This window comes from Ruegeria sp. CH2, assembly GCF_056537065.1.
In genome coordinates this window covers 1-56,445 of record NZ_JBQFQV010000016.1, presented here as the reverse complement: position 1 = coordinate 56,445, position 56,445 = coordinate 1, and the positions used below count along the sequence as shown (strand labels likewise).

Sequence of the window (56,445 nt, the reverse complement as noted above, 5' to 3'; positions counted from 1 at the left end):
GAGTTGCCGACCCATGGCGATTGCCGGGGGTTCGAAGTGCTGGAGGTGACCAAAGGGCATTTCGGTGACACCGACCTCAGCGGGACCAAAGCCGCGCTGATCTATGCCTGGCCGGGGCCGATCTTTGAGGGCGGCGGCGAGATGCAGGTGATCGTTGATCCCGCAGCAACCCCGGCACAGCGCGACGCGCTGGAAAAGGTCTTTCACGGTGAAGAAACCGAAGAGATGGCGACGCATTGGTATGTGTTCAGGGCAATGTGCGAGACGGTTCATGACACGCTTTACCTGCCGATCGAATTCGAGATGGACCTAGAAGAGCGCACGGCCAGCGTTACCGTTGGTGATGTTCTGAAATCCACCGGACAGCCGATTCAGGCCCCGCATGGCGGCGGCGCGCATCGGGTGCGCATCGATATCCCCGGCGGGATCGAGTTTTCCATTGCCGAGATTGGCAGCGCCTCGACCCGCTCTGATGCCGCGATAAAGCTGGACCTGAAGGACAGCTATGGCCAGTGGCATCTTCTGAAACATGGGCCCGGCGGGGTTGCTCACTGATCGGCACCCCTGTCAGGCGGCGTGCGCAGATGTGTTCGGGACCGATGACCAGCAGGGCAGCGTCAGATCCGCCTTCAGCACCCGAACCTCGAAGGGTTTCAGCACCGGCAACGCGGTTGATCCATAGCCATCGGCACCGCAGGCCAGATCCGGGAACAGGGTGAACAGCTCGCGCCGTGTGGCAGGTGCCATCGCGCCCAGTGTCGTGTCACCGGGATAGAAGGATTCGGACCAGATGCCTTCGACGTTTACCAGTTCATGCCGGTCAAAGAGGATATGGACATACTCGACCCCTTGCGCGGGCAGCTCTTGAACGATTGTCCGCCCGTTGATCAACCCCTTGGCCGGGGCCAGCATCGCGGTCTCGCAATGCATCAGCTCCATCATCGCCGAGGTGACGGCGATCCGGTGCTGTGGTGAGACGACCAGATCACGGTTTGGGCTGTTCGGCCCGAAACACCCCGCGATGATCCGGACAGGGCAAAGATGAGGGTCCTGCTGCAACTCCTGCGCTGACAAGCGACGCCTGCCGATCCAGCGCACCGGGCGGATATGGCCCTTGGCCGTAAGAACCGGGTCGCCGGGGTTCAGCGTTTCGACACGGCGCAGCCCGGTGGGCGTCCGGATCAGGGACCCGGCGGTAAAACACACGAAAGACGGCAAGGTCTGATAGGTGCTTGGCGCTGCCGTCCCGCCAAAGCTGGTCCCCGTGATCGTATCGTTCAGCTGCGCCTGACCCGAGGTGACGATGATGTAGCGCGGGTTCGAGAACTGAACCAGAATGAAGGTGACAGGCGCCCCGTTCACCGTTCCCGAATAGCTTTCGAAGGTGCTGAAATTCTGGCTTGTCCCGGAAAAACCGGGCAGGGCCGACAGATCAAGCTGCGCGCTGTCAGGGTCGGGATCCTGCAACAGGGCGTCATTGTCGGTGATATCAACGGAATAAGCGGCAGTAATATCGACGCTTTTATTGCTGTAGGGGTCTGCGCTGATTTCGAAAACGGTTATCGAGGCCACGGTCGAAAAGCATCCCTGAATGCAACATGATCATCCTTATGGTTGAGTAAATACACGCATGAAGTGTTAATAATTGATTTACCAAGCCACGGGACGCCCGACACTCCTGACCGCGCGGACAAAAAAAGCCCCGGTCGAAACCGGGGCCTTTCGCATTCAATCAGAGGGTGGGCAGATTACTCTGCGCTTTCCTCTTTCTTTTCTTTCTTCTCGGGAACGATCTCTTCGCCGGTTTCCTGATCGACCACTTTCATCGACAGGCGAACCTTGCCGCGATCGTCAAAGCCCAGCAGCTTGACCTTCACTTCCTGACCTTCCTTCAGAACATCCGACGGATGGTTCAGGCGGCGGTTTTCGATCTGGGACACGTGGACCAGACCGTCGCGCTTGCCAAAGAAGTTCACGAAGGCACCGAAATCGACGATCTTGACCACCTTGCCGGTATAGACCTGACCTTCTTCCGGCTCGGCCACGATCGACCAGATCATGTCATAGGCTTTCTTGATCGATTCCCCATCGGGCGATGCGATCTTGATGACGCCATCGTCGTTGATGTCGACCTTGGCACCCGAAACCTCGACGATCTCGCGGATGACCTTGCCGCCCGAACCGATCACTTCACGGATCTTGTCGGTCGGGATGTTCATGGTCTCGATGCGCGGCGCGTGGACCGAGAACTCGTTGGTCTCGGACAGGGCTTTGCCCATCTCGCCCAGGATGTGCATCCGGCCGTCCTTGGCCTGTGCTAGGGCGGTTTCCATGATCTGAGGCGTGATGCCCGCGACCTTGATGTCCATCTGAAGCGAGGTGATGCCGTTTGCAGTACCCGCAACCTTAAAGTCCATATCGCCCAGGTGGTCTTCGTCACCCAGAATGTCGGTCAGAACCGCGTAAGACCCGTCATCTTCCAGGATCAGGCCCATGGCCACACCGGCAACCGGAGCTTTCAGCGGAACACCCGCATCCATCATCGACAGCGACCCGCCGCAGACAGACGCCATCGAGCTGGAGCCGTTGGATTCAGTGATCTCGGACACCACGCGGATGGTATAGGGGAAGTCGGTCGGCGCAGGCAGAACCGCCTGAAGCGCGCGCCATGCCAGCTTACCGTGACCGATTTCGCGACGGCCGGGCGAACCCACTCGGCCCACTTCACCCACCGAGTACGGAGGGAAGTTGTAATGCAGCAGGAAGTTCGATTTGAAGTTGCCGTGCAGCGCATCGATGAACTGCTCATCGTCGCCGGTGCCCAGCGTGGTCACGGCCAGCGCCTGAGTTTCACCGCGGGTGAACAGGGCAGAGCCGTGTGTGCGCGGCAGCAGCGAGGTTTCGGCTTCGATGGCACGCACATCGGTGGTCGAACGACCGTCGATGCGCTTGCCGCCCTTGACGACGTCACCGCGCAGAATACCGGCTTCCAGCTTTTTCATCGCCGAGCCAAGATTGGCGTCTTCCAGCTGTTCCTCGGTCAGCGCTTCCTTGATCGCTTCACGGGCAGCGGCAACAGCGGCGGTGCGCTCCTGCTTGTCGGTGATCGCGAACGCGGCGCGCATCTGCTCTTCACCGGCAGCCGAAACAGCGGCGTAAAGCTCCGAGTAATCGGGTGCGACGAATTCAAACGGCTCTTTCGCGGCGTCTTCGGCCAGCGAAATGATCAGGTCGATGACCGGCTGGATCTGTGCATGCGCAAAGGTCACGGCACCCAGCATTTCGGCCTCGGACAGCTCATAGGCTTCCGATTCCACCATCATCACGGCGTCTTTGGTGCCGGCAACAACCAGATCCAGACGCTGTTCAGGGTTCAGGCGCAGGTCCTGCATGTCATCCACGGTCGGGTTCAGGACGTATTCGCCATCCACGAAACCAACGCGGGCACCGGCGATCGGGCCCATGAACGGCGCGCCGGAAATGGTCAGCGCAGCCGACGCGGCGATCATTGCAACGATGTCGGGATCATTGACCAGATCGTGGCTCAGCACGGTGCACATCACCAGCACTTCGTTTTTGAAACCGTCAACGAACAGCGGGCGGATCGGACGGTCGATCAGACGCGCGGTCAGCGTCTCTTTCTCGGTCGGGCGCGCTTCGCGCTTGAAGAAGCCACCCGGAACCTTACCGGCGGCGTAATATTTCTCTTGGTAATGTACGGTCAGCGGGAAAAAGTCCTGACCAGGTTTTTGGCTCTTGGCAAAGGTCACGTTGGCCATAACGCTGGTTTCGCCCAGCGTGGCAATCACGGTGCCGTCGGCCTGACGGGCAACCTTGCCAGTTTCCAGTGTCAGCGTCTCCTCGCCCCACTGCATCGATTTCTTCGTTACATCAAACATATGCGTATCCTAGAACGGAGCACTCCCGCCCCTGCGGGTCTCCGGTTTTGCATGGCGGCCCCATTGCCGCCGACCCCATTTATCTTCCGTTCGAGTGCCGGGGTCAGGGCACAACGTCTCAGATACCGCGCGCATACATGAGAATGCGTTGGAAGGAAAGCGAAACCGAAAAAGCTGGCCGGATCATGCTGAGGCAGGCTCTGACCTCTCGCAGCGCGTCGCAAGGCACAGGGGCCGCATGATGGCGCGCTGCGTGCCATTGCCCCCGTCCGGGAAATGGCCTGACAGAACCGGATCACTGCGCTAACCTCACTTTCATCGGGGGTGCGAATGAAAAGACGGCTTACGACAGTGCTGGCGGCTGACGTTGTCGGGTACTCGGCGCTTATGGATCAGGACCGGCAGGGTACACTTGCAGCGCTGAAATCGTTCCGTGACGACACGCTCACCGCCCTGCTGGAATCCCACAACGGCACATTGATCAAAAGCATGGGGGATGGCTGGATCGCCGAATTCCAGTCAACGTCAGACGCGTCGGATTTTGCGATTGCCCTGCAATCCTGCGACAAGCCCGAAGGGCTGCGGCTGCGCATCGGTATTCACACGGGTGAGGTCATCACGGAAGGCGAGGACATCTTCGGTGATGGCATCAATGTCGCTGCCCGGCTCGAGGCTCTGGCCAAACCCGACCAGATCCTGATCTCGGACACGGCGCATCACAGCCTTGACCGGGGTGATGCGGGTCTGTTCGGCGGCGGCGGGCAGGCCGAGCTAAAGAACATCACGCGCCGCGTTGGTGTCTGGTGCTGGCCAAAGGGCTCAACCGCCAATCTTGCAACACCCGCCGACACCCGCCCGGGGATCGCCGTCCTGCCCTTCGACAACATGTCCGGCGACCCCGAGCAAGAGTTCTTTGCCGACGGTATAACCGAAGACATCATCACGGAACTGTCGCGCTTTCGCTGGCTGATGGTCGTGGCCCGCAACTCGTCCTTCATCTTCAAGGGAAAAACGACGGATATCCGCCAGGTCGGCCTGACGCTCGGGGTTCGGTATGTGCTGGAAGGGTCCGTCCGCCGCGCGGGACAGCGTGTCCGGATCACCGGGCAGTTGATCGATGCGGAAAATGGCAGCCACCTGTGGGCCGATCGCTTTGACGGGGTGCTGGACGATATCTTCGACCTTCAGGACAAGGTCACGCAAGAGGTCGTCACGGCGATCGAGCCTTCGCTGCGCCACGCTGAAACGAACCGGTCCCGCGCCAAGCCGACCGAAAACCTCGAAGCATATGAACTCTATCTTCAGGCGCAGTCGCATTTTCATCTGCTGACAGATGACGCCAATCGCGAAGCCATCCGGCTGACGACGCTGGCGCTGGACCGCGACCCGGATTACGCCGCTGCCGCAGGGCTGCTGGCCTGGCTGCACATTCAGCGGCTTGTTCAGGGGCTCGATCCCATCGGCGAAGGGCCCAGGGCCGCCATCAGCGCGGCAGAACGCGTTCTCATGAGCGACCGCGCCGACGGCATTGCCATGGCTTATGCGGCGCATTCAATCTCGATGCTGGCCCGCGACTTGCCGCGCGCGCGGGCGGCGTTCAAACAGGCTCTGGCCGAAAACCCTAATGCTGCAAGTGTTCACATGCTCGCCTCCATCAACCTGTGCATGTTGAACCGGTCGGACGAGGCATTGGAACACGCAACACATGCCATTGAACTCAGCCCGAAAGACCCGATGCGCCATGCGGCGCATATCGCCCGGGCAAGTGCGCTTTTTCAACTGCGCCGGTATGACGAGGCCGCCGCCGCAGCGCGTGACGCTCTGGCCGTTCGGTCAGGATTTGTCATGAGCCACCTGATGCTTATTGCCGCCTTGGGCCAGATGTCGGATGCCGCAGCGGCGCAGGCGGCGATAAGCGACCTGCAAGCATTGCGCCCCGATATCACCGCTTCCTCGGATCAGACCAGTTTGCCAATCTTTACCGTTCCGGCCTGTGCGGAAAGCTGGCGCGAAGGGTGGAAAAAGGCCGGTCTTCCCGAATAACGGCTGATCTACAGACACGCGTTCTGCTGCGGCCACGAAACGCCGCGCCCCCCGGTTGGCGGCGACCGGTTGTTCAAGTGTGATGTTCACCACAGAGAGATTTCAAAACTCGTCTATTGTGCAGGCTTATTGTGTCAAAGTTAATGAAAGTAGGTTTACCCATGAAGCTCCATTCCGCCTCTGGCATTTCATTCAACCCTGATGTGTTCGACGAGTCATTTATCGAGATGCTTGACAACCTCCCCGAGGACGCGGTCGAGGACATCGACCTTGATGCAGGCCCCAAGATGCCACTGATGACAGCCCCGGCCACCGAACCAAGCGCGGCGGACGTGGCCGCGATCATGGAAAGCGCATGGGAAGAGCTTTATGCCTCAGACGAAGGGGCCGATATCCGGGCGCTTCCGGCCGACCAACAGGCGCAGATCAAGGCGCGGTTCCTGTCCCCCGACCCGATACCCGAGGCCGAAGCCGCCACGGTTCCCGTCGATGCCGCGCCGTTTTCAGTGCAGGAAACCGCGGACAGCCTGATCCTGATGCAAGGGGACACGCCGCTTTTGGGGGCACCGCTGGGCACCAGCAGGAAAAAGCGCAAGAAAGCCGCGCTGAACACGTTTATCGGGGCCGCCGCCAAGGCGTTTGCCGATATCATCACGATGGCCATGGCCGCGCTGGGGGTTTATCAGGCGCTCGGAACCAAGACGGTCACGCGCGCAGGGGCCGGGATTGCTGTCAAATGCAGCGGTCCGATCAGCCGCCACGCCGGTGCAATCGCCAAGGCCGGAACGGCGGGCAGCGATCTGGCCATGATGAAGGCCATGCTGGGCGTCGCCAAGGCGTCTGTCGGGTTCACCAAACTTGCGGGCATCGTTCTGACCGACATGAGCGGCCTGGAAAAAGCCGCCGCGATTGCCACCTGCGTCGGCGGCATGACTCTGGCCGTCGCCTCGGCAAGCGGGTCGTTCTGGGTGTCGATGCTGGCGATGGTAACCGCAGTTGCGATGTTCGTGATCGACACCGCCTTGGCGGTCGATACCTACAAAAAGTGGCAGGCGATCTGACCCGAAATCAAAGACGCCCGCCATTTGGGCGGGCGTACAAATCTTACAGACCGGGGTTCAGAACCGGTACAAAACGTAACAAATACGTTTAGCGGCGGATGCCCAGCTTTTTGATCAGGTCCTGGTAACGCGCCTCTTCCTTGCCCTTCAGGTAGTCCAGCAGCTTACGGCGCTGAGCAACCATTTTCAGCAGACCACGACGACCGTGGTTGTCTTTCTTGTGGGTCTTGAAGTGCTCGGTCAGGGTGTTGATGCGCGAGGTCAGGATAGCAACCTGTACTTCAGGCGAACCGGTGTCGCCTTCTTTGGTTGCGAATTCTTGCATGACGCGTGCTTTTTCAGCGGCAGTGATCGACATCGGGGTCTCCTTTAAAAGGTTAGAGTTGATGGCGCAGGCCGGGATGTCGTCCAGCACAGGCCCATGGAGAAAACCGCACCGATTCCGATGCGGATGGGCGCGTATAAGCGCAATTGACCCAAATGGCAAAGGGTTTCTGCGGGCTCAGGCCATCTGCCCGTATTGCGCCAACTGGGCTTCGGTGATCAGCTGAATGTCGGCCGCTGTCATCCCTTCGGCACCATATACCTGCGCAACTTCTTGGCCATCTATGAAAACCCTTGTCAGGTTGGCGTTTTCGGCGTCGACCTCAACCTCGATTGCCGGGTCGGTCTCATCCTCCCACGTCACCAGCAGCTTGTCTTCGCCGGGTTGAAACCCCATCACGGTCACCTGATCGTCGCCTGGGTTCAACACGATATCATCGGCCCCGTCTCCGCCCGTTACCACGTCTTTGCCGCCTGCCAGAATGGTATCGTCACCCGCACCGCCGTTCAGGAAATCCCTTTCGGCGGCCCCCTCTTCGATCCCGAAAACAAAGTCGTCTCCATCCCCGCCAAAGACGGTATCCTCACCTTCGCCCCCGTTCAGAACATCGTCCCCGAACCCGCCCTGCAACGCATCATCCCCTGCGCCACCGTCCAGCCTGTCGTCGCCCTGACCGCCAAACAGTTCGTCCTCACCCGCACCGCCATCCAGTGTGTCGTCACCAAAGTGACCGTAAAGGGCGTCCTCCCCGTCATCTCCGAACAAGAGGTCGTCATCCGCCTCACCGTGCAGGATGTCATTTCCCTGCCCGCCCGATATCTCATCCGCGCCGTCGCCCCCGTGCAGAACGTCGTTGCCCTTGGCACCGCTTATCGTGTCGTCCCCGCCATAGCCGTTGATCTGATCGACACCGTCCTGCCCGGTAATCACGTCCGAACCATCGTCACCGGCAATCACGAGATCGCCTTCAAACTCCGAGATCACAGTCCCGGTGGAGGGTGCCTCGTCACTGTCCGGCGAAGGTTCGGTGTCGGTGCTTTCCGGATCTTCGACACCCTCGCCGATGACCAGAAACTCACCAGTATCAACCTCGGCTGATGGTTCACCTTCGGGGTTTTCATCCGGCGTGTCGTCCTCTTCGATCAGAAAATCGCTCATCGCGTAAGCAGCGCCGCCGATGGCGGCCAGTCCAAGCAATCCGGCCAGAAACATGGAACCCCTCCGAAAGCATGATGCTCCGAGGGTGGAATATCCCATATCGCCCGTCACAGGGTCAAAGGTAAACCTTTGAAATGGTTAACCCTTGTCACCAGAGCTCAGGCTGCTGCGTATAGGCGATATAAAGCGGATGTTTGGGGTGGCCGTCCTTGGTCAGGCCCAGATGGAACAGCGATTGGCCGGTGCCGCGCAACAGGGTTTCCACCGCAGGGCCACGCTCCAGATGCGCGCCATGCGTGCCCCAGGCCGCGATGACCTGATCGGCCCATTGCACGCCGTCCAGAATGGCCGCGTCATTCTCGGGCCCGACCGGATCGGCGGCAGCCCGCATCTTGCGCGGGTCGGTATCGCGCCACGCAAAGATGTTCGTGACCTGAAACGCCCCGAACCCCAACGCGCGTGCGCGCCGTTCACAGCGTTCAACCGTCGGATCGTTCTGCACCTCGGTCGCGGTTGACGGGTTCAGCATCACAAATAATGCCTTGCGCCCTTCAGGGTCCCAGATGCGGGTCAGGCTATAGCGGTATTTCTCGCAATCGGAGTATATGGCGGTCGAGGGCGCGTCGCCCTTGGTGTGGGAACGGGTGATCATGCCCTTCGCATAACACGGCTCTCAGTCGACGAACACCCGGCTGGGGTGCAATTCACCGGATTTATAGATGCCAACGGCCACGGCCTTGCCGTCGAATGATGCCCAGGCCTCGTCGCCGTATTCAATGTCTGAGGCCAGCACCATGCCCGGATTGCCATTGCGCAGACGGGTTGCCCCCTCGGCGGTGCATTTCAGCTCGGGCAGGTCGGACAGGCCGGTTTCCAGTGGGTGCAGATATTCGTCCAGCGCGGTTGTTTTCGCCATCTCGTCGATCTGCTCGATGCTTAACCCGTCCTCGGCCTCGAAGGGGCCGGACCAGATGCGGCGCAGTTCCTTGACGTGGCCGTGGCACCCCAGCGCCTCGCCCAGATCGCGGGCAATCGAGCGGACATAGCCGCCTTTGCCGCAGGTCATTTCCAGCACCACGTGATCTTCGTCGGGGCGGTCGACAAGGATCAGTTCCTCGACCCAGAGGGGGCGGGCGGTCAGTTCCACATCCTCCCCGTCGCGGGCCAGTTTATAGGCGCGTTGGCCGTCGATCTTCACCGCCGAGAATTTGGGCGGCACCTGCATGATATCGCCCAGAAACGGGGTCAGCGCCTGTTTGATGTCATCATCCGAGGGGCGCGCATCGCTTTGCGCGATCACTTCGCCCTCGGCATCGTCCGTGTTGGTGGCCTGCCCCAGTCGCACGGTAAAAGTATAGGCTTTCAAGGCGTCGGTGATATAGGGAACGGTCTTGGTTGCCTCGCCCAAGGCAATTGCCAGAACGCCGGTCGCCTCAGGATCCAGCGTGCCCGCATGGCCCGCCTTTTTGGCATCCATCGCCCAACGCACCTTGTTGACCACGGCGGTCGAGGTCATGCCCGCGGGCTTGTCCACCACCAGCCAGCCGGAAATGTCGCGACCCTTGCGTTTGCGTCCCATCATGCACCTTGAATCTTGCTAAGGCGCGCGAGTTAACGGATCACTCTGCCGCTGTCAATTTGCGGGCGTTTCTTCGACGACGCCGACAATCGGCCCCAGCGAGAATCCCAGATCCGAGCGGTTGCTGGCCCGCTCATACATTCGCGAGATGTTGCCGTCGAAAAACAGCGCGTTTGGCGTGCCAAGCACATCGCGGAACAAACGTCCGAACTCGTGGAAGGTGACATAATCTTCCGAGATCGCAAACACCGCCCGTGTACCATCGGAACTGGTGCCGACCCCATTTCGAACATAAAGCGAGGTCGAATCAGGCAGGAAGCGCGGGTGCAGTTCTCCGTCGATCACCAGCATGGGACCGGATTGGGTGGCAAAGCGGCAGGTGGGCGCCTGATCCACGTATTCAAGCGTTTCAAACACATCTGCCCGGCCTTCGCGGATGCAGAACACGCCATTGGGCAGCAAACCGAAGTTGCCGGGGCCGGGGTTGGTGATCACACGCATCTGCTCCTGGCCGTCCTCGACATAATGGCCAACGGGTGAACGGTCGTCGTGGTACATGCCCGCGTTCATCGCAAAGGTCAGCCGTTCGCCTTCCGGGGCCAGCACTTCGTTGACCGCCGAAAAATGCCCCAATACCTGACCGTCTTCACCGTTCAGAAACAGCCGCAGATCTTCATTGGCGGCATCGACGTTGCAAACCGTATAACGTTTGTCCTCATGGGTCAGCTTTTCACAAGTGACCGCGCCTGCCTGCGCGGCCCAAAGAAGCGTCGCCAATGTGACAAACGTGCGGATCACTCGTCCAGATCGCGGCGCACCGCGTCCTGTTCGAACATGCGGCGGGTGTCGTCCAGACGGTCGAACGTGTCATCCAGCCGAAAGCGCAGATCGGGCGCGAATTTCAGGCCGACTTTCTTGCCGACCATGCGCCGCAGCTCACCCTTGTTGCGGGCCAGAAGTTCGATCACGTCCTCCTGCCCTCTGCCGCCAAGGGGCAGCACATAGGCGGTGGCGATCTTCAGATCGGGCGAGGTACGCACCTCACCCACGGTGATCGACATGCGATTCAGGTCGGGGTCGTGGACATCTCCGCGCGCCAGAACTTCGGACAGGGTGCGGCGGATCAGTTCGCCGACACGCAGCTGCCGTTGGGACGGGCCGGGGCCATCATGGAATTTGTTCTTTGCCATAATCCCCGATCTAAGCGCAAAGCGGGGCTTTGCCAAGCGGGCGCGAACCGGGTAGGAGGCTTTGAGCCGACTTAACGAAAAGGACCAGCGCAATGACCCATATTCCGGGGATCGTCATCACAGGGGCTTCGGGCCGTATGGGGCAGATGCTGATCAAGACCGTGTCGGACAGCGATCAGGCGCGTCTGGTCGGCGTGGTCGAACGCAAGGGCCATGACTGGATCGGTCAGGATGTGGGCACGGTCATGGGCGGGCAGGCGCTGGGCGTTACCGTCACCGACGACCCGCTGGAGGCCTTTGCGCAGGCGCAGGCAGTGATCGACTTCACCGCGCCCGAGGCGACACTGGACTTCGCCGCGCTGGCCGCGCAGGCGCGCTGTGTGCATGTGATCGGCACCACCGGCATGTCCGACGAACAGATCGCAGCACTGGAACCCGCGTCGCGCCATGCGGTGATCGTACGAGCCGGAAACATGAGCCTTGGCGTCAACCTTCTGGTGCAATTGACCAAAAAGGTCGCAGCTGCGCTGGATGAGGATTTCGATATCGAGATCATCGAAGGTCACCACCATCACAAGGTAGATGCACCTTCGGGCACCGCCTTGATGCTGGGAGAGGCCGCAGCCGAAGGGCGTGGCGTTGAGTTGTCGGACGTGTCCGACCGGGGTCGGGACGGCATCACCGGTGCGCGCAAGCGTGGAGATATCGGTTTTCACGCTATTCGCGGCGGCGACATCGTGGGGGAACATGATGTCCTGTTCGCCGCCCCTGGAGAACGCATCGTCCTGCGCCATCTGGCCACCGACCGCGCCATCTTTGCCCGCGGCGCGTTGAAAGCGGCGCTGTGGGGGCAGGGCAAATCCCCCGGTCAATATGACATGGTGGATGTGCTTGGGCTGTAAGCCATAGACGGGCCGCTCGACGGCGTTACACTCGGGCGTATGGGGAACCTGACATCACGTGTGATGACCGGATTGGTGCTGGTCCTGTTCTATCTGACCCTGCTGCCCTTCGTCGCGCAGGGGTTTGACATGATCGGCGTCGGGCTGTCTGAGAGCGCGGCACAGAAAAGCTACTTGTTTGCCTATGACCAGAGTGTCGCTAATGCGGCGATGATGTTGCATATCCTTGCCGGAACGGTGTTGGTGGCTCTTGTGCCGCTGCAGCTGCTGAAAGGGCTTCGGCTGAAATACAATCGGTTTCACCGCGGCTTGGGTGTGGCTCTGATTGCGTCGGCTTTGATCACCGGACTGGCAGGAATGACCTATATCCCCCTGCGGGGAACGATCGGTGGACCGATGATGTCTGCAGCGTTTTTCTTGTATGGGCTCTGCCTGTTCACTGCAGCTCTGATGGTGGCGCGCATGGCTATATTCGCGGATCGTGCTGGCCATTGGGCATGGGGTCTGCGTCTGTTCTGGCTGGCGCTGGGGTCGTGGCTCTACCGTGTGCATTATACGGTTTGGTATCTGTTGACCGGCGGGTTGGGGTCAGAGCCTGATTTCTCGGGCCCTTTCGATCAGGTTCAGAACTTCGCGTTCTTCGTACCATACCTGCTGGCTACGCAGATTTGGATCGCGCGTTGCCGATCTGCTCATCGGGGGGCTCTGATCACAAATCCCTGATCTTGTCGGCGCGCAGCGGGCAGGCGAGGTAGACGCCAAATTCCTGACCGATATCAGCGCTGACGCGGGCGTGCACCGCACCCTGCCGATCGAGGAACCGCTGGTTGTCTTCAACCGGGAATATCCCCTCGTGCCAGATACCGGGATGGATATACAGCCCGCGCGAACCGTCGCACCAGAACGCCACCACCTTTTCTGGTGTCAGGTTGTCGCCGGGCAACGCGGCAGGAATGATGAAGGGCTTGTTGTCGAGCGGCCAGAACATCTGCCCGCCATCCGGGTGGTAGTTCATGTGCCACAGCAGCACCTGATCGCGGGGCGCTGTTTGGCGGCTTGTCTGTGCCTGCTGCGGATCGGTGGACCAGCCGAGGACATAGTGGCCATTGACCGCTTCGTTCTCGCCATAAAGCACGTCGCCCTTCCACTCACCGCGAAAGGTGCCTTCGACCCAGCCGCCTTCGTCGCCGGTGCCTTCATCGATCGGCCGCCACCCCTGTTGTGGCCAGCGGGTGATCTCGATCTCGAACCCTTCGGGATCATCGACCAGACACCCATAGCCTTTGACCGAGGCGTCCGTCGCGCGGATCAGGGGAACCTCGTGCCAGGGCAGCGAGGGTTTGGTGCTGGCTTCAAAGATGTATTCCGGGGCGTTCATGCGGCCTCCATGTGCTTGTCGACCATACGCTGCACCATCGGCGCAAAATGTGCAAAGTCCGGGGTTTCCATATCCGCGCGTTTGCCGGCCTCATCCAGATAGCGGACCTGAATGATCTCTTTCAGGTTCGGGTTGGCTTCGAACGCGGCAACTTCTTCGGCGCTCATCGGACCACCTTGCAGTTCCAACGTGTGAACCGACGCCGCGGACAGGCGATTGAAATACTCGGGTTTGGTGGCACAAAGATACCGCTTGGCTGCCACGTGATAGCGGCAGCAATCGGTGATGACCGAGGGGAAGAACTGCTCCAGCACCTCGGCGCCCGCGTCCTCATGATGACGGTCTTCGGTGTCGTCGGGGTGGTAGGTGCCGAACTCGGATGTGAAATGGCCGATGTCGTGCAGCAAGGCGCCCACGATAATTTCCTCGGGCAACCCGTTCTGCTCGGCAATGGTTGCACCTTGCAGCATGTGCTGGGCCATGGTGACAGGCTCGCCCAGATATTCTTCACCGCCGCGGCGCGCAAAGATGTCGCCGATGAAGGCGACGATATTGTCCCGGTTCAGGGTCGAGAAATCAGGTTTCATTCCGCCGCCTCCGGTTGCGCCATCTCCATCGCCGCCAGTGTGGACAGCAACCCGTCCTTGTCGGCGTAACATCCCTGCAACCAGCGCGATCCGGCCCCGGAATAGCCAAGCCGCGCGTGCAGGACGCGGGTGTTGTCGACGATAAAGCTTTCCCCCGGTTCCAGTTTGAACGACACGCCCATCGCCGGATCGTCGATGATATCTCCCAGTTGGCGATAGGCGGCGTAATAAGCCTCCATCTTGTCAAACGGCACATCCACAAAGGGGGCGGAAGAGCGGTTGTTGAAGCGGATGCCGATCAACTCGCCATCCGGCGACAACTCGATCATCGGGCGGCGCGACCGCAGGCAGACCCCGTCCGAGCCCTTGTACTCGAACCGCGCCGGATATCCAGCCAGCAGGGCAAAGCCTTCGGGGTTTGCGTCACGCAGTTTTTCGATGGCGCGGAAGCCGTCAACAACGATGGACTCTCCACCTTCAGCCGAGTTTTCCAGACAATAGAGGATTTGCAAGGTCGGCACCGGGTCGCGATAGGGGTTGTCGGTATGCGCCTGAAGGCCAAGCCCGGTATAGGCAAGGTTGGTCGGGTTCACCTCGGTCCGCACCTCGAAATAGGGGCCATAATTGGTTTCGCGGACATAGCCGAACAGGTCAGCGACCTTCAGCAATGATTCAGGCTCGGTCGGGCCGCCGGTCAGCTTGGCAAAGCCGAACTCGGCCACAGCGGCCAGCCAATTGCGCTTGGCCGCCGGGCTGGCATGGACCTCGTTCCAATCGCCGCTGGGCGCGGCGATGCCACTTTCCCAGGTCGTGATGCCGGGGGCGATGCGACCCAGCGCAATGTCATGATCGCGGTCGTAGCTGTTTTCGGCCAACCAGTCCGCCGGGAAGGTGACGGTTTTGCCCTCAGGCTGGAACGTGACTTGCAGGTCGCCCGCGACCACCTCGGCTGAACTGACCGAGATGTCGGCAGGAATATCGCCGATGGTGATCAGGCGCTGACCGTTGCCCGGCGCTCGGGTATCAGCGTCCAGCGCGTTGTCGCGCAGCCAGATGGCGTGGAAACGGGCCTTGGCCCCGGTGTCAAACGCGACTGTAACAATCGAGGTGTCGTGGGTGGCGGTGCGCAGCATTGGGGGTCTCCTGTTCGGCGCGAGCTTTGGTTGAGCAGATACGCCGTTCGTGGCATTACGACAATTAATCCTTATTTCGGCTGAGGCTTGGAAAAACTAATGGCTAAGAATAAGACCGGATTACCGCCGCTGGATTGGTTGCGCGTGTTCGAAGCCGCTGGGCGGCTTGGCGGGTTCTCGGCGGCTGCGAAAGAGTTCGGGTTGACGCAGGCCGCCGTCAGCCAAAGGATCGGCAATCTTGAGGCGTGGCTGGGCCGGTCCCTGTTTGTGCGCGAGGCGCGCGGCGTGTCGCTGACGGTCGAAGGCGAAAGCTATCTGCCGCTGGTGCAGGACAGCCTGCTGGCGTTGGAACGCAACACTGAGGATCTGTTTGGAAAATCGCCACGCGAACTCAGGGTCGCCGGGTTGTCATCAAACATTCACGCCCTTGTTTTGCCGGCCCTGCCTGTGTTCCGAAATCTGCGCCCCGAGGTTCGGGTGATGACCGACTCGGTTGCGCGCCGGTCGTCGCTGGATGAGGAACGCACCTGGCTGCAAATCCGCTATGGTCGCGGCGTGTGGGCCGGGCGCGACGCGGCATTGATCGCGCATGAGGTGCTGGTGCCGATGGCCGCGCCGGGCGTTGAATGGGGTGCCCCCCTGATCGATCTGCGCGGCGAGCGTCCGGGCTGGCGCGAGTGGAACCGGAAATACGGGCACGGGGACGTCGCGCCATCACATGTCAGTTTCGATTCGATGGAACATGCTGTTTCGGCGGCAAGGCGCGGAATGGGGATTGTGCTGGGCTCGGTTCCGCTGGCGTCCGGTGATCTAAAGGATGGCCGGTTGCGCAGGTTAGAGCTGCCAGAGCTGCAGACCAAGGACGGGTATTGGCTGACATGGCCCGAAGATCGGGCGCAGTCCAGAAAACAGCGCGCCCTGATCGATGATTTTCTGAAGGCGCTGCGCGGCTGAGGGCCTAGAAATCGATGGCGATGCCTTTCTTTTCCCAATCACCGTAACGGGCGGGGTCCAGCCCATCGCGCCCGCCCAGTTCCTTGGGCATTTCCCTGGCCTCGGCCCGGGCTTTTTGGCGGCGTTCTTCCGCTTCGGCCAGTGCGCGTTGGGCGGCGGGGGGCAGGTCTTTGCGGTCGTCACTCATGACATCGGGTTCCTTTCCGTGCATAGCCTTGATATACGCCCGCGTCCGCCAATGGCAATGCGGGCACAGGTCACATGAAGGCGGTATCATGACAAACAGCGCGACAGCAGCACGGCGCAGCGCAATCTATCTGTTGGATCAGGTTCTGGGCGAAGGCCGCCTGTTGTCTGAATGCCTGGCCGCGGGCGCTTTGGATCGGTTGGGGCCAGAGGATCGCGCGCGCGCGCAGCGGTTGGCGTCGGAAACCCTGCGCGGGCTGGAGCGCGCCGACCGTCTGCTGGACAACCACCTGAACCGAACACCCGCCCTGACCGTACACAACGCGCTGCGGCTGGGCGCGGTCGAACTGTGCAACGGGGAAGCTGCGCATGGGGTGGTGAACTCCATGGTTGAAATCATCAGCCGCTCGCGCAAGCACGGGCGTCTGAAAGGCTTGGTGAATGCCGTTTTGCGCAAGGTCGCGTCCGAGGGTCCCGAAGCATGGCCGAAAATGCGTGTCCCGCGTCTGCCGGAGTGGTTGCGAGACCCGCTGATCGCGGCGTGGGGTGCCGAAGCGGTGGCCGGAATGGAACAGGCGCATTTCGCGGGCGCACCACTGGACCTTACACTGAAGCCGGGGGCGGAAAGCCCTTCGGGCGAAAAGCTGCCTACCGGGTCTGTGCGTATTCTGGATGCGGGTCAGGTCTCGGCCTTGCCGGGATACAAGGCTGGGGATTGGTGGGTGCAGGACGCGGCAGCCGCGCTGCCGGTACGTGTTCTGGCACCGAAGGCGGGTGAAAAGGTGTTGGACCTTTGCGCGGCACCGGGCGGTAAAACCATGCAACTGGCTGCGGCGGGCTCGGATGTGACGGCGCTGGATGTATCCGCGGCGCGCACGGAACGCGTGCGCGAAAACCTAGAACGAACCGGATTGACGGCAGAAGTCATCGTGGGTGACGCGCTGGACCATCAGGGTCGGTACGACGCGATTTTGCTGGACGCGCCCTGCTCGGCCACGGGTACGATCCGCAGGCATCCTGACTTGCCCTTTGCCAAGGATGGCTCGGAATTTGGCGGATTGATCGAATTGCAGACGCAGATGCTGGCCCACGCATGGACGCTGCTGAAACCTGGCGGGCGGCTGGTCTATTGCACCTGTTCGCTTTTGCCGGATGAGGGCGAGGTTCAGATCGAAGACGCGCTGGGCATGTATCCGGACATGCGTGTTGATCGCGAGGCACTGAAGCTCTCCGGCATCGAAGACAGCTGGATCACCGAGGAAGGCGGCCTGCGTCTACGGCCCAACTACTGGCCCGATCGCGGGGGTATGGACGGGTTCTATATCGCCTGCCTGAACAAATCCGCCTGAGTGCACGCTTTTCGATGACTTGACGATCGGCGCGGTCTATCGTTGGGTCTCAAGCGCCAGCAGAGCGCAAGGGGCAGAGTAACACGCGCATGTCAAATTCGGACACCATGGCCAGTCGGTGGATGCGGTTGCAGAACCGTTTCTACGCGCGTCTCAGCCAACGGCAAAAGGCCGCCACGGGGTTTGTTGCGCAGCCTCAGCCGCGCACCGTTGGTTCGTTTGCGCGCGGGCGGCAGCTGGTTGCGGGGAATCTCTTGTTCGCCGGCTATTTGGTCGAGGCAGACGATACAGCGTTGTGGGATGTCATTGCCCCCAGCGCTGGCTTTGACGAGGAACGCCATGGTTTTGCATGGCTGGATGATCTGGCCGCTGTCGGTGATATGCGCGCACGAGAAAAAGCGCAGCGCTGGGTCTGGGGCTGGATCGAGGCGCATGGCCGCGGGCAGGGCCCCGGCTGGGTACCTGACCTGACCGGGCGGCGGGTGATGCGCTGGATCAACCATGCGCTTTTTCTGCTGCGCGGGGCAGATGAAAAGCAAAGCAAACTGTTCTTTCGATCTTTGGCGCAGCAAACATGGTTCCTGTCCAAACGCTGGCAGGCCGCGACGCCCGGGTTGCCGCGTTTCGAGGCGCTGGCCGGTCTTGTGCAAGCCGGATTGGCGCTGGAGGGGTTGGAGCAGATGGCCGATCCGGCCCTGCGGGCTTTGGCTGGCGAGTGTGACCGGCAGGTGGACGCACAGGGCGGTATTCCAACACGCAACCCGGAAGAGCTGCTTGAAGTGTTCATGCTGCTCAGCTGGACGTCGGCGGCGCTCAGCGACCTTGGACGCGGCACACCCGTTGCGCAGGCCAATGCGATCAAGCGGATCGCACCGACCTTGCGCAGTCTGCGCCATGCGGATGGCGTGCTGGCGCGGTTTCACGGTGGCGGGCGCGGGGTCGAAGGGCGGCTGGAACAGGCGCTTGCGCAAAGTGGCGTCAAGCACAAGGCGGCGACCGAATTGCCAATGGGCTATGCCTGCCTGTCCGCAGCGCGCACCACAGTGATCGTGGATGCCAGCGCGCCGCCGTCCGGAGCGGCTTCATTCAACGCGCACGCATCCACGCTGGCGTTCGAGCTGACCTCGGGGCGGCGCCCTTTGATCGTGAATTGTGGATCGGGGGCCAGTTTTGGGCTGGATTGGCGCCGTGCCGGGCGTGCGACGCCTTCTCACTCAACCCTGTGTCTGGACGGGTTCTCGAGCGCGCGATTGGCCAACCCGTTGCCGGGCCGCGAAAGTCAGGCGCTGGTCGACGCGCCGCGGGACGTTCCGGTCGATTTTGAAGATGCGTTCGAAGGCATCCGTTTCATGGCCGGGCATGATGGGTATGTCAAAGTCTTCGGGCTGACCCACGCGCGCACATTCGAATTGCGCTTTGACGGGCGTGAGCTGACGGTCGAGGATATTCTGCTGACCGCAACCGACAAGGCCAAGCGTCAGTTCGACAGGGCGATGGACGCCTCGGGCCTCAAGGGCGTTGGCTATGACATCCGTTTTCATCTGCATCCTGACGTTGATGCTGCGCTGGATCTGGGCGGGGCGGCAGTGTCGATGGCGCTTAAAAGCGGCGAGATCTGGGTTTTCCGCCATGATGGTGTGGGAAAATTATCTGTCGAACCAAGTGTTTACCTTGAAAAAGGACGTTTAAAGCCACGCGCGACAAAACAGATCGTTCTATCTGGCCGCGCAATGGAGTATGCGACGCGCATCCGGTGGACGCTGAGCAAGGCGCAGGATACAGCCTATGCCGTGCGCGATACGCACCGGGACGAGCCCAAGTTTGACTGACGCCAAAAGGACCTTTGGACCCATGACTGACCTTCACCCCGTGCGCCGCGCGTTGCTTTCCGTTTCCGACAAGACCGGGCTGATCGAGCTGGGCAAGGCGCTGTCCGAGCGCGGGATCGAACTGTTGTCGACCGGCGGCACCGCCAAGGCGCTGCGCGATGCAGGGCTTGAGGTTCGCGATGTCAGCGAAATCACCGGCTTCCCCGAGATGATGGATGGCCGGGTCAAAACGCTGCACCCGATGGTGCATGGCGGGTTGCTGGCGCTGCGTGACAATGACACCCATGTTGCGGCGATGGAGGAACATGGCATCGGCGCCATTGACCTGCTGGTCGTAAACCTCTACCCCTTCGAGGCAACCGTCGCCAAGGGCGCGGGCTATGACGAATGTATCGAGAATATCGACATCGGCGGCCCGGCGATGATCCGCGCGGCCTCAAAAAACCATACCTTTGTGAACGTGGTGGTGGATGTCGAGGATTATTCCTCCTTGCTGGATCAGCTGGAAGAAAACTATGGCAAGACATCCTATGGCTTCCGCCAGTGGCTGGCGCAAAAGGCCTATGCCCGAACAGCGGCCTATGACGCCGCCGTGTCGAACTGGATGGCCGATGCGCTGCAACTGGACGCCCCAACGCGCCGCGCATTTGCTGGCGAGTTGAAGCAGACCCTGCGGTATGGTGAAAACAGCCACCAGCAGGCAGCGTTCTACACGGACGGCACCAACCGCCCCGGCGTCGCCACCGCCGTACAGCATCAGGGCAAGGAACTGAGCTATAACAACATCAACGACACGGACGCGGCCTTTGAGCTGGTGGCCGAGTTTGATCCGGCGAAAGGCGCGGCTTGCGCCATCATCAAGCACGCCAACCCTTGCGGTGTAGCCACAGGTTCAACCCTTCTCGAGGCGTACAAGGCGGCATTTGACTGCGACCGCACCTCGGCTTTTGGTGGCATTGTTGCGCTGAACCAGCCGCTGGATGCAGAAACAGCGCAAGAGATTACCGGCATCTTCACCGAGGTTGTAATTGCCCCCGGTGCCTCGGACGAGGCCAAGGCGATTTTTGCCGCCAAGAAAAACCTGCGCCTGCTGACAACCGAGGCGCTGCCGGATGTAACCGAAGGTGGCAAAACCGTCCGTCAGGTGGCCGGCGGGCTGTTGGTGCAGGACAAGGATAACGGGTTTATCGGCATGGACGACCTCAAGGTCGTGACCAAGAAAGCCCCGACCGACGCGCAGATGCGTGACCTGTTGTTCGCGTGGAAAGTGGCCAAACACGTCAAATCCAACGCCATCGTCTACGTCAAGGATGGCGCAACCGTAGGTGTTGGCGCGGGGCAGATGAGCCGAGTGGATTCGGCCCTGATCGCGGCCAAGAAAGCCGAACGTATGGCCGAAACGCTGGGCTTGCCGCAACCGCTGACCATCGGTTCCGCCGTGGCATCGGATGCGTTTTTCCCCTTCCCCGACGGGTTGATGGAAGCCGCCGAAGCGGGCGCGACCTGCGTCATTCAGCCGGGAGGGTCCATGCGCGACGATGAAGTGATCGCCGCAGCGGATGAGGCTGGTCTGGCGATGGTCTTCACCGGTATGCGTCATTTCCGTCACTGATGCGGTCACGCCTGCTTCTCTGGGCGGCCTTGGCCGCCTTCGCGATCGACCAGATCAGCAAATATCTGGTCGTTCACGTCCTGCGCGTGGCTGAACGGCCCGACGGTATCGATGTTCTGCCACCGCTGCTGGTGTTCAAATACGGCGAGAATCGGGGCATCAATTTCGGCCTGTTTCAGGGCGACTCTGAGGCTGCGCGCTGGTTTTTGATCGGTGTGTCCGTGGTGATCTGCATCGGTGTGCTTGTCTGGCTTGGTCGTTCGACGCGTTCGAAATTCATGTTGTTCTGTGGCGGCATGCTGATCGGCGGAGCGCTTGGGAATGTGGTCGACCGGCTTCTTTATGGGTTTGTTCTGGATTTCCTGAACATGTCCTGCTGTGGCATCAACAACCCGTTTGTGTTCAACTTGGCGGATGTGTTCATATTCGCCGGAGCGCTGGGGCTGGTTTTGTTTGACGGCAAAAAGCCCTCGTGACGCGCGGAATGATATGCGATAAAAGCGCCTGAAACAGGCTGGAGACACCAATGCGGATGCCGCGCGCCATATTTGTTCTGACAGTTGCCGCTGCGGTTGCGGCATGTTCGAATCCCGGACTGCGGGATCTGGCGCCTCCGGGACAGGGTCCGGATGAGTTTTCGGTATTGCCGGTCAAGCCGCTGACCCAGCCTCAGGATTACGCGTTCCTGCCGGCACCGACGCCGGGTGGTGGAAATCTGACAGACCCGACCCCTCAGGCCGATGCGGTGATCGCGCTGGGCGGTAATGCCGCCGCCCTGAACCCCAATGCCGGTGTGCCGTCGTCGGATGCAGCGCTTGTGACGGCGTCCAGCCGTTATGGCGTGCCAGCCGATGCACGGCAAGTGGTCGAAGCCGAGGATGCCGCGTTCCGCAAACGCCGGGGCCGCTGGACCGGTCTGCGCCTGTTCCCCGTCGACCGCTATAATCAGGTCTACGAACGCCAGTCGATCGATCCGTATTCGGAAACCGATGCCGCCCGCCGGGCCGGGGTCGAAACCCCGACCTCGCCCCCGAATGAATAATTCTTAACTTTCCGTCATCGGGCTTGAACCCGGGCCGCACCACCGTAGTTTGAATACTATAAAACGAAACGGAGGATGCCCCATGGTTCGGGCCCTGGCCTTGTCGGCTGCCCTGATCGCCACCACCCCGGCTTTTGCCGGGGGCGGGAAAGAAGCGGTCACCACATTCACTTTGGACAACGGCATGAATGTCGTCGTGGTCGAAGACCATCGCGCGCCTGTCGTGCAGCACATGGTCTGGTACCGCGCCGGATCGGCGGATGAGCCGATCGGATCGTCGGGTGTCGCGCATTTTCTTGAACACCTGTTGTTCAAGGGCACAGATACTTTGGCGCCAGGTGAGTTCTCGGCTACCGTCGCGGCCAATGGCGGCAACGATAACGCGTTCACCTCGTATGATTACACTGCCTATTTCCAGCGCGTCGCCGCCGACCGGCTTGAGTTGATGATGCGCATGGAATCGGACCGTATGCGGAACATACGCCTGAGCGATGAGGATATCGTGACCGAGCGCGATGTGATCCTTGAGGAACGCAACCAGCGCACCGAAAACAACCCGCGCGCCCTGTTCGGCGAACAGATGAGCGCGGCACAATACCTCAATCACCGTTATGGCGTGCCGATCATCGGCTGGAAGCACGAGATGGAAGAACTGGAACTGGAAGACGCGCTGTCTTTCTACCAGACCCACTACGCGCCCAATAACGCCATTCTGGTTGTCACCGGAGACGTTGATCCCGCCGAGGTTCGCACTCTGGCCGATCAGTATTACGGTGTGATTCCCGCCAATGCGGATTTGCCGGAACGGGTCCGGTCGCAGGAACCCCCGCAAACCGCCGAACGTCGTCTGACTTTCAAGGACCCTCGCGTGGCGCAGCCCTACATCCAGCGCAGTTACCTGGCGCCGGAACGCGATCCGGGCGATCAGGAAAAGGCGGCAGCCCTGTTTCTGTTGGCGGAACTTCTAGGGGGCAGCACGACCTCTTACCTGAACGAAAAGCTGCAATTTGATCAGAAAATGGCTGTTTATACCGGGGCGTTCTACCGTGACGTGTCGCTGGATGACACAACATTCGATCTGCTGGTCGTTCCCGCCGAAGGGGTTTCCCTGCAAGAGGCCGAAGATGCCATGGACCAGGCCGTGGCCGATTTCATTGCCGAAGGTGTCGACGAGGACGATCTGAACCGCATCAAGATGCAGTTGCGGGCCGCGCAGACCTATGCGCGCGACAATGTGGACGGGATCGGCAACCGCTATGGGCGCGCCCTGACCAGCGGCCTGACAATACAGGACGTGCAGGCATGGCCTGATATTCTTCAGGCTGTGACCGGCGACGAAATCATCGCCGCCGCCCGCGATGTTCTGCAACCCGAGGCGTCGGTCACCGGCTGGCTGATGCGCGATGATGAGGTGACGCAATGAAACGGTTTCTCGCAACGCTGATTGCCTGTCTGGTTGCTCTTCCTGCCTTGGCCGAGATCGAGATTGAAGAAGTGACCTCGCCCGGCGGGATCACCGCATGGCTGGTCGAGGATCACTCGATCCCTTTCACCGCGCTCGAGCTGCGCTTTCGTGGCGGTACGTCGCTGGACGACCCGGACAAGCGCGGCGCCGTCTATCTGATGAGCGGGCTGATCGAGGAAGGGTCCGGCGAAATGGACGCGCGGACCTATGCGCGCGAGCTTGAGGCTCTGGCCGCATCGTTCCGCTATAACGCCGGTGACGACACGGTTTCGATTTCCGCACGTTTTCTGACCGAAAACCGGGATGAGGTTGCCGACCTGCTGCGTGAGACGATTCACGAACCACGCTTTGATCAGGACGCGGTTGACCGTGTGCGCGCACAAATCCTGTCCGGGCTGCGATCAGATCAAACCGACCCGAACGAGATTGCAGGCCGCAGCTTTGCCCAGATGGCCTATGGCGATCACCCTTATGGTTCCGAAGGCAAGGGCACGATCGAAAGCGTCTCGGCGCTGACACGGGATGATGTGGTAGCGGCGTATGAAAGCGTTTTTGCCAAGGATCGACTTTATGTGGGGGCCGTCGGCGATATCACGGCCGAAGAACTGGGCGCATTGCTTGACACATTGCTCGCCGACCTGCCGGAAACGGGCAAGCCCATCCCGGGCAAGGCCAACGTGACCATCTCCGGCGGGATCAGTGTTGTCGAGTTTGACACCCCGCAATCCGTGGCGCTGTTTGGCCATGCCGGAATAGATCGGGACGATCCTGATTTCTTTGCCGCCTATATCCTGAACCACATCCTTGGCGGTGGCGGGTTCGAAAGCCGTCTGATGCAAGAGGTGCGTGAAAAGCGTGGCCTGACCTATGGGGTTGGAACCTATCTTGTGCCCAAGGATCTGGCCTCGGTTTACCTGGGGTCGGTGTCATCGGCCAATGACCGCATTGCCGAGGCGATAGAGGTTATTCGCAACGAATGGGCGCATGCCGCCACCGAAGGGGTGACGCAGAAGGAACTGGACGATGCCAAGACCTATCTGACTGGCGCTTATCCGCTGCGCTTTGATGGCAACGGGCAGATTGCCGGGATCATGGTGGGGATGCAGATGGAAGGATTGCCCATCGATTATATCGCCACCCGCAATGACAAGGTGAACGCGGTCACACTGGAAGACGTGAACCGCGTTGCATCCGAACTTTTGGACCCGGACGGCCTGCATTTCACTGTCGTTGGAAAGCCGGTTGGGCTGGAAACTACCAACTGAACTGCAAGGGGTGAGATGCGACTCACCCCTTTTTCATACTCCGCAGCATATCGCCCATCATCTGGCCGAACTTGCCCGATCCGCGCTGATAAAGTGCCCCATCCACGGCCAGAACCGTGCCGCTGATATAGCTGGCCAGATCCGAGCTGAGGAACAGGCAGGCATTGGCCACGTCCTGCGGCTGACCCCAACGGCCCAACGGCACGTCGCGGCGCAGTTCTTCGTGGGCGTTTTTGGTGGGCGCTAGGCGTTTCGCACCTTCGGTGCCTTCGATGAACCCCGGCACAACCGAATTCACCCTGATCCCTTCGACACCCCATTCCATCGACAGCGTGCGGGTGATCTGATCCACCCCCGCCTTGGCGGCGCAAACATGCGACTGGCCTTCGTACGGCAGGTAGGACTGCGGGGCCGAGATATTAATGATGCTGGCACCGGGGCGTTTGAGGAACGGATACGCCCCCTTCATCACGTGGATCGTGCCCATCAGGTCAATGTCGATCACTGTTTTAAAAGCATTGACCGACATCTCGGACGCCAGCGCCGGGAAGTTGCCCGCCGCGCCCGAGATCAGCACATCGAAATCCCCGAAGGCGTCATGGAACTGCTTCAGTCCCGCCGCCACGGCGCCTGCATCGCGCACATCAAACGCAACCCCAATCGCATCCTGTGCGCCTGCGGCTTTCAGCGCGGCGATGGTGTCATCGACCTTTTCCTGCGACCGGCTGGCCACGGCCAGTTTGGCGCCCGAGGCTGCAAAAGCCTCGGCAATGCCTCGATTGATACCGCTGGTTCCGCCAATCACGATGACGGTGTGTCCTGAAAAATCCATGTAACGCCCTTTATCTTTGATCTACTGGGTGAGCGCCATTCTCTTGACTGAGTTCGTTGCGCATCTCCTCAATCATCGGAAGCACAAGAGTTTCGCGATTTGCGAGTAAGAATACCAAGCACGCAAATGCGCCGACCAAAGAAAGAATCACCAAACGAGCGATAGAAGTCCGATTGGTTTTCTCAGTCGGTAGTACCAAAGTAAACGCTCCGTTGGCAGGGAGCCCTACTCGCCGTAGGGCACCCAGATGTTTTTCACTTCGGTTGCAGCCTGAAGGAAGCGGCGAGAATGGTCCATGCTCCAATCAAATGCCGTCGCGTTATTGACCCAGGTCCGTTTCAGGTTCCCGGCTGAAACGACCTCTATCTCTTTCGACAGGTCGGTGGACGAGAACGACCAGACCGCGTCGACATTCAGATGCGAGGCCAGGGGTTTCGCCAGTTCAGCATGGCTGCCGGTCAGGATGTTGACCACACCGGCAGGGACGTCCGAAGTCTCAAGGATCTGGTAGAAATCCGTCGCCCCCAGCGGGAAGGGCTCAGAAGCCACCAGAACCGTCCGGTTACCCATGGCAATCGCAGGCGCCATGGCCGAGACCAGACCCAGCAGCGGTGCCTCATCCGCGCAAAGCGCACCGATCACGCCAACGGGTTCCTTCATGGCGATGGCCACGCCCCGGATCGGAACACCATGGACCTGGCCGTCATACTTGTCGGCCCAGGCGGCGGCAGTGAACAGGCGCTGGATCGAAGCCTCAACTTCTTTCGCGCCGTCTTTCCTGCCGGTCATGGCGTCGATCCGCGCCGCGAATTCACCGGCGCGGGCCGAGAGGTTTTCGCCGATGTAATACAGGATCTGGGCCCGCAGATGGCCGGTGGCCCTGGACCAGCCTTTTGCACCTGCCGCGGCCTCGACCGCGTTGCGCACGTCCTTGCGGTTGGCAAGACCCACATGGCCCAGCAGGCCGGACTTGCCCCAAACCGGTTTCGAATATCCACCATCGGGCCGCGCCTGCTTGCCGCCGACATACAACTTGGCAGTGCGGTCGATCGGATCGACCGGGGCCCCTTCGCCCATGGCTGCCTCGACCTTTGCCAGCGGCTTGGCCTTACCCTTGGGTCTGGTATAGGCGGTCAGCCCTTCCCAACCACCTTCGCGGCCAAAGCCGCTTTCGCGGACCCCACCGAACCCGGCAGCGGCGTCAAACAGATTGGTGGCATTCACCCAGACGACGCCCGCAACCAGCTTGGGCGCGATATCCAGCGCAAGGTTCACATTCTCGGTCCAGACGGTCGCTGCCAGACCATACCGGGTGTTGTTGGCCAGCTCGACGGCCTCTTCCGGTGTGCGGAAGGTCGAAGACACCAGCACCGGGCCAAAGATCTCTTCCTGCATCAACGGGTCCGAGGTCTCGAGCCCCGAGATCAGTGTCGGCGGGTAATAGCAGCCGTTTGCGGGAAGATCGCAGGCAGCTTGATGCACATGGCCCGCTGTGTTGCTTTCGACCATTCCTTTGATGGTCTGCAACTGAACCGGGTCCACAACCGCGCCCACGTCGATACATTTGTCCAGCGGATTGCCGACACGCAGCGTGTCCATCCGGGCGCGCAGCTTGTCGTGGAAACGGTCGGCGATGCCTTCCTGCACCAGCAGGCGCGAACCTGCACAGCAGACCTGACCCTGATTGAACCAGATCGCATCCACCAGCCCTTCGATGGCCGAGTCGATATCGGCGTCATCAAAGACGATGTACGCGGATTTGCCGCCCAACTCCAATGTCAGTTCCTTGCCAGATCCGGCAGTGGCCCCACGGATGCGGCGGCCCACAACAGTCGAGCCGGTAAAGGCAATCTTGTCCACGTCCGAGGCCACGATCATCTCGCCCACGGTACCGTCTCCGGTGACGATGTTGACGACACCTTTCGGCAGACCGGCCTGTGTGCAGATATCGGCAAATAACAGCGCCGTCAGCGAGGTATATTCAGCGGGTTTCATAACCACCGTATTTCCCATTGCCAGCGCAGGCGCGATCTTCCACGCCAACATCAGCAGGGGGAAGTTCCACGGAATGATCTGACCGCACACACCCAACGCTTCAGCGTCGGGCAGCTCGCTTTCCATCAGCTGCGCCATACCGGCGTGGTAATAGAAATGCCGCTGCGCCAGCGGAATATCGATGTCACGCGATTCCCGGATCGGTTTGCCGTTGTCGAGGCTTTCCAGCACCGCAAACAGACGCGAATGCTTTTGCAGCAGTCGCGCAATTGCATACAGATACCGCGCACGGCCCGCGCCGCCCAGTTTCTCCCATTTCGGCTGAGCCTTGCGCGCGGCGGCAACAGCGGCGTCCACGTCGGCCTGCTTGGCCTGCGTCAGCTTGGCCAGAACCTCCCCGGTCGCCGGGTTGCGGCTGTCAAACCCTTTGCCCGGCTTGGTGAAAGCACCATCGATATAGTGTCCGAACTTGTCGCCCTGATCGACCAGCCAGGCCAGTGCCTCGGCGGCGCTTTCGGGGGCGGGGCCGTATTCCATGGTCTCAAAAATCTCTTTGACTGTCATGACTTCATCTTTTCCCAAATACTCACTGTCCAGACATACCCACGGGCTCAGCCCATCGAGTGTCTGTAACCAGCCGAGTAAGCCCCGGTGACATAGTGTTCCAACTGCCGCTCGATATCGCCCAGCAACGATGAGGCGCCAAAGCGGAACAGATCCGGTTCCAGCCAGCGATCACCCAGCTCGTCCTTGATCAGCGACAGATAAACCAGCGCGTCCTTGGCTTTCGAAATACCACCCGCAGGCTTGTAGCCGACCCGATATCCGGTGCGGTCATAATAGTCGCGGATCGCGCGGATCATCACCAACGACACGGGCAGGGTGGCGTTGACGCTTTCCTTGCCGGTCGAGGTCTTGATGAAATCCGCCCCGGCCATCATGCACACCAGCGAGGCGCGCGCGACATTGCGCAGGCTACCCAATTCTCCGGTCGCAAGAATGGCTTTGACATGGGCATCGCCACAAGCCACGCGGAACGCCTTCATCTCATCATACAGGGCCTGCCAGTCCCCCGACAGCACGTGACGGCGCGAGATTACGATGTCGATTTCCTCGGCCCCGGCCTTCACGCTTTCCTCGATCTCAGCCACGCGCAGATGGAACGGGGACAGGCCTGCGGGAAAGCCGGTGGACACGGCAGCGACCGGAATGCCAGTGCCTTTCAGAGCGTCTACGGCGGTTTCGATCATGTCGTGATAGACACAAACCGCCCCGGTTGTGATCGGCGGCATGTCCAGCGCCTGAAGAACCGAAGGCGCAACCGGCTGACGGGCCTTTGCACACAGGCGGCGCACACGGCCCACCGTATCATCGCCCGACAGCGTGGTTAGGTCGATCATCGTGATGGCTTTCAGCAGCCACGCAGCCTGATATTCCTTCTTGACCGAACGGCGGCCCGGCAATGTGGCCGCACGGCGTTCAATCGCGGAAGTATTGGCCTGAACGGCGCGCACCCAGTCCAGATCCAGTTCCATTCCGGGGTTCCGGGGTTCGGTCACTTGCGGCAGATGCGCGGTGCGCACGGGGCTTTCTGAGCTCTGCGTATCCATGGTTACGTCCTTTGGGAGGTTTGCGACAAAATCGCACGGGTGGCCCGGGAATGGAAGGTGTTCCGGCGCAATGATCGAATATTTTTGACCATTTGGACAAATAACAGAGGTTTTCTTGCGAATAATTCTCATTAGCGTTGACTTAGTTGCGAATGGCTCTCATATTTGATCCAACACGTATCCAAATCGAGGTTGGAAATGATTCGTCGGCATTGCCTTGCATTTTTGGCTCTGGCCCTTTCGGTGCCAGCTATGGCGTTTGCCGGTGCACCGCTGAAAGTGGTGGCCACGACGGGCATGATTGCAGATGCAGCGCGTCAGGTCGGCGGTGATCTGGTTGAGGTCAGAGGGCTTATGGGCCCCGGCGTTGATCCCCATGCCTATCGCCAGACGCGCAGCGATATCGTGGCGATGACTCGGACAGATCTGGTTCTGTGGCACGGCCTGTATCTCGAAGCGCAAATGGAAGACTTCTTTCATGATCTCGAGCGGAAACGGACCGTCATTGCGGTTGCAGAGGGCGTAGATAAGTCCATGCTGCGTGCGCATGATGATTATGCCGACAAGTATGATCCGCATGTCTGGATGACACCCGCGCTGTGGCGCGAGGTTGTTCTGGAAGTGCAGCGTGCGCTGACGGAGGCACGCCCCGAAGCAGCAGAGGTTTTTGCCGCGAACGCACAAGCCCATCTGGCGGACATAGATCGTCTGACGGCCTATGCCGAGGAAACCCTGTCTTCGGTACCGGATCACAACAAGGTTCTGGTCACCGCCCACGACGCCTTTGGCTATTTCGGTGAAAGTTTCGGGTTCGAGGTTCTGGGCATTCAGGGCATCTCGACCCAATCCGAGGCGGGCCTGAACCGGATCGGAGAGTTGGTTGACCTGTTGGTTGATCGCCGGATCACGGCGGTCTTCGTCGAAAGCTCGGTTTCTGACCGGTCGATCCGCGCGCTGATCGAAGGGGCCGAAGCCAAAGGGCACGAGGTGAAGGTCGGGGGCGAGTTGTTCTCGGACGCCATGGGCGAGGATGGCACCTACGAAGGCACTTACATCGGGATGTTGGATCACAATATCACCGTCATCGCAGGCGCATTGGGCGGAGAAGTTCCCGATCGCGGCATGGACGGCAAACTGTCAGCGGGGTTCTGAAAGATGCTGGGGCTGATCAGCAACGAAGGTGTGACGATCCAGGAACATAATCTGGATGACAGCCCTCTGGCTGTGCGGGGTCTGACGGTTTCCTACGGGCAGAAGCCAGCGGTCTTTTCGGTTGATATGACGGTAACGCCCGGCGCGATGACCGCCATTATCGGGCCGAACGGTGCTGGAAAGTCAACGCTGCTCAAGGCGGCGCTGGGCATCGTTACGCCATTGTCGGGGCAGGTGACCGTATTTGGTCAGCCGCTGAATTCGCAACGCGCACGTGTTGCCTATGTTCCCCAGCGTGCCAGCGTGGACTGGGATTTCCCGACACGTGTGATCGACGTGGTTCTGATGGGTCTGTCGCGTGAACTGGGCCTGTTGGGCCGCTTGCGCGCGCGCCACAAGGCCCGTGCGATGGATTGCCTGAACCGTGTCGGAATGCGCGATTTCGCGGATCGCCAGATAGGCCAGTTGTCCGGTGGCCAGCAACAGCGTGTGTTTCTGGCGCGTGCTCTGGCTCAGGATGCTGATCTGTACCTGCTGGACGAGCCGTTTGCCGGTGTCGACGCCGCCACCGAAAAAGCCATCATCGCGGTGCTGAAATCCCTGAAAGAGGCCGGTAAGACAGTTGTTGTCGTGCATCACGATCTGGCCACCGTGACCGACTATTTCGACCACGTTTTCCTGATCAATACCCGCAAGGTGGCCGAGGGGCCGGTGGCCGAGGCCTTCACGGCGGAAACGCTGCAATCGGCCTATGGTGGCAGGTTGGCAACGGCCCAGATCGATCAGATTTCACGCGCGCTGGGATAGTTCATGCTTTGGGATGCTCTGACCCTTCAGCTTGGCTATAACGCCACGCTGGTTGCCATCGGTGCGACATTGCTTGGCGTGTCGGCGGGCGTGACAGGGACCTTCCTGTTTCTGCGCAAGCGCGCCCTTGTCAGCGACGCAATCAGCCATGCAACCCTGCCGGGCGTCTGTATCGCTTTCATGGTGCTGGTCGCGCTGGGTGGGGACGGGCGCAACCTGCCGGGCCTGTTGGTGGGGTCCGCCATTTCAGCCTGGGTTGGTCTGTTGTGCATGAACTGGCTGACACGGCGCACCCGACTGGCCGAGGACGCCGCGATCGGTGCGGTCCTGTCTGTGTTCTTCGGCTTTGGGATCGTGCTGCTGACGGTCATCCAAACCATGGGGGTTGGCCGTCGGGCCGGGCTGGAAGGTTTCCTGTTGGGTTCGACCGCTGGAATGCTGTGGGCCGATGCGGTGATCATCGCACTTGGTGGCGCCTTGACCTTGGCTCTGGTGCTGATCATCCGTCGTCCGATGACCCTTGTCGCATTCGACCCCGAATACGCAGCGGCGCGCGGGTTGCCAGTGCATCGTATCGACCTGGCCATGATGGGGCTGGTCATGGCCGTGACCGTGGTCGGCCTGAAAATCGTCGGCCTGATCCTGATCGTGGCTTTGCTGATCATTCCGGCAGTGACCGCCCGGTTTTGGTCTGACCGCTCGGAACGCGTTGTTCTGTTGGCCGGGTTGGCCGGTGGGCTGGCCGGATATATCGGCGCTGCCATATCCGCATCCGCGCCCAATCTTCCAACCGGCCCGATTATCGTGCTGGTCAGCTTTGCCTTTTTCCTTGCATCCCTCTTCTTCGCCCCGATGCGTGGCGTTCTGGCGGCGGTGCTGCGGCATCTGCGGTTTCAGCGCCGGGTGCATATTCGTCAGGGACTTCTGGCGCTGGCACAAGGGCAGAAGATCTATGAACCCCTGACTCTGCGTTTGCTGCGGCGTGCCGGGCTGGTCCGGGCGGATGGCGTGGCGACGGACACCGGCAAGGCCCGCGCGGCCAAGGCCCTGCGGGATGAAAAGCGATGGGAAATCGTGCGCGCCGATCAGGCGCACGAGGCGACAGCTGCGCTATATGACGGATTGCGCGATATCGAAACCGTTCTGACACGCGACCAGATTGATGAGATCGACCGCCAGATTGGCGGACCGCAGGGGATACCGGCATGAGTGGTGAAGAATTCGTTCCGCTGTCTCTGACGCCGCTGCTGATCGGAACATGTGCGGCCATCGCCTGTGCCTTGCCCGGCAACTTTCTTGTGTTGCGAAAACAGGCGCTGATCGGCGATGCGATCAGCCATGTGGTGCTGCCGGGTATCGTTGTTGCGTTTCTGTTGACCAGGGCCATATCCACCTGGCCGATGATGTTGGGTGCGGCAGGGGCCGCGGTTCTGGCCGTGGTCCTGATCGAGGCCATTCGCCGGCTGGGGCAGATCGAACCCGGGGCTGCCATGGGCGTGGTCTTTACCACCATGTTCGCGGCAGGCGTCCTGCTGCTTGAGCAGACGGATACGTCAACCGTGCATCTGGATGTGGAACATGCGCTTTACGGCAATCTCGAAAGCCTGATCTGGCTGGACGCGACCGGGTGGTCTTCGTTGCTGGACGCTCAGGCCCTTGCCGGATTGCCCCCGGAACTGCCCCGTATTGCGCTGACACTGGTGGGTGTGATGCTGTTTACATGGCTGTTCTGGCGGCCGCTGAAAATTTCCACCTTTGACGAAGGTTTCGCCCGCACGATTGGTATTCGCACGGGGCTTCTGGGCATGGCGCTCGTCATTACTGCGGCTATCGCGGCGGTTGCCGCTTTTGACGCTGTGGGCTCGATCATCGTGATCGCGATGTTTATCTGCCCTCCGGCAGCTGCGCGGATGCTGACCAACCGGCTTGAGGCGCAGATTGGCTGGAGTGTCGTGATCGCCGTAACCTCTGCCGTGACGGGGTATGTGCTGGCAGGCTACGGGCCCCTGTGGCTGGGCGCGGCGGATGCGGTCAGTGCGGCAGGGATGATCGCAACGATGTCCGGGCTGATCCTGGCGCTGGCGGCCATGTTTGGCCCATGCCGCACACGCGTTGGTGTTCAGACGTCAGCCTGAGACGGCATTTTCCTGCCGCAGATGCCTATGCGTCATCGGCCAAACTCTGCCCAGATGCCGTTAAGGTTAATCTTAAGCAGATTTTTGGGAAGTCTCGTGCTAGAGGGCTGCCCATTGATTAGCTGAACACACCACTCACTTTGGTACGCCCGGATGGTACGGAATGGGGATTCATTCACGGCCATCCGGGCGCCACTTTCCGATCAGAAGACATGCTCAAACCGGTGGCAGAATCGTGCGCGGTTGTGCTAGGTCTAGGGGTATGGCGCAAACAAACCCCAATATCAGCGAAAATCGCCCCGTGATCAGACAGCTTGACGATGCTGCCATCAACCGTATTGCGGCGGGTGAAGTGGTGGAACGCCCGGCCTCGGCGGTCAAGGAACTGGTCGAGAATGCACTTGATGCCGGGGCCGCGCGTGTAGCCGTCGAAATCGCCGACGGGGGAAAGACACTGATCCGCGTGACCGACGATGGCTGCGGTATCCCGGCCCAAGATTTGCCGCTTGCCCTGTCGCGCCATGCCACATCAAAGATCGACGGATCGGACCTGCTGAATATCCACACCTTCGGGTTTCGAGGCGAAGCTTTGCCCTCGTTGGGGGCTGTCGGACGCCTGACCATAACCAGTCGCGTGCCCGGTGCGGACGCGGCGCAGATCCATGTTGCGGGTGGCAAGATGGGTTCGGTCAAGCCTGCCGCCCTGCGCGCGGGCACGGTGGTCGAGCTGCGCGATCTGTTTTTCGCCACCCCCGCACGGCTGAAATTCATGCGCACCGACCGGGCCGAGGCGCAGGCGATCACGGACATGGTGAAACGGCTGGCGATGGCCGAACCATCCGTCACATTTACCCTGCGCGATGTCTCGGGCGGTGGCGAAGGCCGTGTTATCTTCCGCGCGGATCGCGAGAATGGCGACCTGTTTGATGCCCTGCACGCCCGTCTTGCCCGTGTGATAGGGCGCGAGTTTGCCGAGAATGCGCTGCGGATCGATGCCACGCGCGACGGTCTCAGGCTTTTTGGTTATGCGGCCCTGCCGACCTATTCCCGTGGCGCTGCGGTGGCGCAGTACCTTTTCGTCAACGGGCGTCCCGTGCGCGACAAGATGCTGACCGGCGCTTTGCGGGCGGCCTATTTCGATTTCCTCAGCCGGGACCGTCACCCGGCCGCGGCATTGTTCATCGACTGCGACCCGACATTGGTTGACGTGAACGTTCACCCTGCCAAGTCCGAGGTCCGGTTCCGCGATCCCGGCGTTGCGCGCGGGCTTATCGTGTCCAGCCTGCGCCACGCTTTGGCCGAGGCAGGGCATCGTGCGTCATCGACCGTGGCCAATGCGACCCTGGGTGCAATGAGACCGGAGCCTGCGCAGTCTGCACCAGCGCGGGTCTATCAGATGGATCGCCCGTCGCCCGCAGCGCGCCAGGCCGCGTACCGGGCGCAGGCTCCGGGTTTTGCGGAACTGGCGCATGATTACAGCGGCAGCATTGTCGATCCGACCCCGGTTGCACCCGTATCACAGGGTCAGGAGCCTGATGCGCAAAACCTTCCGCTGGGCGCTGCGCGCGGGCAGGTGCATGAAAACTACATCATCGCCCAGACTGCCGATGGAATGGTGATCGTTGATCAGCACGCCGCGCATGAACGGCTGGTCTATGAAAAGCTGAAAACACAGATGGCCGAGACAGGCGTCGCGGCGCAGGCACTTTTGATCCCTGAGATTGTTGAGTTGTCCGAAGGCGACTGCGCCCGTCTGATGGCGGTCTGTGATGATCTGTCCCGTTTGGGGCTGACCATCGAACCCTTTGGCGGAGGCGCAATTGCCGTGCGCGAAACCCCGGCCATTCTGGGCGAGGTCGATGCGCGCGCGATGATCCTGGATATCCTCGACGAACTGGCCGATCAGGGCGAAACACAGATGGTGCAGGCAAGGATCGAGGCGATCCTCAGCCGGGTTGCCTGCCACGGCTCGGTCCGGTCCGGCCGCCGGATGCGGGCCGAGGAAATGAACGCCCTGCTGCGCGAGATGGAGGCGACGCCGCATTCCGGCCAGTGCAATCACGGGCGACCCACATATGTGGAACTGAAGCTAAGCGATATCGAACGCCTGTTCGGGCGCAGTTGATTTGGTGTCAAACAGGCCTTAAGAAGACAGAAACAAAACGAGAACATACTGAACCCCATGATCCAGATTGCAGGTATTGAAATAGCGCTGAATGATCCCGTGATTCTGGTTGCGGGCGGAACAGTCGCGCTGATCCTGCTGCTGCTGTTCCTGTCGTTGCGCGCCGCCAATCGCTCGGCCCGGATGGCGGAACCGCTGGCGCGGCAGATGGCGCTTCTGGGTCAGCATGTGCAGCAGTTGGGGCAGGGGCAGGAACAGTTGCGCGGCGGCTTGCAGCATGTTTCGGACACACAGGCCAACGCGCAGGTGCAGGTGATCCAGACGGTCGAGGCACGCTTGTCCTCGGTTCAGCAGCAGATGAATGACCGGCTGGCGGATAACGCGATGAAATCGGCTCGCGCGCTGGCCGAGATGCAGGAACGGATGAAGGAAACCCTGCACGGTTCGTCAAAACAGACGGCGACATCACTGACGCAGCTGCAGGAACGTCTGGCCGCCATCGACAAGGCGCAGGACAATATCACGAAACTGTCGGGCGATGTTCTCAGCCTTCAGGATATCCTGTCGAACAAGCAGCGGCGCGGGATGTTTGGTGAGATTCAGCTGAACGATATCGTGTCCAAGGCGCTGCCCGCGGACAGCTATTCGCTGCAAGCCACCTTGTCGAACGGCAGGCGCGCGGATTGCCTGGTGCATCTGCCGAACCCGCCCGGCCCGATCGTGATTGACGCGAAATTCCCGCTTGAGGATTTCGAGGCACTTGCCGCCGCGCAGACCAAGGCGGATGTTGAAAGATGCCTGCGGGCTTTTGGCGCTGCCGTGAAAGTGCATATCAAGGCGATTTCCGAGAAATACATCCTCGACGGGGAAACCGCTGACGGTGCCCTGATGTTCGTCCCGTCCGAAGCGATCTATGCCGAGCTGCACGCCCGCCTGCCCGATGTGGTGCGCGAAGGGTTTGCCGCAAGGGTCTGGATCGTCTCGCCCACCACCTGTATGGCCACGCTGAACACGATGCGGGCGATCCTGAAAGATGCGCGCATGCGTGAACAGGCCGGTGCGATCCGCAAAGAACTGGGATTGCTGCACAAGGACGTGGACCGTCTGGGCGACCGCGTTTCAAACCTCGACCGTCACTTCGGGCAGGCGGCCAAGGATATCTCGGAAATCAAGATCAGTGCCGAAAAGGCTGGCCGCCGGGCGCAGCGGCTGGATAATTTCGACTTCGAAGAAATCGCGCCCGATACTGAAACAGAGGTTGTGCCGCTGGCACGTCACGAAGGCTGAACATCCTGTTGAAGAACTGAACCGGCACCGGGCCGGTTCTGATGGGCCAGCGCCTGCAAGGGTTCAGATACGCAGAAAGGGCTGGAACAGGCGCGGCATCAGCTTGTTGAATTTCAGCGGCGCGTCCGTAACCGCCAGGCATATGCAGTCTTCCGAGATATCCGCGACGGGTGTGTGTTCCAGATCCTCGTCAGCGATTTCAACATCGCCACGGGCAAAACGGTCAACCTCGTCCGTGAAAGCCCCTTGCAGAACCATTGTCAGCTCCATGCCGTTGTGGCCATGATCCGGCACGGCAGCACCGGCCGGAATGAAAAGCAAGCGGGCGGTGGCGTCTTTGGTGGTCGGCAGGATCGCCTGTTTGACGCCCATACCTATCGACCTCCAGCGGATGTCCTTGACTGTTCCGCCCACGTAATCCTGCAACGGGGCCGGCAGAACTGCACATCCCGGGCGAACGGGCTTGGGCGCCGGAGCACCTTGGGAGATCAAAGCCATCGTGGCCGCCAGTGAAGTTTCACTCATGCTGACACCCTCACTCTGCTCGTCCAGAACATGCCCGCCAACGGCGTCATAGCTTTCTGCGCGCGCGCGGCAGTGGTCGCACAGGGACAGATGCGTGGCGACCATCAGATCGAAGGCTTCGGGCAGACCGCCTGCGGCATAGGCCATCAGCAGGTCATCTGTCAGGTGATGTTTGATCAACTTGCTCATCTTACTCATCTCAGTTCATCGCGTGGCGCAAGCGGTCCAGCGCCAGCCGTATGCGTGATTTGATCGTTCCCAGCGGCAACCCGGTTTGTGACGCAATTTCCCGGTGACTCAGGTCGCCGAAATATGCCTTCTCAATCAGGTCCCGCTGTGCATCCGGCAACGCTTTCAAGGCAGTGCGCAGTTGCGCAGTTTCCTGTTGCAGCGCGATGACGTCATCCTGATCAGGCTCAGCCTCGGGCCCCCAACCCAGATCTTCGGGTTCAGGGCGGCGTTGCTTGCGCAGCACGTCAATGCGCTTGTTCCGAGCGATGGTGAACACCCATGTGGCCACGGTGGCACGCGTCGGGTCGAACAGGTGGGCCTTGTGCCACAAGGTCGCCATCACTTCTTGCGCGCATTCTTCTGCCATGGTGGCATCAGCCCCTGACTTCATCAGGAACGCCTTGATACGCGGCGCGAAGTGCTGGAACAGCTCGGCAAATGCCGCCTGATCCTGCGCATCCCGGATGCGTCTGACGTGGTCCACCCATTCGGCCCTGGTCTCGCGCTTGCTGTTGATTTCGTTCACCCGCCTACCCTTGATGCGTTTGTGGACGCGCCAAGGTTGAGGGGCGGGTGTTTCAACCGCTGGTCCGTCCAAGGTCGCTGTGTTGGTCTCGGTAAACATAACCATATTACGGCGCATGTCCCAAGCCGGATCACTTTATCGGAACATTTTGATCCGCTCCCGGCCAAGTCTCGTAATATGAACACCAGCGGCAAAAAAGAAATCACGACTGCTCTGGCGGTTGTGCAAGGACCAGAAGATATCGGATGGTAAAAACGATAGATCATGTTGCAGGCCACACCTATCACGGCCGCAAGGGGGCAATCGACAACGCCTTCCGGTATTCTGTCGATTACATCCTGTTTGATCCCGAAGCCCGGTTGACCACGCCTTTTCTGTTTTCAATGGACCGGACGAATGTCACCAACTGGCGAACCCGCGATCACGGAGGAAAGCCGGGTCAAGGCCATGGTGCCGCCTGGCTGCGCGCGCGATTTACCGAGATGGATATTCCGCAACCCGCGCAGGTCATGCTGCTGACCCAGCCAAGGGTGCTGGGCCACGTTTTTAATCCCGTCAGTTTTTGGTTTTGCTTTGACCGCGATGATCAGCTTTACGCCGTGGTGGCCGAGGTGACGAACACCTTTGGAACGCGCCACAGTTATCTGTGCCATAAGCCGGATTTTTCAACCATCGAACCAACCGACCGATTGGCGGCCGAAAAGGTGATGCATGTCTCGCCCTTCCAGAAGATTGAAGGCAGCTATACGTTCCGCTTCGACTACAGCCCGGATCGGGTTGGTGTGTGGATCGACTACACGCGCGCGGGTGGCGGGTTGATCGCGACACTGACCGGACCGCGCCAGCCATTGACCAGCCGGGTGATCCTTTGGTCTTCTCTGCGTCGCCCATTCGGTTCGCGGCGCACTTTTGCGCTGATCTTATGGCAGGCCTTCAGGTTGTGGCTGAAAAAAGCTGCCTTCCGTCCGTTTCGCAAGGAACCTGTGCCTGATCATCCAGTATCGCGTGTGGGGCAGTGACCAGCCTGTTTGTTCAAGATCAAAGACGCAGGCGCCTGCCAGTGGTTGTGATGGCGTAACAACCGCGAACACGAGGAGTCGAAGAGATGTTGGAAATCTCGGCAAGAAAAGTCGCCCAGGTCGCCATGATGGGCCGCGAGCTGAACCGGGCCGAGGGCGAATTGCGGGCGTTCATCGACCGCATGAGCGAAGACGAGCAGGCCGAACTGGTCGCCATCATGTGGATCGGGCGCGAGAGCTTTTTTGCGGAAGATCTGGCCGAGGCCATCGCCACCGCCAAGTCTGAGGCATCGACCCCTTGTGCAGACTACCTGATCGGAACACCGCACATGTCTGACCACCTTGAGAATGGTCTGGACGCACTGGGGATATCTGCGGAAGACGTGGAAAACGATCTGATGTAGACCGCGCGACATCATCGCTGCCCGGTGCCTGCGTCTGGCGGCGCCGGATATTGCCCGCCAAGGCAGACTAACAGCGACGGGGGTGTCAAGCTTTCGAGCGAGGTTGGTGAAAGTCTGTATTCGGTTTCTCTTTGCCTTCGAAGCCGCTGCGAATAGGTTTCTATGTGATCTTCTTGAAAAGCCGCCACTTTCCCAAAGGTGCGGCTTTGTAAGCCGTGTATTTCTACTGAGGTAGACAGTTTTCTGTCGCGGCCTTGAGGAAATCATTGCTGAACGGGGATTGCGCGTGGACCATGCTACATAGAACATGTGGGTCAAGCGGTTTTCACCGGTGATCGTACCGCGCGCAATCGATGAAGCGTCCTACACTGAATTCTTGGCGCATGGACGCCATATAGGTCCGTGTGCATGTCCATGGAAAGTGGATGTATCTCTACCGCGCTTTCGACAAAGCGGGAAATACTCTTCATCTCATGCACCAAAACGAAAGTTCTGCCTAACGTTCTCAAGAATTTGCGGAACAACCGCCACGGTTGTGGCTGGACTGTGGATCCGTTTCAGTTGCTGGATGTCAGCCTGATCGAAAATGCTGCGCCAGAAAATCAATCAACGCGCGCACCCGGGTCGTCAGGTGACGATTGGGTGGATAGAGCGCATAGAGGCCGAAGTTTTCCGTTTCATAGTCCTGAAACAGGTGCTCTAGGGTACCCTCTTCCAGACTGCGGGCAATCACATAGTGCGGGCAACGCGCAATACCCAGCCCGGCGATCGCCATGTTGGCAATCGCCGCCGGGGCATTGGCATGAAACATTCCCGCCACCTTGACCACAATATCCCTTGTCCCGGCTCGAAACCTCCATGCTGTTGCGTCGGCCGGATTTTCGTCAATCAGGCAGTTATGTGTGGCCAGTGCCATCGGATCACCCGGACGCCCCCTTTCCGCTAGATAATCAGGCGACGCGCAGACGATCAGCGGCATATCGGACAGCTTCCGCGCAATCAGGGTCGAATCCCGCAACACCCCGATCCGTATGGCAAGATCGAACCCCTCTTCAACAAGCGCCACGCGCGAGTCCGACAGTTTAAGGTCGATATCGACCTTCGGATGCGCCCGCAGAAACGAAGCCAAAGCCTGAGTCAGGTTGATGCTGCCGAACCCGGTTGGTGCGGTTAATCGGATTGGCCCGGCCAGTGCCGATTGCCGCTCCTGAACAAGGTCTTCCAGCTCGTCGATTTGTTCCACGATCGGGCGGCAGCGTTCAAGGTACGCGATGCCGACGTCCGTCAACGAAACGCTTCTGGTTGTCCGGTTGAACAGCTGCGTCGATAGCTTGGCCTCCAACTGGGCAACATACTTGCTGACCAGTTTGGTAGACAGGCCCAGCCGCCGCCCCGCGGCAGTGAACGATCCCTCATGAGCAACCGCCATAAATGCCCGCATCGTGTCAATTGTATCCAACGCAGCGCTCCTTCGTCAGGTTGGTGTTTGGTCAATTATACCCAATTTGTTCATAGTTACTGAATAAAACGCAGGATTATAACTAAGAAAGGTTTTGCCATGTTCTAGCCAGTGACCGCTGACGAACATCGCCAGCTCGCTCCCAAGAAACTCCTCCGAAAGGAAACAGACATGCCAAACGCAATCCGTATCCACCGTCATCCCTTGTCCGGGCATTCACACCGGGTGGAACTATTCGCCAAGCTTGGCGGCATCAATCACGAGCTGATCGATGTCGACCTGCTGTCTGGCGAACACAAGAAAGAGCCGTTTCTTTCCCTGAACCCTGCCGGGCAGGTGCCGGTGATTGAGGACGGTGAAATCGCGATCGCCGACTCCAACTCTATCCTCGTGTACCTTGCGCGGAAATACGCGCCTGATTGGCTGCCGACTGATCCGGTGCGCGAGGCGGAAGTTCAGAAGTTCTTGTCGCTGGCCGCCGGCGACATCGCCCACGGCCCTGCGGCAGCACGATTGATCACCGTTTTTGGCGCTCAACTGGATGCAGAACGTGCCAAGGCCATCGCCAAATCCGCCTTTGACCGGCTTGAGGCGCATTTGAACGGACGCGACTGGCTGGTCGGAACCAGCCCATCCATCGCTGATGTCGCGATCTACAGCTATACGGCCCATGCGCCTGAGGGAAACGTTTCACTGGATGATTATCCCAATATCCGCGCCCTGCTGGCCCGGGTTGAGGCGTTGCCCGGCTTTGTGGCCATGCAAAGCACCAAGGTCGGCCTCGCCGCCTGACACCAGAGCGCGCCCGGCCGTCAGGACCGGGCGCATGCGTCCAAACTTTGCCGCCCCAGGAGAGACCCCATGATTTCCATCGAACCCAGCGACAGCAGCACTTCCCCTTTTCATCGGGGTGAACACATGGCGCAGGCGCGGCTGGGTGTCCGCGACATTGAACACTGGGCACGGAAAGTTGTCCGCGACCACATGCCCGAACAGCATCGGGATTTTCATACCGCCCTGCCGTTTCTTGTGATGGCCGCGCGCGATGCGCAAGGTCGGCCCTGGGTTACGTTATTGGAAGGGCCAGACGGGTTCGTCTCTGCACCAGATAACAAAACGCTTTCCATTACTGCCTTGCCAGCCCAAGGCGATGCATTGCACGGTGCCCTTCACCCCAAAAGCGATGTTGGCATCCTTGGTATTGAACTGGCCACGCGTCGGCGCAACCGTATCAATGGCCGCGCCGGACGCGTCACTCCGACCGGTTTTGATTTTCACGTTGACCAGACCTTTGGCAACTGCCCGCAGTATATCCGTGAACGCGCGTGGCACCGGGTTGATGACTCGAGGCCCGGACCGACAACACTCGGCCAATACTTGACGCCGGATCAGGTCCGGTGGATCGAAACAGCCGATACTTTCTTTATCGCCAGCGGCTATCGCGAAGAGGGCGAAAGCCCGACTTACGGGATGGATGCGTCCCATCGCGGTGGCGACCGTGGTTTCGTGCAGGTTCTGGACAACCGGCGGCTGCGGTTTCCCGACTATGCCGGCAATAACCACTTCAACACTATCGGCAACCTGTTGCTCGACCCAAGGGCGGGATTTCTGTTCGTCGATTTCGAAAGCGGCAGCTTGCTGCAACTGACCGGCGTCGCCTCGATCGACTGGGCCAGCGATGAGATCACAAATTTCCCGGGGGCGCGGCGGCTGGTGACACTGGAGATTGACGAGGTCGTGGAAATCCGCGCGGCAGTCAGCCTCAGATGGACTTCGGATGCAGATTCTGTCCGATCGCTCCGCCTGATCGAAAAGATCCGTGAAAGCGTCGATGTCGCCTCGTTTGTTTTCGAAGCTCGCGACGGTGGCCACTTGGCTGGGTTCGAGCCCGGGCAATACCTGCCAATCGAGCTTGAAATTCCAGGGATCGCCGAACCGGTGCGCCGGACCTATTCGCTCAGTAACGGACCGAACAATCATCGCTATCGGATTACGGTCAAGCGTGAGCCAAAAGGGATCGCATCGCAGTTTCTGCACGATCATCTGGAACTGGGCGCAATCATCAACAGCCGTCGGCCAGCGGGTGATTTCACAATGACTTGCGACCGGTGCCCATTGGTTCTGGTCAGCGCAGGTGTTGGTATCACACCGATGTTGAGCATTCTGAATAAGGTCGCAGACGAGCGCGGCAACCGCCCTGTCTGGTTCATCCACGGTGCTCGGGACGGTCAGCACCATCCAATGGCCGGTGAAGTTCACGATCTGGCCTCTAGGCGGCCGGGGATCACGACGCATGTGGCCTATAGCCAACCAACGCCAGAGGATGAGTTCGGAATGGACTATGACTCGCATGGCCGTGTCGATGGGGCGCTTCTGGCGCAACTGATCAACGATGCCAGCGCGCATTACTTTCTGTGCGGCCCTGTCAGTTTCATGGCCGAGATCCAGGCCGATCTGGAACGCCGCGGCATCTCTCCGGAACATATTCACACCGAAAGTTTTGGCCCCACTGGGTGATTTGACGTGATCCTGCGTGGGCAAATGAAGCTCAAACCACCAGAGCAAGGACATACGTGCCTTTTGTTCGTTTCGTTTGCATTGTGTTGTTGGGATAGCGTTCACCGGCCGGAATGATTTCGCCATTCCAGCTTTCAATCGAAACTCACCGGCTTGTATTTGAGTAGTTCGAGTTTTTAGGCGTCAGACACCAACTCCTCAGTTCCTCTCGCTGTTATTCCTAAGTCGTTCCTACGATTGCATATACGTCTTAGGAAAAGTGCGACGCCCTCGGCCGCCTGCCGACACAGAAACCTCCCCAAGCTGCAGTAAGAGTGGCAGGTCGAAGTTCGACGCTTCAGTATTCCAGTGCTGCCTCACGTTTCAGGCGGCTTGCGGCAAAATCGACAAATGCGCGAATCTTTGCGGACACCATCCGCCCTTCGTGGTGCACGATGTGAACCGGTGCAGGAGCCGGTTCAAAATCAGATAACACTGCCTTTAGCCGTCCGTCCGCCAGATATGGTGCGACTTGATAGGACAAAAGCCGGGCCAGACCCTGACCGCGAAGTGCCATTTCGATTACAGCATCGTTGGTATTCATGCTGATCCGTGGATGAACACGCACAAGCTTCGGGTTGCCCAGGTGGTCAAACTGCCACTGGCCTGACGGCGACAGGGCTAGGGAATTGATCAGGACATGTCTGTTCAGGTCATCCGGGCTTTCGGGTTCGCCTGCTTGTTCAAGGTATTCGGGTGCTGCAAAAACAACCTGTCTGACAGAACCGCAACGCATCGCCATAAGGCTGGAATCCGCAAGCGGACCTATCCTGACGCCAACATCCACACCTTCGTCTATTAAATTCACGATCCGGTCCACGTACAGCGTTCGCGCCTCGATTTTGGGATAGTGCCCCAGAAAATCAGCAAGAATTGGTGTGATGAACAATCTGCCAAACAACACAGACGAAGTGAGGTTGAGCAACCCTTTGGGTTCCGCATAGGTCCCGACCGCAGCGTTTTCTGCCTGTTCCAGATCAACGAGAATCCGCTTGGCATCTTCCAGAAATCTGCGCCCGCTCTCGGTCAACATGACAGATCGTGTCGTTCTTACGAATAAACGGACGCCCAACTCGCCCTCCAGTATCGAAATGGTGCGCGTCACAGCCGGTGGCGACATGTTCAGGTTGCGCGCAGCAGCAGCAAAGCCACCCAGGTCGGCCACCTTCGAAAAGACCAGAAGCGCGCGAAACTTGTCCATGTAATTATTCCAAAATAGTGAATAATAAATTCAAGCTTAATATTATTCTGCCAACAATTGAAACACACTATGTCTCAGGCAAAGACACAATCACTCCGCTAAGGCAAAAGCGCCCGCAGGAAATGGGAGAAATGCCGTGAATGTAAGCCAAGCCATCGGCCAAAACGTGACTGTCCAGATCGTGCACGGTTTTGTGGACAACGGGCTAGGGGGCAACCCTGCTGGGGTTGTTCTGGATGCCGACGGGTTAACCGAGGCGCAGATGCTGAAGATCGCGTCACAGGTTGGCCTGTCCGAAACCGCTTTTGTCTCGCAATCCGCGACCGAGGGTTTCAAACTGGACTTTTTCACCCCGAACCGCAGGATCGCGCATTGCGGCCATGCGACCATTGCCGCTTTTTCCCATCTGGATGCACTTGGCCGTATTCCTGATCCTGAAACTTCAAAAGAAACTGTGGACGGCCCGCGCCGGATTCTGATCAAGGATGGTGCCGCGTTTATGGAACAGTTGGCCCCTAGATATGAAACGCCAGAAGATTGGACCTCTCAGGGTGTCAGTTTGCAGGACGTTTTGGGCTCTTTGGGGTTGTCCCCGAGCAATCTGGATCACGAAATGCCGCCCGTTCTGGTCAATACCGGCAACAGTTTTGTCGTGATCGGAGTAGCTGACAGGGAAACTCTGGCTTCGATCAAACCCGATTTCGAGCAGATCAAAACGATCAGCGACCGTCTGGACCTGATAGGATATTATGTGTTCACAACGGCCCAATGCTCGGACGGGCGCGACGCTACTGCACGCATGTTCGCCCCCCGATATGCCATTGATGAAGAGGCCGCGACGGGAATGGCCGCAGGGCCGCTGGCCTGTGTCCTGCACGACCTGGGTCACCGCCGTCAGCACGGGTTTCTGATTGAACAGGGCATGTTCATGGAAACCCCTTCGCCCAGTTTGATTCAGGTTGAACTGGAAGTTCGTGACGGCGCAATCGCCAGTCTAATGGCAGGCGGGCAAGGCAAAGTCATGCGGTCCTTTCAATTGTCGGTGTGACTAAAACAGCGTTTGGGGCGGCGTGTAACATTGCGCGCAGCTTTGTCGAGCAAGTTGAAGAGCGGTTTCACGCAAATCTTGCCGCGACCCTTCAAAACAACGAACTCTCTCCGAGCGCGGATATCGCAGCTTTTGCTGGGGCGCTCGTTCAGATTGTGACGTTCACGTTGAATAGTCGGGCAACCCAATCAGATCACATGATCAGAGCGCTAGGTATCCAGAATCTCCAAGGTCTTGTCTGAAAACTCGACATCGTTGATATGGCTGTCAATTTCCACAAGTGTTACGTTTTCCGGACAGTTTTTTCTCAGCTCTTCGATGAATCCTGCAAGTCCCTCTGCATCTTCCAAAATCGCCCCGGCCCTGTCCCATTCGTTACCGCCTCTGAGCGGCACAAGCAGAACAGTCGGGCCGGTTGCTTCAGAAAGTTTTGCGCACATGGTGCGTGCCATCTCGCGCCTTTGCTCGGCGCTCATGCTGACCGCAGTAATTAGTCGGTTGTGGTCATGAAGGTCATGATCCGCCAACGCTGGAGGAACGGGATGCCAGCCTACCAAATCGACTAGATCATAACACCCAATCGAAACAATCTGCGGCACACCAGCCTTGCCCGCATTGGTCATGCGATCTTCGCCGGCGCTGATGGCTGATCCCAACATGTGGTTGCCGACTTCTTGCGGTGCAAAGTCCAAAACGGCGGCGAATTCACCTTTTGAAGCAAGGCTTTCAAATGCGCGCCCTCCCATGCCCGTAGCATGGAAAACGGCCAGTTCAAACCCGCGCGCCTCAAGGGCGGGCTTCAGGTGCACCATATAGCGCAAGACTGTTTTGCCGAAGGATGTCATCCCGATTATAGGGCGGTCTTTCTTCATCGGACGGGCAGCGCGTGCGGCCCCCAGAACCGCGCCAGCGGCTTGACGGAGAGAGGCTTCGCAGACCGAGTTAAGCCCGTAAAGACCACCAGCCCAAAGGATCATCTGAACGTCTGCCGGCAGCCGCTCGGGCGGGATCATCGGCGAGAAAGAGACAGTTGAGACGATGTATTTAGGTACACCAATGGGCAAGGCACAGCACAGATCAAGGGCCAGATCGGTCCCCATTGAACCGCCCAAAACCAAAACGCCATCGAACACGCCCTCATGGTGCAGCCGTGCAACCAGCAGGGCTGCACCTTTGGCCATGATCTGCATCGCAAGGTTTTCGTCACCGCCATCAATGGCTTCCTGTATTGTGTGGCCACCCTCCTCTGCCACCTGATGCTTGGAGTAATCAGTGGGGTGACTGGGGTCGCCAAGCACACTGATGTCCATGGTTTTCACCAATCCACCCTGTTCACGGATCACATCAGAGATGAAGTTCAGTTCATCATCTTTGGTGTCATAGGTCCCAACGACAAGAATAGTTCGATTGGTCATAGGCCGCCTTTCAGGTTCAAAGTTTGATCCAAGCTGTTTTCAGCTCGAAATACTTGTCAAAGGCGTGCAGCGATTTGTCATGACCGTTGCCAGACTGCTTGACGCCACCCAATGGAACCGTTGTGTCGGCCCCTCCATAGGTGTTTACATGGACAACCCCTGCCTGAATGGCCCGGATCATGCGATGGGCGCGCGACAAGTTCGACGTCCATACTGCGGATGCCAGACCGTAATCGGTTCCATTGGCAATTTTGATTGCCTCTTCTTCGGTGTCAAAGGGAATGACTGCAAGAACCGGGCCAAACACTTCATCCGTTGCCAGCCGATCGGTGGGGTGAACCCCCGTTACAACCGTCGGGGCCATGTGTCTAACGTCAGCGCATATGGGACCATTTAGGCCAATTTGATAAGAGAGAGTTTCTGGGTCATCGTAACCACCAAGGAGTGGACGATGAGAAAGACAACGAGGAGCCCTGGCGAGAAGATCGTCAAAGATATCAAGCGGGCAACACGCAAGCAGTATTCCAGCGAAGAGAAGATCAGGATCGTGCTTGATGGGCTGCGTGGCGAGGACAGTATCGCGGAGCTGTGCCGTCGCGAGGGTATATCCCAGGGCCTGTATTACAAATGGTCCAAGGACTTCATGGAGGCCGGGAAGAAGCGCTTGGCTGGCGATACAGCCCGGGCTGCGAACACGGACGAGGTCAAAGAGTTGCGCCGTGAGGTAAAAGACCTCAAGGAAGTGGTCGCTGAACAGACGCTTGAGCTGCGTCTTCTCAAAAAAAGCATGCTCGGGGATGGGGACGACCACGAATGAGGTATGCCGCATCAGAGAAGTTGGAGATCATTAGGCTGGTGGAAGAAAGTCATCTGTCGGCGCGTCGGACACTGGCCAAACTGAGCATTCCCCGCACCACATTTTACCGCTGGTATGACCGGTACCTGCAACGTGGCGAAGCTGGTCTCGCGGATCAATCTCCCAAGCCAAAGCACGTCTGGAACCGCGTTCCCACCGACGTGAAGCGTAAGGTTGTGGATCTTGCGCTAAAGGAGACAGAGCTGTCGCCACGCGAGTTGGCGGTGACCTTCACCGATCAGGAACGCTATTTTGTGTCGGAATCCACGGTCTATCGCACGCTCAAGGCGCATGACCTGATCACCAGCCCGGCGTTCATCGTGCTCAAGGCAGCAGATGAGTTCCAGCATAAGACGACGGCCATCAACCAACTCTGGCAGACGGACTTCACTTACATCAAGGTGCTGGGATGAGGCTGGTTTTATCTCAGCACGGTTCTGGATGATTACAGCCGCTATATCGTCTCTTGGAAGCTTTGCACGAACATGCGGGCGCAGGATGTGACGGATACTCTGGATCTGGCGTTGCAGGCTTCGGGTTGCGATCAAGTTCATGTCGTTCACAAGCCACGTCTGCTCAGCGACAACGGCTCAAGTTAAGTGTCCGGTGACTTGGCTGAATGGTTGCAGGACAAAGGGATGAAGCACTCTCGCGGTGCGCCGTATCATCCGCAGACTCAAGGCAAGATCGAACGCTGGCACCAGACCCTCAAGAACCGCATCTTGCTGGAAAACTACTTCCTACCCGGTGATCTTGAAGCCCAGATCACGGCCTTCGTCGATCACTACAATCATCAGCGCTTCCACGAGAGTATCAACAACGTCACGCCCGCCGACGTCTACTTCGGCCGAGACAAAGCCATTCTCTAAAAAAGCGAAAGGATCAAACAAAACACATTCGAAGCCCGGCGCTTGCATCATCGCAAACAGGCCGCATAATCAAACCAACCAGATGAGCCAAACCCTCCTCTAGTTTAGGCAGCCTTTGGTCCCAAAAACCCTGACGACGGACAGAGCGACTGCTGGGACAGCCTTGAGAAGAAGTTCGACGGGACTCCGGGTAAGAAATGATGGGTCTTAAGTTATATACCTATTGGAGATCGACCACATCCTATCGGGTGCGTATTGCATTAAACCTGAAGGGTGTGCCGTTCGAAAGCTGCCCGGTCAATCTGGTGAAAGGCGAGCAAAGAAGCGCAGCCTATCAAGCGATGAACCCCGGCAAGGGCGTCCCTGTGTTAGAGCTTGAGGATGGCACCAAGTTGACCCAATCTCTGGCTATCCTTGATTATCTTGACCGCGCCTATCCCGACCCGGCGCTTCTGCCGGACGACCCGATTGCGCGGGCCAAGGTGATGGCGGCGGCGCATGTGATTGCGCTGGACATCCATCCGGTGAACAACCTGCGCGTTGTTCAACATTTGGACGGGATGGGGCACAGCAAAGCGGAAAGTGTGGACTGGATGGTCCACTGGATGAACGAAGGTCTGACCGCGTTTCAGGCTATGCTGCCCCAAGGCACCCGCTTTGCCTTTGGCGACATGCCATCGCTTGCGGATATCTGCCTTGTATCGCAGCTTTACAACGGGCATCGCTGGGGTGTGGACATGACGCCCTTTGCGCGTCTGACCGAAATCGAAGAAACCTGTCTGGCCCTGTCCGCCTTCGCCGATGCGCGACCCGAGGTACAGCCGGATGCCGAGTGAGGATCACATGAGCCAACTGAAAAAGTCATGGGTGGACAGCGCGAACTCTGCCGAGACCCCCTTTCCCCTGAACAACCTGCCTTATGGTGTGTTTTCGACCTCAGACAGCGCACCGCGCTGTGGCGTGGCCATCGGGGATATGATCCTTGATATGCACGCTGCCGAAGAAGCTGGCCTGATCGAGATTGGTGATGAACCCGTTTTCGACGTGCCCTTCTGGAATGAATTGATGGAGCAGGGATCGGACGCATGGGCCGCCCTGCGCGCCCGTCTGGAACAGCTGCTGGGCGAGGCTTCGACCGAACGTGACACTGTTGAGCCTCTGTTGGTCGCCCAAGCCGATGCCGAGCTGCACATGCCGTTCCTTGTGTCCGAATACACCGACTTTTATGCCGGTCGTCAGCACGCCGCGAACATGGGCGCGATCCTGCGCGGCTCGCCCGAACTGCCGGCCAACTGGCTGCACATTCCGATCGGTTATAATGGTCGCGCGTCCTCGGTTGTGATCTCGGGTACGCCGATTCACCGCCCGAACGGTCAGCGCAAAGCGCCCGACGCCGAGATGCCCAGCTTTGGCCCCTCGATGCGTCTGGATATCGAGCTGGAAATGGGCGCCATTGTTGGCAAACCGTCCGAGTTAGGCCAGCCGATCACCGTGGATGAAGCCGACGACATGATCTTCGGCTATGTGCTGCTGAACGACTGGTCCGCGCGTGACATCCAAGGCTGGGAATACCAGCCGCTTGGACCGTTTCAGGGCAAGGCGTTTGGCACCTCGATCAGCCCCTGGATCGTGACCGCCGCCGCGTTGGAAACGTTCCGTGTGCCAACGCCCGAACGCGAGAGAAAGCTTCTGCCCTACCTCGACGGCTCAAAGGACGGCCTTTACGACATTGAGCTTCAGGTGCTGATGCAGCCTGATGGAGCCGAGAAGGCGAGCGTCGTTGGCGAAACCAACTACTCCCGCATGTATTACTCGGCCGCCGAACAGCTCTGCCACCACGCCATCGGCGGCTGTGCGATGAATGTGGGCGACCTTCTGGGGTCTGGCACGATCTCAGGCCCAACCAAGACGGAATACGGTTCTCTGATGGAGATGAGCTGGGCTGGTCGCGAGCCCTTCACGCTCGATACCGGCGAAACCCGGACTTTCATCGAAGACGGAGACACCCTGACCCTGCGCGGTGCGGCCAAGGGCGAAGGCTTCCAGATCGGCTTTGGCGATTGCGTCGGGCAAATCCTGCCCGCCGTTAACTGGCCCAGGTAAGTGGCGAGCAGGGCAACATCGGTAGTTCCGCACCCGCTGTTTGAAAACCTGTGATCCCACTCGATCATGTTGTTCAAAAAGCCATTCCAGAAACTCTGGAATGGCTTTTTGGGTGCGATCAGGCCGTATGATCCACGATCTGTAAGTGCTGGGCCAGTCGGTCGATCTCGGCCATCCAGCCTTGTACCAGTTTTGGGTCGCTTGGGGCTGCGTGAACACCTGCCGGGATGGCGCGGTTCATAACGGCCTCGACGGCAAGTGAAACCGGGATCGATACCAAACGCGCCATCGCTGTACCGCGCTCGTCGCCCCAGGCGTCCATGACATAGGTCTTGTGCCAGACAGGAACGCCGTCTTTCTCGGCTTTCAATCCAACACACAGCACAACGCGGTCGGGCTCACCCTCATCATAGGCGTTTTCGCTCCAGAACTGGTCGGACATCTCTTTCAGACGCGCATCCCCTTCCGGGCCCGACAGGGTTTCGATTTCACGGAACACATCCGACCACGCATCCGCCCAGCCGTTCAGGCGCAGGGTGCCGCGGACAAATTCCCTGACCGGCCAGTGATCCTCGAACTGGTACTGCGCCTTGAACGGGATCGAGTCGCGGTTGGGGTAGACCTCGAAACTTTCCGGCGTTGGCAGCGGCGCGATATAGCTGCTGATCGCATACCACGGGCGCGCAACGTCCAGCGGGGCATAGTCTCGGATCGACTTTGAAGGCGACCGAAGCGCCTTGAGCACACCCAACGGCGACCAGCTGAACTTGTAGCGGAACGGGTTCGGGATTTTGGGAATGCCACCGCAATACGAAATAAAGCTCAGGTGGTTTTGCGGATCGAACACATCCGAGGCGCGATAGTCATCGACCAGCGCATGCGCCATCAGGTGGTCGATGCCCGGATCCAGACCAACTTCGTTGACCAGCGCCACACCGGCCTCGCGCGCCTTGTCGTCCAGTGCGCGCATTTCGGGCGCGATGTAAGACGACGACACGAAATTGGCCTGCTTGGCAATCGCCAGTTCCGCCAGTGGTACGTGCCAGTCGCCCGGCAACATGGACACGATCACGTCGCCCTTTCCAAGCACATCACCCAGAGCGTCGATGTCGAACGCCCGTATGTCGTCGGTCAGGTCTCCGACCTCGGCCTTGGCTTTTTCGATCGTCCGGTTCCAGACGGTGACCTTGTGGCCACCTTCGATCAGACGGCGCAGGCCGGGGATGGCCGACAGGCCGGTGCCACACCAGTGAATCGTCATCGCTCAGATCCCTTCGATATGTGTTTTGTAAATCGCTTCTGCCCGACCCCAGACGCCGCTGTCCAGATGGGTCAGGGTCAGAAGCGACGGCAAAAGCTGTGCCGCATAATCTTCCGAACTTTCGACCGGCAGCATCGACGGCAGGTTATCGATGGCCATCACGTCCATCACCGGATCGGTTGCCACGCGCAAAGCGGGCGCGTCCCATGTGGTTGCACGGTCATAGACCGGCACCGGGTTGTAATCACTGTCCGGGTCGCAGGCGACATCGCCGATAGCGGTCAGGGTGCGCGGGGCAGTCAACGCCTCACGCGGAACAAAGACCGGGGTTCCGGGGCGCGCGAAGATGCAGTTCAGGAACAGGTCGTGGTCCAGAATTTCCGGAAACGGTCCGCCGCTGGCGGTTTCCGCCATGTCCCATTTGGTGACGTCGACGCCCATCGCGTCGCACAGGTCTGCGGCCCCCGTACCCACGCGACCCAGTGCACCGATCACGATGGCGCGGGGGCGTGGGGCTCCGGTGGCGTCCAACTCGGCCAGCAATTCAGCGTTCAGAACGTCTTTGCCTGCATATACTCCAACCGGCGGGCATGCGTCGCCCCGTTGCTGTGCCGCCCACGTCTTGAGCGTTACCGCAGCACCGGCATACCCGGCCCAGTAACCAAAGGCGGCAACGCGGCGGCCATCTTCGCTCACCAGATATTCCAGATCATAAAGCGTGCCGCCCCCGGCCTTGAACCGCTCCAGCAGCGCACGACCCGAATGCTGGCCCTTATAGGCATGGCCGAACATGATGTGGCGATGGGGCAGGGGGGTGCCATCTTCGGGCAGTTCCTTGAGGCCAAAGATGATCGCGTCCAGCGGGGCCTCGGGCCACGAATTCTCAGCCGCGATTGCACAGCCAGCGTCCTTGTAGCCATCAATCGGAATGGCGCGGACATAGCTTTCCTCAACCGTCACGCGGATACCTGCGGCGATCAGTGCTGCGGCTCCTTCGGGTGTCAGCCCCACCCGTTCCTCGTTCGGGCGCTGTTCCGCCCTGACCCAGAGATGTGTCATCTTAGTTCCTTTTGTCAGAGCATCCCGGCAGCGCGCACCGCCTGAACCGAAGGCCGTGCCTCCATCGCCTCGCGGAAGGCGATGATCCTGGGAAAGGCCGAGACATCGACGCCGTCGCCTTCCAGCCAGCTGCAAACCACATAAAGATAGGCATCGGCCAGAGAGAACGCGTCCCCCAGAACAAACGGCCCGCGCAACCCGTTTGACGAGATATAGTCGCAAGATGCGGTCATCGTTTGCGCCACCTTGTCCGTCATGTCTTTCCAGCTGGATTTCTTGTCGGCCCAGCGATGCCCGCGCAGCTTGTGGGCGTGGTTCACATGCATGGTCGAGGCCAGATAGAACATCACCTCGCGCATGCGGGCGGCCATGACCGGATCAGCTGGCACCAATTCGGCCTCGGGTGCCTTGGTCGCAATATATTCCAGCAACGCGCCGGTCTCGGTCAGGATGCCGCCATCGACCACCAGTGCCGGAACGCGCCCCTTGGGATTGATCTGCTTGTAGGCCGGTTTTGTCTGTTCCCCATCGGCAAAGTCCAGCTTGATTGCTTCATAGTCCAGCCCGGCCTCTTCCAGAGCAATCGCAACAGCGACCGAGATGGTTCGGGGTGCATAATAAAGCTGCATCAGGGATCTCCGATCTGGTTAGAGGTGGGTTTGCGCGAACTGCCGGTCGGGTGCTTCCAGATGCGGCACCGCATTGAACAGGACCGGGCTCAGCTGTGCGCCAATCGGGTGCAGACGATGCATCGACGTGTTCATGATGGCAAGGGCCACCCGCGCCATCGACGGGATGTCCAACCCCATCGCCTGCCGCACCACCATCGAGATCAACCCGCCCGAGGTCACGACGATGGCCGGTCCGCCCTCGGTCCCGATCTCGTGCAATGCATCGCGGACGCGGGCTTCAAACGCGTCGAAGGATTCCGGCGCGTTCTCGATCTTTCCGCTGGCCCAGGCCGCGAAGGTTTTGGGCAGGTGTTCGACAAATCCCTCGCGATCGGTCGGGATTTCGACGCCGTGCTGTTCTTCGAACAACTGTGCAAGGGTAAAATACTCGATCTCGTTCAGCCGTGCGTCGCAGACAGGATCAGCCAATCCCATGCTGGTGACCGTCTCGGTGTGGCGGGTCAGGGTGCCACAATAGACGCGTGTATAGTGGCTGCGGGTGTCACGCAGATGCGCGCCCAGCCAGCGGGCCTGCTGATGGCCCAGATCGCTCAGCTTGTCATAGCTTGCTTCGTCGCGCGCCGTCGTGTTTGCCTGCCCGTGCCGCACCAATGTGATATGTGACATGTCGCTCCCTCTTGCGCCGAAGTCTTAGGGCAGGTTCCCTGCCGGGACCAGAGGGGTTTCTTGATCTCACCGGAAAAACATTCGCAGCTGTCCGGTTTCTGGCTATGGTCGCCCTGACCAACCACGCCCGGAGGGATTCATGGCCGTCGACCACACGCGTTTTCTGGAGGATCTGCACAAGCTGCGTGAATTCGGTGCCTCAGGTGTGGGCAAAGGGGTCATCCGCCCGGCCTATTCCCAAGCGGATATCGCGGCGCGCCAATGGCTGGCGGACCGTATGGCCGATGCGGGTCTGACACCGCTTTTCGACCCGGTCGGCAACCTCTTCGGGCTGGCGCCTGGCCGCTCTCTGCTCATGGGGTCGCATTCCGACAGCCAGCCCGAAGGCGGCTGGCTGGACGGTGCGCTCGGCGTGATTGCCGCGCTGGAAATCGCGCGGTCCAGCGACCAGCCGATCTCGGTCGTCAGTTTTCAGGACGAAGAAGGCCGGTTCGGTGTGACCACGGGCTCGGCGGTCTGGTCCGGCGGTCTGCCGCTGGACAAGGCCGATGTGTTGACCGACGGTTCTGGCGTCAGCTTTGGCGAGGCCCGATCTTCCTTGGCGGATCTGTCGCAGGGTTTTGTCGATCCCGCGCGGTTCAGCGGCTTTGTCGAGATGCATATCGAACAGGGCCCCTCACTGGACGCAGCGAACGAGCAGATCGGCGTCGTGACCGATATCGTCGGCATCCGGGACATGTCAGTCACTTTCGAAGGGCAGCAGAATCACGCGGGCACCACACCGATGCATTTGCGCCAGGATGCGTTTCAGGCGTTGTCACTGTTCAACACGCGCCTCAACGAACGGTTTCGCAACGTGGTGACACCACAAACCGTCTGGACCATCGGGCGGGTCGATCTTCACCCCAATGCGTCGTCCATCGTGCCGGGTCGGGCGCGGTTCTCGATGCAGTGGCGCGATGGCGATCCGGATCGGCTGTCGCGGATGGAGGAGATTATCCGTACCACAGCGCAGGAAATAGCCAGCGAACAGGACTTGGTGCTGACCTACGGCCCTTTGCTCGGGTTGGAACCCGTCACGATGGATCAGACGCTGCGCGCGGCGCTGGAACATGGGGCCGAACAGGTGGCCCCCGGCAAATGGCGCAGGATGCCGTCGGGCGCGTTGCACGATGCCACAAACGTGTCGCGCCTGATGCCCGTTGCGATGCTGTTCGTGCCCTCAATCAACGGTATCAGCCACGATTTTGCCGAAGATACCGCCGAAAGCGATCTTGTCGCCGGGCTGAGGGTGCTGGATCTCGCAGTGCAGTCACTTGACGGACAGGCGCGATAAGGTGCAGGCAAAATACCGTTTTTTCAGGCCATTGCAGTCGGCTTGCCTGGTGTTATCGTCGCGTTCAAAGCTTTGATCGGCAAACCCTTGCAGAGGCCAAATGACAAATGTTGCCTAACGGAAAAAAGTTTCCTATAGGAACGCAATGGATGCATACGCCCGTATACAGACTTGCCCCACAGGCGGCGCGCCGGTTCGCAAGTTGACCGGAATCGTTGCAATATTGACTACTTGAGGCAGACTGACGGGAATGCGTTCCAAACCGAAAGATACGAAAAGGTATCCAAGATGACCGAGATTAGACGCACGCCGCTTTTTGGGCTTCACGTTGAGTTGGGCGGCAAGATGGTTGATTTTGCCGGGTGGGAGATGCCGGTTC

At 59.8% G+C, this 56,445-nt stretch carries 51 protein-coding genes and 2 pseudogenes (1 of these 53 only partly in view); 28 read left to right on the top strand and 25 right to left on the bottom strand.

The genetic code is table 11. The annotated features are described in order from the left end of the window. Positions 1-555, top strand: partial view of a DUF1326 domain-containing protein gene (locus tag ACR0M9_RS17985; RefSeq protein WP_480482813.1) — the 3' portion only. Its footprint begins 81 nt before the window's first position; 555 of the gene's 636 nt are visible here — the last part of the coding sequence; the start codon falls outside the window, past its left edge; its stop codon occupies positions 553-555. A gap of 12 nt (positions 556-567) precedes the next feature. Here ACR0M9_RS17985 and ACR0M9_RS17980 read toward each other — a convergent pair whose 3' ends face one another. Continuing rightward, complete coding sequence (locus ACR0M9_RS17980) at positions 568-1,572, bottom strand: Hint domain-containing protein (RefSeq protein WP_480774271.1); 1,005 nt, start codon at positions 1,570-1,572, stop codon at positions 568-570. A gap of 176 nt (positions 1,573-1,748) precedes the next feature. After that, positions 1,749-3,899 carry a polyribonucleotide nucleotidyltransferase gene (gene pnp, locus ACR0M9_RS17975; protein WP_209505097.1) on the bottom strand — a complete coding sequence of 717 codons (2,151 nt, stop codon included), beginning with the start codon at positions 3,897-3,899 and terminating at the stop codon, positions 1,749-1,751. Positions 3,900-4,229: 330 nt separating this feature from the next. Between pnp and ACR0M9_RS17970 the strand changes: the two genes are divergently transcribed. Further along, positions 4,230-5,942: an adenylate/guanylate cyclase domain-containing protein gene (locus tag ACR0M9_RS17970; RefSeq protein WP_480774270.1), complete on the top strand. Its 1,713-nt coding sequence runs from the start codon at positions 4,230-4,232 to the stop codon at positions 5,940-5,942. 161 nt (positions 5,943-6,103) lie between these two features. Continuing rightward, positions 6,104-7,003 (top strand): hypothetical protein, encoded by a 900-nt coding sequence (locus ACR0M9_RS17965; protein WP_480560525.1) that lies wholly within the window; start codon positions 6,104-6,106, stop codon positions 7,001-7,003. Between the two features lie 88 nt (positions 7,004-7,091). On the opposite strand, the gene rpsO is transcribed toward ACR0M9_RS17965, so the two are convergent. The 6 genes from rpsO to rbfA all read right to left on the bottom strand — a co-directional run bounded on the left by rpsO (position 7,092) and on the right by rbfA (position 11,255). Continuing rightward, positions 7,092-7,361, bottom strand: coding sequence for a 30S ribosomal protein S15 (rpsO, locus tag ACR0M9_RS17960; RefSeq protein ID WP_170329634.1), 270 nt, complete (start codon positions 7,359-7,361; stop codon positions 7,092-7,094). A gap of 144 nt (positions 7,362-7,505) precedes the next feature. Next, a complete protein-coding gene (locus ACR0M9_RS17955; RefSeq protein WP_480774269.1) occupies positions 7,506-8,540 on the bottom strand; it encodes a calcium-binding protein in 1,035 nt (344 codons plus the stop codon). Between the two features lie 94 nt (positions 8,541-8,634). Next, the gene (locus ACR0M9_RS17950; protein ID WP_209598417.1) at positions 8,635-9,138 is read right to left on the bottom strand and encodes a DUF1643 domain-containing protein; all 504 of its coding nucleotides are present in this window, start codon (positions 9,136-9,138) and stop codon (positions 8,635-8,637) included. A 21-nt stretch (positions 9,139-9,159) separates the two neighbouring features. Beyond that, positions 9,160-10,065: a tRNA pseudouridine(55) synthase TruB gene (gene truB / locus ACR0M9_RS17945; protein WP_480774280.1), complete on the bottom strand. Its 906-nt coding sequence runs from the start codon at positions 10,063-10,065 to the stop codon at positions 9,160-9,162. Positions 10,066-10,119: 54 nt separating this feature from the next. Beyond that, positions 10,120-10,863, bottom strand: coding sequence for a phosphodiester glycosidase family protein (locus ACR0M9_RS17940; protein ID WP_480482831.1), 744 nt, complete (start codon positions 10,861-10,863; stop codon positions 10,120-10,122). Further along, positions 10,860-11,255 carry a 30S ribosome-binding factor RbfA gene (gene rbfA, locus ACR0M9_RS17935; RefSeq protein ID WP_209505090.1) on the bottom strand — a complete coding sequence of 132 codons (396 nt, stop codon included), beginning with the start codon at positions 11,253-11,255 and terminating at the stop codon, positions 10,860-10,862. The genes ACR0M9_RS17940 and rbfA overlap by 4 nt, the downstream gene beginning before the upstream one ends. A gap of 92 nt (positions 11,256-11,347) precedes the next feature. Between rbfA and dapB the strand changes: the two genes are divergently transcribed. Both dapB and ACR0M9_RS17925 read left to right on the top strand, forming a co-directional pair. Further along, on the top strand, positions 11,348-12,157 hold the full coding sequence (gene dapB / locus ACR0M9_RS17930) for a 4-hydroxy-tetrahydrodipicolinate reductase (RefSeq protein WP_480482833.1): 810 nt from the start codon (positions 11,348-11,350) through the stop codon (positions 12,155-12,157). A gap of 39 nt (positions 12,158-12,196) precedes the next feature. Continuing rightward, a complete protein-coding gene (locus tag ACR0M9_RS17925; RefSeq protein WP_480482835.1) occupies positions 12,197-12,880 on the top strand; it encodes a DUF2306 domain-containing protein in 684 nt (227 codons plus the stop codon). Here the strand turns inward: ACR0M9_RS17925 and ACR0M9_RS17920 are convergent. Genes ACR0M9_RS17920 through tmpA form a run of 3 tightly spaced genes read right to left on the bottom strand, consistent with a single transcriptional unit; the run spans position 12,867 to position 15,255 of the window. Continuing rightward, a complete protein-coding gene (locus ACR0M9_RS17920) occupies positions 12,867-13,535 on the bottom strand; it encodes an ureidoglycolate lyase (RefSeq protein ID WP_267363508.1) in 669 nt (222 codons plus the stop codon). The two genes, ACR0M9_RS17925 and ACR0M9_RS17920, sit on opposite strands and share 14 nt — an antisense overlap. Further along, positions 13,532-14,122, bottom strand: coding sequence for a (R)-1-hydroxy-2-trimethylaminoethylphosphonate oxygenase (gene tmpB, locus ACR0M9_RS17915; RefSeq protein ID WP_480560513.1), 591 nt, complete (start codon positions 14,120-14,122; stop codon positions 13,532-13,534). The genes ACR0M9_RS17920 and tmpB overlap by 4 nt, the downstream gene beginning before the upstream one ends. Further along, positions 14,119-15,255 carry a 2-trimethylaminoethylphosphonate dioxygenase gene (gene tmpA, locus ACR0M9_RS17910; RefSeq protein ID WP_480774268.1) on the bottom strand — a complete coding sequence of 379 codons (1,137 nt, stop codon included), beginning with the start codon at positions 15,253-15,255 and terminating at the stop codon, positions 14,119-14,121. The genes tmpB and tmpA overlap by 4 nt, the downstream gene beginning before the upstream one ends. 99 nt (positions 15,256-15,354) lie before the next feature. Here tmpA and ACR0M9_RS17905 point away from each other — a divergent pair, with 99 nt between their 5' ends. Then, positions 15,355-16,209 (top strand): LysR family transcriptional regulator, encoded by an 855-nt coding sequence (locus ACR0M9_RS17905; RefSeq protein ID WP_480482843.1) that lies wholly within the window; start codon positions 15,355-15,357, stop codon positions 16,207-16,209. A 4-nt stretch (positions 16,210-16,213) separates the two neighbouring features. On the opposite strand, the gene ACR0M9_RS17900 is transcribed toward ACR0M9_RS17905, so the two are convergent. Beyond that, on the bottom strand, positions 16,214-16,396 hold the full coding sequence (locus ACR0M9_RS17900; RefSeq protein WP_480474237.1) for a DUF1674 domain-containing protein: 183 nt from the start codon (positions 16,394-16,396) through the stop codon (positions 16,214-16,216). A gap of 88 nt (positions 16,397-16,484) precedes the next feature. On the opposite strand from ACR0M9_RS17900, the gene ACR0M9_RS17895 reads away from it, so the two are divergent. The 7 genes from ACR0M9_RS17895 (at position 16,485) to ACR0M9_RS17865 (ending at position 24,957) form a co-directional block, all read left to right on the top strand. Next, complete coding sequence (locus ACR0M9_RS17895; protein WP_480547397.1) at positions 16,485-17,744, top strand: RsmB/NOP family class I SAM-dependent RNA methyltransferase; 1,260 nt, start codon at positions 16,485-16,487, stop codon at positions 17,742-17,744. 89 nt (positions 17,745-17,833) lie between these two features. After that, the gene (locus tag ACR0M9_RS17890) at positions 17,834-19,573 is read left to right on the top strand and encodes a heparinase II/III family protein (RefSeq protein WP_480774267.1); all 1,740 of its coding nucleotides are present in this window, start codon (positions 17,834-17,836) and stop codon (positions 19,571-19,573) included. A 22-nt stretch (positions 19,574-19,595) separates the two neighbouring features. Continuing rightward, positions 19,596-21,185, top strand: a complete 1,590-nt coding sequence (gene purH / locus ACR0M9_RS17885) for a bifunctional phosphoribosylaminoimidazolecarboxamide formyltransferase/IMP cyclohydrolase (protein ID WP_480774266.1) — start codon at positions 19,596-19,598, stop codon at positions 21,183-21,185. Then, on the top strand, positions 21,185-21,661 hold the full coding sequence (gene lspA / locus ACR0M9_RS17880) for a signal peptidase II (protein WP_480487777.1): 477 nt from the start codon (positions 21,185-21,187) through the stop codon (positions 21,659-21,661). Before purH ends, lspA begins: the two co-directional genes overlap by 1 nt. Positions 21,662-21,711: 50 nt before the next feature. Beyond that, positions 21,712-22,227, top strand: a complete 516-nt coding sequence (locus ACR0M9_RS17875) for a DUF3035 domain-containing protein (RefSeq protein WP_480482853.1) — start codon at positions 21,712-21,714, stop codon at positions 22,225-22,227. 82 nt (positions 22,228-22,309) lie between these two features. Then, a complete protein-coding gene (locus tag ACR0M9_RS17870; RefSeq protein WP_480487775.1) occupies positions 22,310-23,650 on the top strand; it encodes a M16 family metallopeptidase in 1,341 nt (446 codons plus the stop codon). Further along, the gene (locus tag ACR0M9_RS17865; RefSeq protein WP_480774265.1) at positions 23,647-24,957 is read left to right on the top strand and encodes a M16 family metallopeptidase; all 1,311 of its coding nucleotides are present in this window, start codon (positions 23,647-23,649) and stop codon (positions 24,955-24,957) included. The genes ACR0M9_RS17870 and ACR0M9_RS17865 overlap by 4 nt, the downstream gene beginning before the upstream one ends. Positions 24,958-24,979: 22 nt before the next feature. On the opposite strand, the gene ACR0M9_RS17860 is transcribed toward ACR0M9_RS17865, so the two are convergent. From ACR0M9_RS17860 to deoC, 3 genes are all read right to left on the bottom strand, one after another. Beyond that, positions 24,980-25,789: an SDR family oxidoreductase gene (locus ACR0M9_RS17860; protein WP_480774264.1), complete on the bottom strand. Its 810-nt coding sequence runs from the start codon at positions 25,787-25,789 to the stop codon at positions 24,980-24,982. A gap of 225 nt (positions 25,790-26,014) precedes the next feature. Then, positions 26,015-28,348, bottom strand: coding sequence for an aldehyde dehydrogenase family protein (locus ACR0M9_RS17855; RefSeq protein WP_480774263.1), 2,334 nt, complete (start codon positions 28,346-28,348; stop codon positions 26,015-26,017). A 47-nt stretch (positions 28,349-28,395) separates the two neighbouring features. Then, positions 28,396-29,394 carry a deoxyribose-phosphate aldolase gene (gene deoC, locus ACR0M9_RS17850; protein WP_480474226.1) on the bottom strand — a complete coding sequence of 333 codons (999 nt, stop codon included), beginning with the start codon at positions 29,392-29,394 and terminating at the stop codon, positions 28,396-28,398. A 198-nt stretch (positions 29,395-29,592) separates the two neighbouring features. On the opposite strand from deoC, the gene ACR0M9_RS17845 reads away from it, so the two are divergent. From ACR0M9_RS17845 to ACR0M9_RS17820, 6 genes are all read left to right on the top strand, one after another. Then, positions 29,593-30,546: a metal ABC transporter solute-binding protein, Zn/Mn family gene (locus ACR0M9_RS17845; RefSeq protein WP_480774262.1), complete on the top strand. Its 954-nt coding sequence runs from the start codon at positions 29,593-29,595 to the stop codon at positions 30,544-30,546. A 3-nt stretch (positions 30,547-30,549) separates the two neighbouring features. Next, complete coding sequence (locus ACR0M9_RS17840) at positions 30,550-31,353, top strand: metal ABC transporter ATP-binding protein (protein ID WP_480560493.1); 804 nt, start codon at positions 30,550-30,552, stop codon at positions 31,351-31,353. Positions 31,354-31,356: 3 nt separating this feature from the next. Next, positions 31,357-32,562, top strand: a complete 1,206-nt coding sequence (locus tag ACR0M9_RS17835) for a metal ABC transporter permease (protein ID WP_480774261.1) — start codon at positions 31,357-31,359, stop codon at positions 32,560-32,562. Continuing rightward, positions 32,559-33,488: a metal ABC transporter permease gene (locus ACR0M9_RS17830; protein WP_480774260.1), complete on the top strand. Its 930-nt coding sequence runs from the start codon at positions 32,559-32,561 to the stop codon at positions 33,486-33,488. Before ACR0M9_RS17835 ends, ACR0M9_RS17830 begins: the two co-directional genes overlap by 4 nt. A gap of 262 nt (positions 33,489-33,750) precedes the next feature. Beyond that, positions 33,751-35,613, top strand: a complete 1,863-nt coding sequence (mutL, locus tag ACR0M9_RS17825; protein ID WP_480774259.1) for a DNA mismatch repair endonuclease MutL — start codon at positions 33,751-33,753, stop codon at positions 35,611-35,613. Between the two features lie 57 nt (positions 35,614-35,670). After that, complete coding sequence (locus ACR0M9_RS17820) at positions 35,671-36,900, top strand: DNA recombination protein RmuC (RefSeq protein WP_480774258.1); 1,230 nt, start codon at positions 35,671-35,673, stop codon at positions 36,898-36,900. Positions 36,901-36,963: 63 nt separating this feature from the next. On the opposite strand, the gene ACR0M9_RS17815 is transcribed toward ACR0M9_RS17820, so the two are convergent. Beyond that, on the bottom strand, positions 36,964-37,614 hold the full coding sequence (locus ACR0M9_RS17815) for a ChrR family anti-sigma-E factor (protein ID WP_480506488.1): 651 nt from the start codon (positions 37,612-37,614) through the stop codon (positions 36,964-36,966). A gap of 10 nt (positions 37,615-37,624) precedes the next feature. Further along, complete coding sequence (locus ACR0M9_RS17810; RefSeq protein ID WP_209598534.1) at positions 37,625-38,281, bottom strand: sigma-70 family RNA polymerase sigma factor; 657 nt, start codon at positions 38,279-38,281, stop codon at positions 37,625-37,627. A 146-nt stretch (positions 38,282-38,427) separates the two neighbouring features. On the opposite strand from ACR0M9_RS17810, the gene ACR0M9_RS17805 reads away from it, so the two are divergent. Together ACR0M9_RS17805 and ACR0M9_RS17800 are read left to right on the top strand one after the other, a co-directional pair. After that, entirely contained in the window at positions 38,428-39,201 is a 774-nt protein-coding gene (locus ACR0M9_RS17805) for a DUF1365 domain-containing protein (protein ID WP_480774257.1), read from the top strand. Between the two features lie 86 nt (positions 39,202-39,287). Continuing rightward, entirely contained in the window at positions 39,288-39,605 is a 318-nt protein-coding gene (locus tag ACR0M9_RS17800; protein ID WP_209505065.1) for a DUF3775 domain-containing protein, read from the top strand. 571 nt (positions 39,606-40,176) lie between these two features. On the opposite strand, the gene ACR0M9_RS17795 is transcribed toward ACR0M9_RS17800, so the two are convergent. Further along, positions 40,177-41,064 carry a LysR family transcriptional regulator gene (locus ACR0M9_RS17795; RefSeq protein WP_480774256.1) on the bottom strand — a complete coding sequence of 296 codons (888 nt, stop codon included), beginning with the start codon at positions 41,062-41,064 and terminating at the stop codon, positions 40,177-40,179. A 171-nt stretch (positions 41,065-41,235) separates the two neighbouring features. Here ACR0M9_RS17795 and ACR0M9_RS17790 point away from each other — a divergent pair, with 171 nt between their 5' ends. Further along, on the top strand, positions 41,236-41,856 hold the full coding sequence (locus tag ACR0M9_RS17790; protein WP_480774255.1) for a glutathione S-transferase family protein: 621 nt from the start codon (positions 41,236-41,238) through the stop codon (positions 41,854-41,856). 69 nt (positions 41,857-41,925) lie between these two features. Next, positions 41,926-43,581, top strand: a complete 1,656-nt coding sequence (locus ACR0M9_RS17785; RefSeq protein WP_480774254.1) for an FAD-binding oxidoreductase — start codon at positions 41,926-41,928, stop codon at positions 43,579-43,581. 337 nt (positions 43,582-43,918) lie between these two features. Here ACR0M9_RS17785 and ACR0M9_RS17780 read toward each other — a convergent pair whose 3' ends face one another. Next, positions 43,919-44,821 (bottom strand): LysR family transcriptional regulator, encoded by a 903-nt coding sequence (locus ACR0M9_RS17780; protein ID WP_480774253.1) that lies wholly within the window; start codon positions 44,819-44,821, stop codon positions 43,919-43,921. Positions 44,822-44,957: 136 nt separating this feature from the next. On the opposite strand from ACR0M9_RS17780, the gene ACR0M9_RS17775 reads away from it, so the two are divergent. Then, positions 44,958-45,869, top strand: coding sequence for a PhzF family phenazine biosynthesis protein (locus ACR0M9_RS17775; RefSeq protein ID WP_480774252.1), 912 nt, complete (start codon positions 44,958-44,960; stop codon positions 45,867-45,869). A 209-nt stretch (positions 45,870-46,078) separates the two neighbouring features. Here ACR0M9_RS17775 and ACR0M9_RS17770 read toward each other — a convergent pair whose 3' ends face one another. Then, complete coding sequence (locus ACR0M9_RS17770) at positions 46,079-47,284, bottom strand: Tm-1-like ATP-binding domain-containing protein (RefSeq protein ID WP_480547407.1); 1,206 nt, start codon at positions 47,282-47,284, stop codon at positions 46,079-46,081. Positions 47,285-47,300: 16 nt separating this feature from the next. Continuing rightward, a pseudogene (locus tag ACR0M9_RS17765) lies at positions 47,301-47,651 on the bottom strand (aldehyde dehydrogenase family protein); the annotation flags it as partial. An 84-nt stretch (positions 47,652-47,735) separates the two neighbouring features. Between ACR0M9_RS17765 and ACR0M9_RS17760 the strand changes: the two are divergent. The 3 genes and pseudogenes from ACR0M9_RS17760 (at position 47,736) to fahA (ending at position 51,112) form a co-directional block, all read left to right on the top strand. Next, positions 47,736-49,078 (top strand): annotated as a pseudogene (locus tag ACR0M9_RS17760) (IS3 family transposase). A 131-nt stretch (positions 49,079-49,209) separates the two neighbouring features. Continuing rightward, entirely contained in the window at positions 49,210-49,845 is a 636-nt protein-coding gene (gene maiA, locus ACR0M9_RS17755; RefSeq protein WP_480774251.1) for a maleylacetoacetate isomerase, read from the top strand. Between the two features lie 7 nt (positions 49,846-49,852). Further along, positions 49,853-51,112 carry a fumarylacetoacetase gene (fahA, locus tag ACR0M9_RS17750; protein ID WP_480774250.1) on the top strand — a complete coding sequence of 420 codons (1,260 nt, stop codon included), beginning with the start codon at positions 49,853-49,855 and terminating at the stop codon, positions 51,110-51,112. 118 nt (positions 51,113-51,230) lie between these two features. Here fahA and ACR0M9_RS17745 read toward each other — a convergent pair whose 3' ends face one another. Genes ACR0M9_RS17745 through ACR0M9_RS17730 form a run of 4 tightly spaced genes read right to left on the bottom strand, consistent with a single transcriptional unit; the run spans position 51,231 to position 54,730 of the window. Beyond that, positions 51,231-52,373 (bottom strand): saccharopine dehydrogenase family protein, encoded by a 1,143-nt coding sequence (locus ACR0M9_RS17745; protein WP_480774249.1) that lies wholly within the window; start codon positions 52,371-52,373, stop codon positions 51,231-51,233. Between the two features lie 3 nt (positions 52,374-52,376). Continuing rightward, a complete protein-coding gene (locus tag ACR0M9_RS17740; protein ID WP_480774248.1) occupies positions 52,377-53,432 on the bottom strand; it encodes a saccharopine dehydrogenase in 1,056 nt (351 codons plus the stop codon). A gap of 14 nt (positions 53,433-53,446) precedes the next feature. Then, positions 53,447-54,061, bottom strand: coding sequence for a glutathione S-transferase family protein (locus ACR0M9_RS17735; protein WP_480489467.1), 615 nt, complete (start codon positions 54,059-54,061; stop codon positions 53,447-53,449). 18 nt (positions 54,062-54,079) lie between these two features. Beyond that, positions 54,080-54,730, bottom strand: coding sequence for a histidine phosphatase family protein (locus ACR0M9_RS17730; RefSeq protein ID WP_480489466.1), 651 nt, complete (start codon positions 54,728-54,730; stop codon positions 54,080-54,082). 139 nt (positions 54,731-54,869) lie between these two features. Here ACR0M9_RS17730 and ACR0M9_RS17725 point away from each other — a divergent pair, with 139 nt between their 5' ends. Beyond that, positions 54,870-56,066: a Zn-dependent hydrolase gene (locus ACR0M9_RS17725; protein ID WP_480774247.1), complete on the top strand. Its 1,197-nt coding sequence runs from the start codon at positions 54,870-54,872 to the stop codon at positions 56,064-56,066. Positions 56,067-56,445: the final 379 nt, after the last annotated feature.

Excerpts from the sequence above, each read along its gene's own strand:
- ACR0M9_RS17840 (WP_480560493.1), top strand. The coding sequence starts at position 30,550 with ATGCTGGGGCTGATCAGCAACGAAGGTGTGACGATCCAGGAACATAAT.
- tmpA (WP_480774268.1), bottom strand. The coding sequence starts at position 15,255 with ATGCTGCGCACCGCCACCCACGACACCTCGATTGTTACAGTCGCGTTT.
- ACR0M9_RS17820 (WP_480774258.1), top strand. The coding sequence starts at position 35,671 with ATGATCCAGATTGCAGGTATTGAAATAGCGCTGAATGATCCCGTGATT.
- deoC (WP_480474226.1), bottom strand. The coding sequence starts at position 29,394 with ATGGATACGCAGAGCTCAGAAAGCCCCGTGCGCACCGCGCATCTGCCG.
- ACR0M9_RS17855 (WP_480774263.1), bottom strand. The coding sequence starts at position 28,348 with ATGACAGTCAAAGAGATTTTTGAGACCATGGAATACGGCCCCGCCCCC.
- ACR0M9_RS17730 (WP_480489466.1), bottom strand. The coding sequence starts at position 54,730 with ATGTCACATATCACATTGGTGCGGCACGGGCAGGCAAACACGACGGCG.
- ACR0M9_RS17740 (WP_480774248.1), bottom strand. The coding sequence starts at position 53,432 with ATGACACATCTCTGGGTCAGGGCGGAACAGCGCCCGAACGAGGAACGG.
- ACR0M9_RS17955 (WP_480774269.1), bottom strand. The coding sequence starts at position 8,540 with ATGTTTCTGGCCGGATTGCTTGGACTGGCCGCCATCGGCGGCGCTGCT.
- ACR0M9_RS17890 (WP_480774267.1), top strand. The coding sequence starts at position 17,834 with ATGTCAAATTCGGACACCATGGCCAGTCGGTGGATGCGGTTGCAGAAC.
- purH (WP_480774266.1), top strand. The coding sequence starts at position 19,596 with ATGACTGACCTTCACCCCGTGCGCCGCGCGTTGCTTTCCGTTTCCGAC.
- ACR0M9_RS17785 (WP_480774254.1), top strand. The coding sequence starts at position 41,926 with ATGATTTCCATCGAACCCAGCGACAGCAGCACTTCCCCTTTTCATCGG.
- ACR0M9_RS17870 (WP_480487775.1), top strand. The coding sequence starts at position 22,310 with ATGGTTCGGGCCCTGGCCTTGTCGGCTGCCCTGATCGCCACCACCCCG.
- ACR0M9_RS17860 (WP_480774264.1), bottom strand. The coding sequence starts at position 25,789 with ATGGATTTTTCAGGACACACCGTCATCGTGATTGGCGGAACCAGCGGT.
- ACR0M9_RS17810 (WP_209598534.1), bottom strand. The coding sequence starts at position 38,281 with ATGTTTACCGAGACCAACACAGCGACCTTGGACGGACCAGCGGTTGAA.
- ACR0M9_RS17805 (WP_480774257.1), top strand. The coding sequence starts at position 38,428 with ATGGTAAAAACGATAGATCATGTTGCAGGCCACACCTATCACGGCCGC.
- lspA (WP_480487777.1), top strand. The coding sequence starts at position 21,185 with ATGCGGTCACGCCTGCTTCTCTGGGCGGCCTTGGCCGCCTTCGCGATC.
- ACR0M9_RS17790 (WP_480774255.1), top strand. The coding sequence starts at position 41,236 with ATGCCAAACGCAATCCGTATCCACCGTCATCCCTTGTCCGGGCATTCA.
- ACR0M9_RS17950 (WP_209598417.1), bottom strand. The coding sequence starts at position 9,138 with ATGATCACCCGTTCCCACACCAAGGGCGACGCGCCCTCGACCGCCATA.
- ACR0M9_RS17770 (WP_480547407.1), bottom strand. The coding sequence starts at position 47,284 with ATGACCAATCGAACTATTCTTGTCGTTGGGACCTATGACACCAAAGAT.
- ACR0M9_RS17920 (WP_267363508.1), bottom strand. The coding sequence starts at position 13,535 with ATGAACGCCCCGGAATACATCTTTGAAGCCAGCACCAAACCCTCGCTG.
- ACR0M9_RS17925 (WP_480482835.1), top strand. The coding sequence starts at position 12,197 with ATGGGGAACCTGACATCACGTGTGATGACCGGATTGGTGCTGGTCCTG.
- ACR0M9_RS17745 (WP_480774249.1), bottom strand. The coding sequence starts at position 52,373 with ATGACGATTCACTGGTGTGGCACCGGCCTGTCGGCCATCCCCGGCCTG.
- ACR0M9_RS17875 (WP_480482853.1), top strand. The coding sequence starts at position 21,712 with ATGCGGATGCCGCGCGCCATATTTGTTCTGACAGTTGCCGCTGCGGTT.
- ACR0M9_RS17735 (WP_480489467.1), bottom strand. The coding sequence starts at position 54,061 with ATGCAGCTTTATTATGCACCCCGAACCATCTCGGTCGCTGTTGCGATT.
- rbfA (WP_209505090.1), bottom strand. The coding sequence starts at position 11,255 with ATGGCAAAGAACAAATTCCATGATGGCCCCGGCCCGTCCCAACGGCAG.
- ACR0M9_RS17830 (WP_480774260.1), top strand. The coding sequence starts at position 32,559 with ATGAGTGGTGAAGAATTCGTTCCGCTGTCTCTGACGCCGCTGCTGATC.
- maiA (WP_480774251.1), top strand. The coding sequence starts at position 49,210 with ATGGGTCTTAAGTTATATACCTATTGGAGATCGACCACATCCTATCGG.
- ACR0M9_RS17865 (WP_480774265.1), top strand. The coding sequence starts at position 23,647 with ATGAAACGGTTTCTCGCAACGCTGATTGCCTGTCTGGTTGCTCTTCCT.
- ACR0M9_RS17725 (WP_480774247.1), top strand. The coding sequence starts at position 54,870 with ATGGCCGTCGACCACACGCGTTTTCTGGAGGATCTGCACAAGCTGCGT.
- tmpB (WP_480560513.1), bottom strand. The coding sequence starts at position 14,122 with ATGAAACCTGATTTCTCGACCCTGAACCGGGACAATATCGTCGCCTTC.
- ACR0M9_RS17895 (WP_480547397.1), top strand. The coding sequence starts at position 16,485 with ATGACAAACAGCGCGACAGCAGCACGGCGCAGCGCAATCTATCTGTTG.
- truB (WP_480774280.1), bottom strand. The coding sequence starts at position 10,065 with ATGGGACGCAAACGCAAGGGTCGCGACATTTCCGGCTGGCTGGTGGTG.
- rpsO (WP_170329634.1), bottom strand. The coding sequence starts at position 7,361 with ATGTCGATCACTGCCGCTGAAAAAGCACGCGTCATGCAAGAATTCGCA.
- dapB (WP_480482833.1), top strand. The coding sequence starts at position 11,348 with ATGACCCATATTCCGGGGATCGTCATCACAGGGGCTTCGGGCCGTATG.
- ACR0M9_RS17970 (WP_480774270.1), top strand. The coding sequence starts at position 4,230 with ATGAAAAGACGGCTTACGACAGTGCTGGCGGCTGACGTTGTCGGGTAC.
- ACR0M9_RS17905 (WP_480482843.1), top strand. The coding sequence starts at position 15,355 with ATGGCTAAGAATAAGACCGGATTACCGCCGCTGGATTGGTTGCGCGTG.
- ACR0M9_RS17965 (WP_480560525.1), top strand. The coding sequence starts at position 6,104 with ATGAAGCTCCATTCCGCCTCTGGCATTTCATTCAACCCTGATGTGTTC.
- ACR0M9_RS17800 (WP_209505065.1), top strand. The coding sequence starts at position 39,288 with ATGTTGGAAATCTCGGCAAGAAAAGTCGCCCAGGTCGCCATGATGGGC.
- mutL (WP_480774259.1), top strand. The coding sequence starts at position 33,751 with ATGGCGCAAACAAACCCCAATATCAGCGAAAATCGCCCCGTGATCAGA.
- ACR0M9_RS17780 (WP_480774253.1), bottom strand. The coding sequence starts at position 44,821 with ATGGACAAGTTTCGCGCGCTTCTGGTCTTTTCGAAGGTGGCCGACCTG.
- ACR0M9_RS17845 (WP_480774262.1), top strand. The coding sequence starts at position 29,593 with ATGATTCGTCGGCATTGCCTTGCATTTTTGGCTCTGGCCCTTTCGGTG.
- ACR0M9_RS17815 (WP_480506488.1), bottom strand. The coding sequence starts at position 37,614 with ATGAGCAAGTTGATCAAACATCACCTGACAGATGACCTGCTGATGGCC.
- pnp (WP_209505097.1), bottom strand. The coding sequence starts at position 3,899 with ATGTTTGATGTAACGAAGAAATCGATGCAGTGGGGCGAGGAGACGCTG.
- ACR0M9_RS17835 (WP_480774261.1), top strand. The coding sequence starts at position 31,357 with ATGCTTTGGGATGCTCTGACCCTTCAGCTTGGCTATAACGCCACGCTG.
- fahA (WP_480774250.1), top strand. The coding sequence starts at position 49,853 with ATGAGCCAACTGAAAAAGTCATGGGTGGACAGCGCGAACTCTGCCGAG.
- ACR0M9_RS17900 (WP_480474237.1), bottom strand. The coding sequence starts at position 16,396 with ATGAGTGACGACCGCAAAGACCTGCCCCCCGCCGCCCAACGCGCACTG.